50 protein-coding genes, 2 tRNA genes, 1 other RNA gene and 2 pseudogenes are annotated in these 53746 nt (G+C 69.3%); 26 read left to right on the top strand and 29 right to left on the bottom strand.

What is annotated here, in order from left to right; translation table 11 throughout:
* The 4 genes from ACGWYJ_RS28760 to ACGWYJ_RS28745 all read left to right on the top strand — a co-directional run.
* The coding region (locus ACGWYJ_RS28760) for a hypothetical protein (RefSeq protein ID WP_395109537.1) at window positions 1-268 on the top strand (268 nt) is incomplete at its 5' end.
* A gap of 174 nt (window positions 269-442) precedes the next feature.
* Complete coding sequence (locus ACGWYJ_RS28755) at window positions 443-2452, top strand: ATP-binding protein (protein WP_395109536.1); 2010 nt, start codon at window positions 443-445, stop codon at window positions 2450-2452.
* Window positions 2453-2455: 3 nt separating this feature from the next.
* Window positions 2456-3865, top strand: coding sequence for a hypothetical protein (locus ACGWYJ_RS28750; RefSeq protein ID WP_395109534.1), 1410 nt, complete (start codon window positions 2456-2458; stop codon window positions 3863-3865).
* A 46-nt stretch (window positions 3866-3911) separates the two neighbouring features.
* Window positions 3912-5120 carry a DNA adenine methylase gene (locus tag ACGWYJ_RS28745; RefSeq protein WP_395109533.1) on the top strand — a complete coding sequence of 403 codons (1209 nt, stop codon included), beginning with the start codon at window positions 3912-3914 and terminating at the stop codon, window positions 5118-5120.
* 94 nt (window positions 5121-5214) lie between these two features.
* Here ACGWYJ_RS28745 and ACGWYJ_RS28740 read toward each other — a convergent pair whose 3' ends face one another.
* Complete coding sequence (locus tag ACGWYJ_RS28740) at window positions 5215-5541, bottom strand: reverse transcriptase domain-containing protein (RefSeq protein ID WP_395109532.1); 327 nt, start codon at window positions 5539-5541, stop codon at window positions 5215-5217.
* 206 nt (window positions 5542-5747) lie between these two features.
* Between ACGWYJ_RS28740 and ACGWYJ_RS28735 the strand changes: the two genes are divergently transcribed.
* Window positions 5748-5939 (top strand): hypothetical protein, encoded by a 192-nt coding sequence (locus tag ACGWYJ_RS28735; protein WP_395109531.1) that lies wholly within the window; start codon window positions 5748-5750, stop codon window positions 5937-5939.
* A 194-nt stretch (window positions 5940-6133) separates the two neighbouring features.
* Here the strand turns inward: ACGWYJ_RS28735 and ACGWYJ_RS28730 are convergent, their stop codons facing one another.
* The gene (locus tag ACGWYJ_RS28730) at window positions 6134-6586 is read right to left on the bottom strand and encodes a YybH family protein (protein ID WP_395109530.1); all 453 of its coding nucleotides are present in this window, start codon (window positions 6584-6586) and stop codon (window positions 6134-6136) included.
* Between ACGWYJ_RS28730 and ACGWYJ_RS28725 the strand changes: the two genes are divergently transcribed.
* Window positions 6578-6976, top strand: a complete 399-nt coding sequence (locus ACGWYJ_RS28725) for a winged helix-turn-helix transcriptional regulator (protein ID WP_395109529.1) — start codon at window positions 6578-6580, stop codon at window positions 6974-6976. The genes ACGWYJ_RS28730 and ACGWYJ_RS28725 overlap by 9 nt on opposite strands.
* Window positions 6977-7343: 367 nt before the next feature.
* Window positions 7344-7802 carry a hypothetical protein gene (locus ACGWYJ_RS28720; RefSeq protein WP_395109528.1) on the top strand — a complete coding sequence of 153 codons (459 nt, stop codon included), beginning with the start codon at window positions 7344-7346 and terminating at the stop codon, window positions 7800-7802.
* On the opposite strand, the gene ACGWYJ_RS28715 is transcribed toward ACGWYJ_RS28720, so the two are convergent.
* Window positions 7693-8766 carry a transposase gene (locus ACGWYJ_RS28715; protein WP_395109540.1) on the bottom strand — a complete coding sequence of 358 codons (1074 nt, stop codon included), beginning with the start codon at window positions 8764-8766 and terminating at the stop codon, window positions 7693-7695. The two genes, ACGWYJ_RS28720 and ACGWYJ_RS28715, sit on opposite strands and share 110 nt — an antisense overlap.
* A gap of 830 nt (window positions 8767-9596) precedes the next feature.
* Between ACGWYJ_RS28715 and ACGWYJ_RS28710 the strand changes: the two genes are divergently transcribed.
* On the top strand, window positions 9597-10319 hold the full coding sequence (locus tag ACGWYJ_RS28710) for a DUF5753 domain-containing protein (RefSeq protein ID WP_395109527.1): 723 nt from the start codon (window positions 9597-9599) through the stop codon (window positions 10317-10319).
* Window positions 10316-10513 (top strand): DUF397 domain-containing protein, encoded by a 198-nt coding sequence (locus ACGWYJ_RS28705; protein WP_395109526.1) that lies wholly within the window; start codon window positions 10316-10318, stop codon window positions 10511-10513. The genes ACGWYJ_RS28710 and ACGWYJ_RS28705 overlap by 4 nt, the downstream gene beginning before the upstream one ends.
* Window positions 10514-11102: 589 nt before the next feature.
* Here the strand turns inward: ACGWYJ_RS28705 and ACGWYJ_RS28700 are convergent.
* The 6 genes and pseudogenes from ACGWYJ_RS28700 to ACGWYJ_RS28675 all read right to left on the bottom strand — a co-directional run bounded on the left by ACGWYJ_RS28700 (window position 11103) and on the right by ACGWYJ_RS28675 (window position 18925).
* Window positions 11103-11699 (bottom strand): DUF6082 family protein, encoded by a 597-nt coding sequence (locus ACGWYJ_RS28700; protein WP_395109524.1) that lies wholly within the window; start codon window positions 11697-11699, stop codon window positions 11103-11105.
* A 42-nt stretch (window positions 11700-11741) separates the two neighbouring features.
* Window positions 11742-12338, bottom strand: coding sequence for a DUF6879 family protein (locus tag ACGWYJ_RS28695; RefSeq protein ID WP_395109523.1), 597 nt, complete (start codon window positions 12336-12338; stop codon window positions 11742-11744).
* Window positions 12335-12574, bottom strand: coding sequence for a hypothetical protein (locus tag ACGWYJ_RS28690; RefSeq protein ID WP_395109521.1), 240 nt, complete (start codon window positions 12572-12574; stop codon window positions 12335-12337). The genes ACGWYJ_RS28695 and ACGWYJ_RS28690 overlap by 4 nt, the downstream gene beginning before the upstream one ends.
* An 846-nt stretch (window positions 12575-13420) precedes the next feature.
* Window positions 13421-16096, bottom strand: coding sequence for a SpoIIE family protein phosphatase (locus ACGWYJ_RS28685; RefSeq protein ID WP_395109520.1), 2676 nt, complete (start codon window positions 16094-16096; stop codon window positions 13421-13423).
* 106 nt (window positions 16097-16202) lie between these two features.
* Window positions 16203-16712: pseudogene (locus tag ACGWYJ_RS28680) on the bottom strand (GAF domain-containing protein); the annotation flags it as partial.
* Between the two features lie 104 nt (window positions 16713-16816).
* Window positions 16817-18925: an ATP-binding protein gene (locus ACGWYJ_RS28675; protein WP_395109519.1), complete on the bottom strand. Its 2109-nt coding sequence runs from the start codon at window positions 18923-18925 to the stop codon at window positions 16817-16819.
* Window positions 18926-19203: 278 nt separating this feature from the next.
* Here ACGWYJ_RS28675 and ACGWYJ_RS28670 point away from each other — a divergent pair, with 278 nt between their 5' ends.
* Window positions 19204-20301, top strand: a complete 1098-nt coding sequence (locus tag ACGWYJ_RS28670) for an alpha/beta hydrolase (protein ID WP_395109518.1) — start codon at window positions 19204-19206, stop codon at window positions 20299-20301.
* A 19-nt stretch (window positions 20302-20320) separates the two neighbouring features.
* Here ACGWYJ_RS28670 and ACGWYJ_RS28665 read toward each other — a convergent pair whose 3' ends face one another.
* Window positions 20321-20851, bottom strand: coding sequence for a GNAT family N-acetyltransferase (locus tag ACGWYJ_RS28665; RefSeq protein WP_395109516.1), 531 nt, complete (start codon window positions 20849-20851; stop codon window positions 20321-20323).
* Window positions 20852-21129: 278 nt separating this feature from the next.
* On the opposite strand from ACGWYJ_RS28665, the gene ACGWYJ_RS28660 reads away from it, so the two are divergent.
* Both ACGWYJ_RS28660 and ACGWYJ_RS28655 read left to right on the top strand, forming a co-directional pair.
* Window positions 21130-21414 carry a hypothetical protein gene (locus ACGWYJ_RS28660; protein WP_395109515.1) on the top strand — a complete coding sequence of 95 codons (285 nt, stop codon included), beginning with the start codon at window positions 21130-21132 and terminating at the stop codon, window positions 21412-21414.
* A gap of 81 nt (window positions 21415-21495) precedes the next feature.
* Complete coding sequence (locus ACGWYJ_RS28655; RefSeq protein ID WP_395109513.1) at window positions 21496-21639, top strand: hypothetical protein; 144 nt, start codon at window positions 21496-21498, stop codon at window positions 21637-21639.
* Window positions 21640-21673: 34 nt separating this feature from the next.
* On the opposite strand, the gene ACGWYJ_RS28650 is transcribed toward ACGWYJ_RS28655, so the two are convergent.
* A complete protein-coding gene (locus ACGWYJ_RS28650; RefSeq protein WP_395109511.1) occupies window positions 21674-21874 on the bottom strand; it encodes a hypothetical protein in 201 nt (66 codons plus the stop codon).
* Between the two features lie 158 nt (window positions 21875-22032).
* Between ACGWYJ_RS28650 and ACGWYJ_RS28645 the strand changes: the two genes are divergently transcribed.
* Window positions 22033-23859, top strand: a complete 1827-nt coding sequence (locus ACGWYJ_RS28645) for a prolyl oligopeptidase family serine peptidase (RefSeq protein WP_395109510.1) — start codon at window positions 22033-22035, stop codon at window positions 23857-23859.
* A gap of 6 nt (window positions 23860-23865) precedes the next feature.
* On the opposite strand, the gene ACGWYJ_RS28640 is transcribed toward ACGWYJ_RS28645, so the two are convergent.
* From ACGWYJ_RS28640 to ffs, 8 genes and pseudogenes are all read right to left on the bottom strand, one after another.
* On the bottom strand, window positions 23866-24111 hold the full coding sequence (locus tag ACGWYJ_RS28640; RefSeq protein ID WP_395109509.1) for a hypothetical protein: 246 nt from the start codon (window positions 24109-24111) through the stop codon (window positions 23866-23868).
* Between the two features lie 2 nt (window positions 24112-24113).
* Complete coding sequence (locus ACGWYJ_RS28635) at window positions 24114-24782, bottom strand: TetR/AcrR family transcriptional regulator (RefSeq protein WP_395109508.1); 669 nt, start codon at window positions 24780-24782, stop codon at window positions 24114-24116.
* 112 nt (window positions 24783-24894) lie between these two features.
* Window positions 24895-26178 (bottom strand): aspartate kinase, encoded by a 1284-nt coding sequence (locus ACGWYJ_RS28630; protein ID WP_395109507.1) that lies wholly within the window; start codon window positions 26176-26178, stop codon window positions 24895-24897.
* Window positions 26179-26668: 490 nt separating this feature from the next.
* Window positions 26669-27223, bottom strand: a complete 555-nt coding sequence (locus tag ACGWYJ_RS28625; RefSeq protein WP_285700293.1) for a DUF5063 domain-containing protein — start codon at window positions 27221-27223, stop codon at window positions 26669-26671.
* Entirely contained in the window at window positions 27216-27815 is a 600-nt protein-coding gene (gene recR, locus ACGWYJ_RS28620; protein WP_285700291.1) for a recombination mediator RecR, read from the bottom strand. The genes ACGWYJ_RS28625 and recR overlap by 8 nt, the downstream gene beginning before the upstream one ends.
* Window positions 27816-28281: 466 nt before the next feature.
* Window positions 28282-28659, bottom strand: a pseudogene (locus ACGWYJ_RS28615) (YbaB/EbfC family nucleoid-associated protein); the annotation flags it as partial.
* 624 nt (window positions 28660-29283) lie between these two features.
* Complete coding sequence (locus tag ACGWYJ_RS28610; RefSeq protein WP_395109505.1) at window positions 29284-31944, bottom strand: DNA polymerase III subunit gamma and tau; 2661 nt, start codon at window positions 31942-31944, stop codon at window positions 29284-29286.
* Between the two features lie 36 nt (window positions 31945-31980).
* Window positions 31981-32076: signal recognition particle sRNA small type (gene ffs, locus ACGWYJ_RS28605), an RNA gene on the bottom strand.
* A 68-nt stretch (window positions 32077-32144) separates the two neighbouring features.
* Between ffs and ACGWYJ_RS28600 the strand changes: the two genes are divergently transcribed.
* The 3 genes from ACGWYJ_RS28600 to ACGWYJ_RS28590 all read left to right on the top strand — a co-directional run bounded on the left by ACGWYJ_RS28600 (window position 32145) and on the right by ACGWYJ_RS28590 (window position 33274).
* Window positions 32145-32513: a DUF952 domain-containing protein gene (locus ACGWYJ_RS28600; RefSeq protein ID WP_395109504.1), complete on the top strand. Its 369-nt coding sequence runs from the start codon at window positions 32145-32147 to the stop codon at window positions 32511-32513.
* Between the two features lie 10 nt (window positions 32514-32523).
* Window positions 32524-32611, top strand: a tRNA-Ser gene (locus tag ACGWYJ_RS28595).
* Between the two features lie 357 nt (window positions 32612-32968).
* The gene (locus ACGWYJ_RS28590) at window positions 32969-33274 is read left to right on the top strand and encodes a type II toxin-antitoxin system VapB family antitoxin (RefSeq protein WP_285700280.1); all 306 of its coding nucleotides are present in this window, start codon (window positions 32969-32971) and stop codon (window positions 33272-33274) included.
* On the opposite strand, the gene ACGWYJ_RS28585 is transcribed toward ACGWYJ_RS28590, so the two are convergent.
* The 7 genes from ACGWYJ_RS28585 to upp form a co-directional block, all read right to left on the bottom strand.
* Window positions 33271-34584: a CynX/NimT family MFS transporter gene (locus tag ACGWYJ_RS28585; RefSeq protein WP_395109503.1), complete on the bottom strand. Its 1314-nt coding sequence runs from the start codon at window positions 34582-34584 to the stop codon at window positions 33271-33273. The genes ACGWYJ_RS28590 and ACGWYJ_RS28585 overlap by 4 nt on opposite strands.
* 131 nt (window positions 34585-34715) lie before the next feature.
* Window positions 34716-35432, bottom strand: coding sequence for a FadR/GntR family transcriptional regulator (locus tag ACGWYJ_RS28580; protein ID WP_395109502.1), 717 nt, complete (start codon window positions 35430-35432; stop codon window positions 34716-34718).
* Window positions 35433-35577: 145 nt separating this feature from the next.
* Window positions 35578-37200: a helix-turn-helix domain-containing protein gene (locus tag ACGWYJ_RS28575; RefSeq protein ID WP_395109501.1), complete on the bottom strand. Its 1623-nt coding sequence runs from the start codon at window positions 37198-37200 to the stop codon at window positions 35578-35580.
* 375 nt (window positions 37201-37575) lie between these two features.
* On the bottom strand, window positions 37576-38088 hold the full coding sequence (locus ACGWYJ_RS28570; protein ID WP_285700275.1) for a PH domain-containing protein: 513 nt from the start codon (window positions 38086-38088) through the stop codon (window positions 37576-37578).
* Window positions 38089-38097: 9 nt separating this feature from the next.
* Complete coding sequence (locus ACGWYJ_RS28565) at window positions 38098-38256, bottom strand: hypothetical protein (RefSeq protein WP_395109500.1); 159 nt, start codon at window positions 38254-38256, stop codon at window positions 38098-38100.
* 196 nt (window positions 38257-38452) lie between these two features.
* Window positions 38453-38713 (bottom strand): hypothetical protein, encoded by a 261-nt coding sequence (locus tag ACGWYJ_RS28560; RefSeq protein WP_285700271.1) that lies wholly within the window; start codon window positions 38711-38713, stop codon window positions 38453-38455.
* Between the two features lie 447 nt (window positions 38714-39160).
* On the bottom strand, window positions 39161-39799 hold the full coding sequence (gene upp, locus ACGWYJ_RS28555) for a uracil phosphoribosyltransferase (protein ID WP_285700268.1): 639 nt from the start codon (window positions 39797-39799) through the stop codon (window positions 39161-39163).
* Window positions 39800-39932: 133 nt separating this feature from the next.
* Here upp and ACGWYJ_RS28550 point away from each other — a divergent pair, with 133 nt between their 5' ends.
* The 6 genes from ACGWYJ_RS28550 (at window position 39933) to ACGWYJ_RS28525 (ending at window position 42974) form a co-directional block, all read left to right on the top strand.
* The gene (locus tag ACGWYJ_RS28550) at window positions 39933-40379 is read left to right on the top strand and encodes a hypothetical protein (protein ID WP_395109499.1); all 447 of its coding nucleotides are present in this window, start codon (window positions 39933-39935) and stop codon (window positions 40377-40379) included.
* 146 nt (window positions 40380-40525) lie between these two features.
* Window positions 40526-41011 (top strand): tRNA adenosine deaminase-associated protein, encoded by a 486-nt coding sequence (locus ACGWYJ_RS28545; protein WP_285700264.1) that lies wholly within the window; start codon window positions 40526-40528, stop codon window positions 41009-41011.
* A 158-nt stretch (window positions 41012-41169) separates the two neighbouring features.
* Window positions 41170-41607 (top strand): tRNA adenosine deaminase-associated protein, encoded by a 438-nt coding sequence (locus ACGWYJ_RS28540; protein WP_395109498.1) that lies wholly within the window; start codon window positions 41170-41172, stop codon window positions 41605-41607.
* Between the two features lie 55 nt (window positions 41608-41662).
* On the top strand, window positions 41663-42100 hold the full coding sequence (tadA, locus tag ACGWYJ_RS28535) for a tRNA adenosine(34) deaminase TadA (protein ID WP_395109538.1): 438 nt from the start codon (window positions 41663-41665) through the stop codon (window positions 42098-42100).
* Between the two features lie 10 nt (window positions 42101-42110).
* A tRNA-Ser gene (locus ACGWYJ_RS28530) sits at window positions 42111-42198 on the top strand.
* A 173-nt stretch (window positions 42199-42371) separates the two neighbouring features.
* On the top strand, window positions 42372-42974 hold the full coding sequence (locus ACGWYJ_RS28525; RefSeq protein ID WP_395109497.1) for a hypothetical protein: 603 nt from the start codon (window positions 42372-42374) through the stop codon (window positions 42972-42974).
* 17 nt (window positions 42975-42991) lie between these two features.
* On the opposite strand, the gene ACGWYJ_RS28520 is transcribed toward ACGWYJ_RS28525, so the two are convergent.
* The 3 genes from ACGWYJ_RS28520 to ACGWYJ_RS28510 all read right to left on the bottom strand — a co-directional run bounded on the left by ACGWYJ_RS28520 (window position 42992) and on the right by ACGWYJ_RS28510 (window position 47127).
* Window positions 42992-43927 (bottom strand): hydroxymethylglutaryl-CoA lyase, encoded by a 936-nt coding sequence (locus tag ACGWYJ_RS28520; RefSeq protein WP_395109496.1) that lies wholly within the window; start codon window positions 43925-43927, stop codon window positions 42992-42994.
* Entirely contained in the window at window positions 43924-45198 is a 1275-nt protein-coding gene (locus tag ACGWYJ_RS28515) for a hydroxymethylglutaryl-CoA reductase, degradative (RefSeq protein WP_395109495.1), read from the bottom strand. The genes ACGWYJ_RS28520 and ACGWYJ_RS28515 overlap by 4 nt, the downstream gene beginning before the upstream one ends.
* A gap of 102 nt (window positions 45199-45300) precedes the next feature.
* Window positions 45301-47127, bottom strand: a complete 1827-nt coding sequence (locus ACGWYJ_RS28510; RefSeq protein ID WP_395109493.1) for a helix-turn-helix domain-containing protein — start codon at window positions 47125-47127, stop codon at window positions 45301-45303.
* 205 nt (window positions 47128-47332) lie between these two features.
* On the opposite strand from ACGWYJ_RS28510, the gene ACGWYJ_RS28505 reads away from it, so the two are divergent.
* Genes ACGWYJ_RS28505 through ACGWYJ_RS28490 form a run of 4 tightly spaced genes read left to right on the top strand, consistent with a single transcriptional unit; the run spans window position 47333 to window position 53665 of the window.
* The gene (locus ACGWYJ_RS28505) at window positions 47333-49390 is read left to right on the top strand and encodes a hydantoinase/oxoprolinase family protein (RefSeq protein ID WP_395109492.1); all 2058 of its coding nucleotides are present in this window, start codon (window positions 47333-47335) and stop codon (window positions 49388-49390) included.
* Between the two features lie 24 nt (window positions 49391-49414).
* Window positions 49415-51565 carry a hydantoinase B/oxoprolinase family protein gene (locus ACGWYJ_RS28500; protein WP_395109490.1) on the top strand — a complete coding sequence of 717 codons (2151 nt, stop codon included), beginning with the start codon at window positions 49415-49417 and terminating at the stop codon, window positions 51563-51565.
* Between the two features lie 43 nt (window positions 51566-51608).
* Window positions 51609-52868, top strand: coding sequence for a CaiB/BaiF CoA transferase family protein (locus ACGWYJ_RS28495; RefSeq protein WP_395109489.1), 1260 nt, complete (start codon window positions 51609-51611; stop codon window positions 52866-52868).
* A complete protein-coding gene (locus ACGWYJ_RS28490; protein WP_395109488.1) occupies window positions 52868-53665 on the top strand; it encodes an enoyl-CoA hydratase/isomerase family protein in 798 nt (265 codons plus the stop codon). The genes ACGWYJ_RS28495 and ACGWYJ_RS28490 overlap by 1 nt, the downstream gene beginning before the upstream one ends.
* Window positions 53666-53746: the final 81 nt, after the last annotated feature.

Below are 53746 nucleotides of genomic sequence, written 5' to 3'. Positions count from 1 at the left end.
ATCCGTGGTCACCACGAGCCCGAACCTCGGCATACTCGTCCTGTCTGCCTGTCTCGCCCGTGGCTGGCCACGGCGCGGCCTTGCCGACCGCCTCCAGCACTTCAGCGGCCGTGATCCCAGTTTCTGGAACTCTCGTCGGGCGCTGCACACTCAGCAACTCATGAAGCCTGAAGTTGGGGGCGCCTATGGCGTCGTCATTCTCGACGACCATCTGCGGCCACTCGCTCCGCACAAGCACGATGTCGAGGTCAAGGGCGAGGTTGACTAGGTATCGTAGGCGCCTCCGCGGGGGAGGATCCGGTTCCAACGCCGAGACACCTGGCCGTCTCGACCCATTGACGACACTTCTGTCGGTGGTTACATGTAGTGTCACAGTCGCCTAGGAATCGAAGCCACTGGCCGAATGAACCGATGTTGCACGGCCCGACTGGGGGAGCGGCGCATGATGGGAATCGCTGAGGCAGTCCAAACAACCACCGAGCTCAAGAAGCCACTGACGGCTTTGATCAACAAGGGCTGCTCCCCTGTCGGCGGCATCTTCCGACTCGACTACGACTCTGCGGTGGTCTTGACCGATGACTTCAAGAAGCACCAGGCCGGAGGCGTGCCTCGCGGCGGATTCCTCCTCGCCGTTGCGGGAGAGAACACCGAGTCCGGATTCGTACTCGAAGATCAAGAGGTCATCCTGCTCCGGGTACGCGGGACCGCACCACTGCCGAACGAATCCGAACTGATCCAAACACGCCTGGCGGTTGTACGTGACGCTGGCGCCTCGGGCGTTGGCTTCGACGACGTGACTGACGTGCTGACCCGCAACGAGCTCCAGCAGTCCGCCTTCGACTGCGAAGTACTCGGAACCTTTTACACCGAGACCGACGCCCGCGACGCGGTGATCAAGTACGGCGCGGACATCGACAACGTGGTTGTTTCAGCGCGGTATCAGGTCTTCCTTCCATCAACGGACGTACTCTCCTGGCTGGCCTCCTACCCTCAGCCTGCTGACGACCGAGATGCCCTCTCTATCGGCAAGGTTCGGTTCGCGTCCACACGTCGCAAGGCGCTGATCGCCGGCACTGACCAGGCCGATGTCCGCATCGACGTTTCCGACTTCATCGGCCGCAAGACCGCCGTGTTCGGCATGACGCGGACTGGCAAGTCCAACACCATCAAGACGCTCGTGACAGCTGTGCATCGCTACGGCTCCGAACATCAGCGTTCCATCGGCCAGCTCATCTTCGACCCTCAGGGGGAGTACGCCAACGTCAACAAGCAGGACGGCACAGGTCTTCGTCTACTCGGCGATGACGACACCATGGTGCGGATCTACAAGGTGGAGCCCGACTCGAGCGACAGCCGGGAGAAGCCTCTGCGCATCAACTTCTACGATCGTGAAGTTCTGGACGCAGCATGGAGCCTCGTCAGCGAAGCAACCGCATCGGTCAACACCAACTACGGTAAAGACTTCAGGTCGGCGGTGCTCGTTGAGCCCGAGAGGAGCGATCACAGTGCTCACGCCCGTTGGGAGTGGGCCATGGTTGCCTTCTACGGACTCCTGGCGAAGTGCGGCTTCCGAGGGGGCTCACTGCCGCAGGACCTCGTCGTCACGGCGAAGGCAGAGCAGATACAGCCGTTTATGGCAGCCAAACCTGGTGCGGTCACTACGGCAGGCCGGGGCAAGTACCGTGTGCGGACGCCATCTGACGCACTCGCACTAGCAGAGTGGGCAGGAGAGAGGCGTGGCGATTTCGAGAAGTGGCATGACACCGAAAAGTGTCACTTCGCCCACATCTGGGGTGTCTACAAGTACACGGGAGTCACATCCGCCATCCGCACCATCCGTCCCTTCCATGGGGAGCAGTCGGCTGGCGATGTCGGAGAGCACCTGTGGCAGGACATGTGCACGGGGCGCCTCGCCATTGTCGACCTCTCCAGCGGCAATGACCAGGTCGCCAAGGTGATGTCGGAGCGTATCATTACGCACCTGCTGAACCGCGCGAGCGAACGCTTCCGCGCGGACAAAGATCCGGTGGACATGCAGATCATCGTGGAGGAAGCTCACAACCTCTTCGAGCGCGGGGGACGGGACGTGGCCGATGACCCATGGGTGCGTTTGTCGAAGGAGGCCGCGAAGTATCGGATGGGACTGATCTACGCAACGCAGGAGGTCACCTCAGTCGACAAGCGCATCCTGTCGAACACCTCCAACTGGTTGATCGCGCACCTCAACTCCGACCACGAGACGCGCGAGCTCGCGCACTACTACGACTTCAAGGTGTGGACTCCAAGCATCATGCGGGCCGAGGATGTTGGATTCGTGCGCATGAAGACCTACTCCGGCAAGTACATTGTTCCGGTGCAGATCGCGAAGTTCGATCATGCGATGGTAAACGATGCTCGGAAGGCTGCTGGGCTGGCCAGCATCAACGCCACCCCTGCCCCCGAGGGCGAGTAGGCCATGTCCTACGCCGGAGAGAAGGCCTCCCGCCTTGGACATGTAGCAACAGTTCGCAACGAGGCTGTCAAGGCTGCGCTGCAACGTTGGACGATCACGAACGGGCGCCCCAACAGTAGAGACGACATTGAAGGACTGTGCTCTCCACTCGAAGAGCTTCCACTGGTTGGCAGTCTTGATGACGTCGAGTTCTCGATCACAGTGGACGGCTCGGACACCGAGGTCGAGACGACCCGAGAACATCCAACCGTGAAGGTCGGCTACCTTCGGGTCGCTGGCTCGATGGTGCGGCTCGATGTCTTCCGAAGTCTCGCGCGAGAGAAATACATCGACCCTCGCAAAGTTCGCCGCTCCTACACCGAGTATGCCTTCGATACGGCGCTGCCCGGGTCACTGCTGGCTCGACCAGGCATGAGCGGTGTCGACACCTGGCGCACTGAGCTCGACGCGTTCCTGAGCAGTTCGCGGTTCGACTCAAGCACTACCATGACTCTTGCTGATGGCCTTCTCGCGCTGCATGGCACTCGGGGGGCTGTTGCCACGAGGATCCCGCTTCGTGTCTGCCCTTGCTGTGGGCTCAAGGCCGCAGATGAGAGCACGCTCGTGGTCACAGCCACGGGCGGCACCTGCCCGTCATGCAACGAGCAGCTCTACCTCGCGGACGTTCTCCGCACGCACGAGGAGTATAACGTCGAGGGCTCAAACTTCACGCCCATGGGACGTGTCATGACGGCCGCAGAGCGTTTGATGTCCCTGTGCTACCTCAACTTCTTCGCCGACATGGCACCTCACGTCCTTCGGCACACCATCTTCATGACTGATGGACCTCTGGCTCTATTCGGGCCTCTGGCCCCGCTGAAGCGTCGGTTCCAGGAGCATCTCAGCGATCTGAGCGAATGGTGCTCCCAACGTGACCTCGTCGCACCCCTCCTCGTGGGCATCGAGAAGACCGGGACGTTTGTTGAACATGCTGAGCAGATCAAGGACTTGATACGCCCTGGTCACGTCATGCGGCTCACCAACGAGTACATCAACCGCATCTCGGGACGACCAGCGACCAATCACTACGGCATCGATGAGTTCTACGGTCGCCGCTTCATCTACCGCACTCGCGCTGGAGACCCGCTGGTCATCACGGTCTTGCCGGCGCCAGGATTGTCACCCTACGACGACAGCCAAGACGTGGAAGGCTGGGACGCATACCCGACACTACGTCTGATCTGCGAAGTCCTTGACTCACTCAGGACCCGCATGTACGAGCATGCCGTAGTCCCCATCGCTCTCGCACACTCGGCGGCAGCGTTGCCTCTCGGCGTGGGACGCTCCGTTCTCACGATGATGGCGCAGCAGAACATCCCTGGGCTGAAGCTCGACATCCAGGCTGTGCGACAGCCGACCTACTTCGAGAAGTAGGTCTAACGGTGCGCCCGAACGTCCGTACGTCCGGCAAAATACGATCATGCCTGCTGTGACGTTGCCGCCAGCCGCCGTCTCTGTCGGCGAGCTCGCCAAGATCGCCGAATCCTACGGCACTGGCGAGGCGATCAGTGCGCAGGCTCGGCCTCTGGCCAAGGAACTTGCGCCCATCGCCCACGAGCTCGCTCGTGGCCGGTACCAGTCCGCTCTACGCTACCCCGGCGCCAAGTCGTCACTGGCCCCCGTAATCGCCCGAGTGATCACGTCGGCGAAACAGTCCCCAGTTGTGCCGGAGATCAACCTCCTCGTCGAGCCCTTCGCCGGCGGCGCGTCAGCATCACTGCGCATGATCGGGGAAGGAATCGTTGACCGCATCCTCCTTGCGGATGCCGATCCACTCGTCACCGCCTTCTGGCAGGCGGCCGCCGACGATACCGAACGACTCATCGATCGGATGCACGATGAGTGGAGGCTATATGTACGCGACGGTGGTGCGACAGCCGTTGAGCGGTGGGACTACTGGCGCGCCTGGCGCCCGCGGTCAAACATGTCGCCGCGCAATCGCCGGCTAGCAGCAGCCATGCAGTGCCTCTTTCTCAACCGCACGACCTTCTCGGGCATCCTGCATGGGAAGGCTGGGCCCATCGGCGGCCGCGCCCAAGCAAGCAAGTATCCGATCGGATGTCGCTGGAACCCTGAGGCGCTCGCCGAGCGTCTCCGCTATGTAGGGCACCTTTACAACATCGGGCGCTTGGTCGACGTTTGGCGCAAGGACTGGCGTCAAACATTGGACGACGTTCCCGAGCACTACCCGCAACTTTTGCCCTCTCGTGTGGTCGCTTACCTCGACCCGCCCTACGTCGAGAAGTCGTCGGTTCTCTACCGGACCTCCTTCGACCCTAGAGGCGGCTATGGTGGCGACCGACTCGGGGCTTCGCGGCCCACCGACGACACCTTGCACCTCGAACTTGCCGACTACCTGCGCAAAAAGGCGCAGTTCAGATGGCTGCTCAGCTACGACAACCATCCGATGCTCACGCAAAGCGAATGGCTGTACGCACACGACCGCATGACTCCATCGAAGCTTGATCGCGACACCCTCGGTGTGCGCCGTTGGCGAATTAGCAAGCGCCTGGTTGCCACTCGCTACAGTGCGGCCGGTCGCGTGGGGAAGCGAGCTGCTAACGAGTTGCTGATTACAACTCTGCCTCCGGCAACAGTTCCGCTGGATGAGCAACTCCGCCTACCGTGAGCAAGCGAAGCGGTCCGCAAACCCGGCCGCCGTTGCGCAACCGGAGGTATCTCTCCAAGCGCTCTTCCAAGATACCCGTGGTGACGGATGGTGTTCAGGCGAGGAGTATCAGCCACCGCTTGACATAGAGAACCACCCACCGCTGATCGCAGGTGACGGCGGCCTCGACCGCCTTTACCATCAACTCGTTGTCGACGGAGTCGAAGAACTTCTGGACGTCCAGGTCCAGGACCCAGCTCTTGCGCTGGCACCGCTCGCGGCAACGCGCAACCGCATCCAGCGCGCTGCGCCGAGGCCTGTACCCATACGAGTCGTCATGAAAGATCGACTCCGTCCGGGCCTGGAGCGCCAGCGCCGCCACCATCTGCGCCACACGATCCGCCACGGTCGGCACCCCGAGCACCCGCGGTCCCGCCACCATGCGGCTTGAGGATCTGCACCGCCTTGACCGCAGGAGGAAAGTAGGTCCCCGACGACGTTCGATTCCAGATCCGATACAGGTTGTTCCTCAGATCGGCCTCGAAATCGGCGATGGACTGCCCGTCCACTCCGCCAGCGAGGAGGCGCGAATCGCCCAGCGCAAGGCCTACGTCATCTTGGACGGCACCCTGGCCCATCGACCGGCTATTGGGGCCGGGCGACCGGCTGTACTACAGCGGCAAGCACCACCGGCACGGGGTCCCGCTGGAACAACTCCGTCCGGAACACCGTGCCGTCCGGGCACATGGCCAAGGACCTGAAGTGCGCATCTCCCGGACGCTCACCCGCACCGGCCGGCGCGCCGAGCTCAAGCCGGACGACTCCTTCCGCGTCCTCTGATCCACGTACCTCTGCCTGCCGCTGTTGGTCGCTCCAGGTGGGCGCGCGCCCTGCCCACTGGTCATCTGGCCTTTCGTCGGCTGATCATCCCTTGCCGCAAGGTGGCCCACGCGGGCGGTTCCGTCCATATCCGCGAGGCCGAACACCCATCGCATGAACGACAGCACACCCAGGCGATAGCTCCGGCAGCCACGTCACGGCTTCTGCGTCGCCGTTCCGAACGGGTTGTCGATGACGTAGCGCCAGATTCCGTCCTCGCCGCGTCGCGCCACATCCGTGGCGGTTCCCTGGATGTCGACCTCCTCGCCATCCGAGGCGGTGCCGCTGATCGTCCAGTCCACGATGAGCAGGGCGATGTCGTCGGCGACGTAGACATGACGGGGCTTGACCTCGATGGGAAGCCCAAGGGCCGCCATGCGGGCATTCGCCTCGCGACGGTCGGCCCCGGTCGTCGGCTGTCCCGGGCTGCCGACGAAGACGCCGCCCGCTTCGTAGACGCGCTCGATGGCGTCGGGATCGCCGGTGTTGAACGCGGCCGCGAAGACGTACGGCTGCTGTTCCGGGCTGGTGGCCAAGGGGAGATCGCTGCCGGATGGAAGAATCTTGTTGGTCATGGGTGCAGCGAAGCAGGAGATCTCATGGCTCACCAAACGGTAAGCATCGGGTGGGACGAGGAGCTCGTGCCGACCCCGACCGGACGCACTCAAGCCCCGTCACCGGACTGCCCGGTCGAGGTCGCCCTCGCGGCGATCGCGGGACGATGGACGACCCTTGTGCTACGAAACCTCATGTCGGGTGATGCCTACTCCTACACGGAATTGGCCGCGACACTGCCCTCGCTCAGCGACAAGGTCCTCAGCGATCGCCTGAACGCACTGGTCTCCGGCGGCCTTGTGGAACGAACCATCACCAACGGGTTCCCACCGCGAACCGAATACCGCATCACCGACCGCGGCAGAGAACTACGTCCTTTGCTGATCGAGCTGTACCGCACCGGCCTGGCTCTCCAAGCCCACGACGCCCGAACAGACCGCTGACGCCAACGCAGCATTCGACGGGCATCCGCCCTAGCGGTCCCACACCACAACCCGCGTGGCCAACGTCCATGGGCAGCATGGTTCGCCCACGCAGGGGCGTCCGGTCAGTCCTTTGGGCCCGAGCCGCGCTCGTCGGTGCGAAGGCTTGCGGCGATCCCGCCGAGGATCTGTGCGAGACCGGCCCGGAACGCGCGTTCGGCGCCGTGAGAATCATGGGGCCTCCTGGCGTCACGGATCACCCTGGTCACCATGGGATGGCCGCCGGGCGGCAGTTAAGGTGACGCAAATGTCCACCGCTGTTCTGGTCATTGCCGCGGCCCTATCGGGGTTGGGCGGGGGGATGTTGCTCCGGCCCGCCGCGGATCGCATGCTGCGCCGTCGGCCGTCGTTGCGGTCGTTCCGTCGCGAGCTGACCGGGCCACGACCGGGCCTGGCCTTCTACATCATCCCGCCCGGCCTGGGAGACACCGATGAGATCGTGGCCGAGCTGACCGCGGGACGCCGGCCCCGGCTCTGCCTGATCGGCAGGCTGTGCGGACCGCTGCCGTACGACAGGGACGCCGTCCCCGAGAAAGCGCTGCATCGGGGCGCCCTGTGGGTGGCACCCGGCCTGCTGATGTTCGATCCGCGCGGGGACACGGAGATGAGCGTCCTGGAGGCGCCTTACGGGGTGGACGTGAGCGAGCCGATGCTCACCGAGGCCGGACGGCCGGTCCTCACCCTCGACCTGGGAGACGGCGTCCTTGTCTTCGAACCTGCTCCAGACATCGACCTCGAACACGCCTGGAGCCGGATCCGCTCCGTCCTGGAGGACACCGCCGCCTGATGCGAGCCGCGGTCGGCGGGCATGGCCCTCGCGGCGCTGTTGGAGATGGTCGTCGCCTGTGACGCGGATGATCGGCAGATGGAGCGATGCGGTACCGGAACGGGCGGCGCAGCAGATTGCCTACGGACGTGGGCAGCCCTCCGAGGGGACGAGAGGGGGGCACAACATGACTGGACCCCTTGACCTCAACCCAATTGGTCAGCAGCTCGGCGAAGGCTTCTTTGAACTTCTTGAATCCGAAGATGGCGCGGGGCCGGTGTTGAGTTCGCCGGGGACGGCCTGCAGGTAGTCCCGGTCTTCGGTGATCGTGGTGCCTTCGGGGAAATGCTCCCGTAGCCGGCGGTTGGTGTTCTCGCTGGTGCCGACCCGCAGTCCCAGGTGAGCGACCGGCGCACCACGTCCGGCAAGCCCCGGCCTGGCCGATGACGGCCTCGGACACGGTGGTGGCGTCCCGTCCGGCCGGCGGAACCAGCACCACAAACCGCGACACCCGCTCCCACCGCGGTCCTGCCGTCGTTGCCGACCGGGGGGATCCCCCTCCCCAGTGCCCGGGGTCCTGCCGGCCGATGGCATCGGCGCTACGGTCGCCGATCCACCGGATCCCGCGGATCCGCGGTGAACGCGGCGCGCGTCCGTGCACGGGCCGGCAGCGGGTGCGGCCTGAGCGCAACATCGGACACCAGCGGCCCAGTCCGCCTTTGGGCAGTGCGTAGATCCAGCCGTAGATCGCCTCGTGGGACACGTGTACATGCTGGCCGGCGGGGTGATCGATCGGCGACCGCCCGGCCACCTGCTGCGGCGACCAGCCCTGCTTGAGCAGTTCGACCACCACCAGCCGCAGGCAGGCGCCGACGTCCATCCTGCGCATCTTGGGCCGTCGCCGCGCCCGCCGCGCCGCCCGGCCGGCCCGTGCCGCCCGATATCGGCCCCGGCCGCCGTGCCGGGCGATCTCGCGCGACACCATGCTCGGGCACCGCCCGATCCGTTCCGCGATGACCTTGCCCTGCACTCCCTCGGCGATCCCCAGGGACATCTCCTCCCGGTCCTGCCCCCCGGCGATCAACTCGCCGAGCAGGACTACACCACCCCAGGATCAAGTGCTACGACCGGATGAGGGCAGGCCCACCAGCAATGGACGCCGGGGAAGTGCGCGTCGATCTGGGCAGTGATGATCTCACGCGTCGGCTGTTCAGTTGAGGTGTAGGCCAACCGCCCGTCCGGAGGCCCAGGCGGGGCGGTAGAGCGGCGCGGTCGGTGCACCCGAAGGGATGCTTACCGGATGCCGCGCCCCTCTCACCTCCCTCATGGGATCTCGTTGGGGGATAGGGTCCCCTCCGGTGGCGAGGCCGCGTGGTGCTGCGGCTGTTTCCTTACCGGAGCCCCCTGCGCGTGGTGGCACGTCCGGCTTCACAGCGCAGGGCGGCTCGCAGTTCTTCGGCGCTCGAACAGATCACCGTGGGATCGACACCGGCGGCGGGGTCATGGAGGCTGGCCACCCAGTCACCCGGCCGGCCGTCCCAGCGAACCGCCCGCCAGATCCGATGCCCCGTGAAGTCATGACGCAACTGGGCAAGGTCGCGGTCTTCGAGTGAGGTTTTTGTGTCCATCTTTCGGCCCCTCGGCTTGGCTCAATCGTGAGACAAGGATTCACGCTCGGCGTTACCTTCGGAAGGTTCGTACAGCAGATACAACAACGGGAAGTTGCAGATGACCGCCAGAGAGTCACTGAGGCCGGAAGGTTCGCTCTGGGATCTCATCGCTGTTCAACTGCGTAGACACCGTGAGGAGCGCCGAATGTCCGGCAGCGCTCTGGGTTTGCTACTTGATCTTGATAGGTCGAGTGTTTCACGGCTTGAGTCCGGTCAGGTCAAGCTCCTGGAGAAGCACGCACGCGTCCTCGACCGGGAGTGGGACACGCAGGGCCTGTTCACAGTGCTGGTGCTCTTCGCCAAGGCGGGCCACGACCCGGAGTGGTTCAAGGCGCACTTCGAGATGGAGGTCCGCTCCTCCGAGCTGCGCATCTGGGAGCTCGCCTGGATTCCGGGGCTCTTCCAGACCGAGGCGTACGCACGGGAAGCCGTGATCGGAGGTGGATTCCGGGATGTCGATGCGCGCGTGGCGGTTCGGATGAATCGACAGGAGAGTCTGCTCCGGGATCCCCCGCCGAATCTTTGGGTCATGCTGGATGAGGGAGTCATCAGGCAACCCGTCGGTGGGCGGGATGTCATGCGCGGTCAGCTCGCCCGGCTGCTCGAACTGGGAGAACAACCGAACATTTCCGTACGGGTCGTCCCTCAGCGGGTGGGCGCCCACGTGGGACGGGACGGCTCCTTCAAGATCATGACCGTGGACGGCAGCGACGCCGTGTACGTCGAGGCGAGCTTCGGCGGGCGGCTTGTCGTAGATGCCACGGATGTACGCTCGTACCGAGCGAACTTTGATCGCATCAGCGATCGGGCACTTCCGGTGGATGCGTCCGCCGAGTTGATACAGCAAGTGATGGAAGGGTTCTCATGACTCCCGTCTGGCGTAAGTCGAGCCACAGCGGCAGCGACGCCGGAACGAGCGACTGCGTGGAGGTTGCGCGCCTCGAAGGAAACATCGGTGTGCGTGACTCCAAGGCCGCCGAGGCGCCTCACCTGGTGTTCGGGCGCGCCGACTGGCTGGTGTTCGCCCGGCGTGTGAAGCGCGGGGAGCACGACCTGCCCTGACATCCACCCCCTGGTGTTGCGAGCCTCCGACCCGGTGCGGATCGGAGGCTCGCCGCTCTGTGAGGCCAAGGCCGCGCGGTGCACAGGTTGTCCATGCGCTGGGACAGGGCGAGGTCGAAGCCGGCCTCGCGCAGGGCACCGGCCAGCGCTCCGCCGGTGGTCAGGCGGTCGCCGGCCTTTTTGAAGCGAGGGAACCGGGTGAGGATCGGGAGCACCACATCGCCCTGCCCTTGCGGTGCTGTGGCGGCGTCCTGGCCCGCGCGGTGACCTAGCCGGAGACGATCTCCAGCTTGGCGGGCAGGCACCGGGAGAGTGTTCTGTAACCGAGGAGAAGGCTGCACGATCCAGACGCCGGCATCGTCCGTCCGGGAACAGCCAGGCGCGAGCAGGGCGCAACTCACGGAACAGGTCGCCCTACCGGCACAACGGCCACAGGCCGCGCCGGTTCCCGCCGGGCCGCCGCCCGGCATCGTCCGCTCATGCATCACCAGTTCCACGCGCCTCCGGGGCGGCGTGCGTGTACTCGCCGAGACGCCTTGATCCAGCGGTGTCCACGCGCAAGACCTGCGCCTGAATCGACTCCCGCACGCTACGGGGCGATGGTGTCCGTGTACGCCGCGTCCACCTCGGCCGTGAAGGTGTCCTCGGCTTCGTCGCCTTCGGTGATGGAGACACGGGACGGACGGCTTCGGGACCAGAAGGCGCGCATGTCCGGGCTGGTCATCAGGAACCGTAGGGCGCTGCGGAGTTCGGGAAGCTCGATCGTGTGGGTCTCGTAGGCGACCTTCTGGAGGTTGAGGATGAGGTTGCAGTAGTGGTCCTTGCGGGTCGTCTGCTCCCCGGGCGCAGGGGCGGGCCAGACCGAACGGAGCTCACTGTCCTCGATGGCCATCTTGATCAGGTCGGTGTGCAGCTCGCGCATGGCGAGTTCGCTGCCGCGTGCCTGTTCCTCCTGCGCGATTCGCAACTCTTCACGTTGGTTGCGCAGCTCGCGGCCCTGCATCAGGAGCGTGGCAGTAATCCCCAGGAAGGCCGCACCGGAGAAGAAGACCGCGACCGGGCTGACCGCCTGGCCGATGTCCGACCAGCGCGCCAGCTCGTCATCGTCCATCCGGAGCAGCAGGAGGATCGGGACGAGGACGCAGAGCAGCACGATGACGAGCCCCGCGGTGATCGCGAGACTCACGGGCAGGGTCCGCCTCAATCGGCCTGTCATGACACCGCCGTGTCAGATACGAGATTGGTGCGAAGTGTCGTTGAGGGGATGTACCCGCTCGCCGCGGGCGCGTAGATCGGTGGCGATGTCGAGCAGTCTGTGCAGCGTCTTCGGGTGATGGGTGACCCAGCCGCCCGACTGATGCCCGACGGGGCCGGGCCCGTAGTCGTGGATGAGGGCGGTGTGGGCGTCGAACAGCAGGAAGTCGAAGTAGTCCTCAACGGGAGAGGGCGGCAGGAGGAACTCGATGTTCTCACCCAGCCGCCTGCGCACCTCGTAATTGATCATCTCGTAGCGCAGGTAGTCGGTGAGCGGGTAGGAGAGCAGCCGCATCCGGGTGAACTCCAGGTTCCTCGCCCGCACGTCGTCGCGAAGGGGCTGGTCTCCCATCGCCTCCTCTTCCAGGAGGCGGCGGGCCAGCGCGGTGTCGCCCGCCTGGAACGCCTCCTGCGATCGGACGCCGTCGGCCTCGCGGTAGGACTGCCAGCACTCCAGCTTGAGGAAGCGCCGCTCGGTGCGCGCCCAGGCCGTGCCGAAAGACTCCAGGAAGCCCTCCAGGGTCAGCCGCTCGCTACCGTCCAGTGCCCACGCAGGCGGTCGATGCATCATTCGTCCGGGATATCGTTCTTCGCGGCGATAAGGGTGTTACGTGTGATTCGAACGATCCGTTCATTCGGCGCGCACCGGGCGTCTTTCCATGGACTTTTGCCCAGTTCCTCGGTAATATCGACGCCGATGACCGCGAACGCGCCGTCATTGAGCGTCAGAATGTCAGGAGAACCTGTCGTCGAAGTCGTGTCACCGCGCTCAGCGGGAGCTTTGCCGAGCCGGCCGATCACCTTCATGAGAACCTCCCGGATAGATCGCGCGGCCGATCCTACCCCGTAAACTGCCCCGGAAAACGTCGGTTCGCGCTCATGACCGCACCGGGCCGGCAAACGCTTGCCGCAACAGCAATCGATCCGAATTACGGAAGACCACAACCGCGCAGGAGATCATCCGAATTCACGGCCAAGTCTCCCGGACATCCCGATGTGCGTCTCAAGTCCCTTGAGCTTCGCGAATCGAGGGCGCATTTCCTGAGGGACGGGGCGGTGTCAGCGCACGGTGCGGGTTGCTGATCCATGAGCCGGGCAGCTTGATCCATTCGCCGAGGGAGCCCCGCTCCATCCGGTCCCGGATCGCCGGCTCCACACGGTGCGCGTGTACCTGCCGAACTGCGCGCCGTCGGCTTCGTGCCGGGAGGAACGAGTCCATGCAGGGTCTTCAGGAACGGGGCCGTCACCGACAGCGGCTCCGCACCGAAACGGGCACCTGAGAGGCCCGCCACGGCCTGCCCGGTCAGGGCCGCCCGGACCATCAAGAAGCCGTCGCGGTGGACCGACGTCCTCGGCCTCGGTGGCGGCGGCCATCAGCGGGTCGCTGGAGTACCGCATCGCCACGCCCTTGCGGGTGCTGCTGCGGCGTCCGGCCAGCGTGGTGACATAGCCGGAGCTGCGGCGCACGCGGCCATTTTCAGCAACCTGCTGGAACAGCCCGCGGACAAGGACTGCGCCGATGCGCATCGCGTCGTAGAAGCCCAACTGGCCCTCTGGGAACTGCTATGGAGATCGCCCACGGGGCGACGAGGAGTACTCGAAACCCTGGAGTCACCTCGGGTCTTCTTGTGGTTCGAAGCTTCTGCACTGGACTTACCGGGTGGGGGCTTTTCGGGGGGTTAGTAGGGCGTCCAGGTACTGGTCTAGGGGGACGGTTGCTGCTTCGTTGACGAGGTGGTTGGTGCGGTCGGGGCCTAGGGCGGTTTGGATGGTGGTTTTGGCTTGGTCGTGGAAGGTGGCCAGTTGGGGGTAGCCGGCCAGGTGGGTGCCGGTTTCCTCGGTGATGGGGTGGGCGGCGCCGAGCCAGCGGGCGGCTTGTTCGTGGCGGCCTTCGGTGGCGGCTATCCAGGCGAGGAGTTCGAGGCACAGGGCGATGCCTGGGCGGTCGTGGAGTCGTCGTTTCAGGGCGAGGCCGCGTAGGGCGGCTTCTTGGGCGGAGTGGGGCTGGTCCAGTCTCCAGAAGCTGAGGGCCAGGGTGTATTCGCACCAGGAACGGCACCAGAGTTCGTCGAAGGCTTCGCAGGTCCAGATGCCCTCGTCGCAGAGGTCGACCGCTCGATGGAGGTAGTCGGGGGTGGCGTGGAGGGCGTGGCAGAGGGCGAACTGGAAGAGGCTGGTGCAGACGCCGAGGAAGTCGGCGTCGGCGTGGAAGCGGGCCAGGGCCTCGCGGTAGAGGGGGAAGGCGACCGCGCTGTCGCCTCTGCGGAGGGCCGCCTCGGCGGAGATCTGGATGGACGTGGCGATCTCGCGGGTGTCGCCGGTTCGGCTGGACAGGACGCAGCATTCCTCGACGGAGGTCAGCGCGGCCACGCGGTCGCCTTGGACGGCGGCCAGCCAGGCGTCCAGCCACAGGGCTTCGGCGCGCCGGGGGCTGGTGGTGGACGTGAGGGTGAGGCCGCGTCCGAGCCAGGTCCTTCCCTCGGTCAGGGATCCGCTGATCCACAGCGGCCACAGGGCGGTGGCGATGTCCAGACCGGCCTCCGCTTCGCCGGGGTGGGTGAAGGAGAACTCCAGGGCCTCGCGGAGGTTGGGGTGTTCGCGCCGCAGCAGTTCGCAGTGCTCCGCCTGGCCCGGCCCCAGCCATTGGTCCGTGCCCTCCCGGACGAGCCGCCGGTACGCGTCGCGATGCCGGCGGCGGAGGGACGTGCCTTCCCCGAGCCGGTCGAGTCGTTCGCGCCCGTACTCCGCGAGCAGGCCGAGCATGCGGAAACGCTGGGCGCGGGGGTCCCCTTCCGGGATGACGATCGAGTTGTGGACCAGCCCGGCGAGGACGTTGAGGATCTCCTCTTGAGGGAGCTCGTCGTCGGAGCAGATCTCCTCGGCTTCGGACAGGTCGAAGCCGCCGGCGAACACCGACAGGCGCGCCCACAGGAGCCGTTCGGCGGACGTGCACAGCTCGTGGCTCCGGTCGATCGCGGCGCGCAGGTCACCGGCGAGGGCGTCGAACGGGCGGCGCAGGCGTTCGAGCAGGTCGTCCACGGAGAGGTCGCGTAGCCGCTCGGCCGCCAGGACGATCGCCAGGGGGATGCGGTCAAGGCGCAGGCAGAGGGCGCGGGCCCGGTCGGGGTCGCACTGCGGGCTTCTTGAGAGGAGCAGGTCGAGGGCCTCGTCCGGCTCCAGCGGGGCCAGTGTCAGGAGGTGTTCGCCTGGGACGCGCAGCGGATGGCGGCCGGTCGTCAGGACGCGGACGCCGGGCGCGGCCTCCAGGACTCTCCTGAGAAGGTCGGCGCAGGGCGCGACGAGGTGTTCGCAGCCGTCGACGACGAGAAGCGCCCGCCGCCCGGAGAGGTGCGCGATGACGGCGTCGTCCCAGGAGCGGCCCCGTTCGACGTCGACGCCGAGGGCTTCGGCGACGGCGCGGGCGAGCAGGCGGGGGTCGTGGACGCCGGCCAGCCGGACCAGGCACGTCCCGTCGGGAAAGTCGTCGCGTAGCAGGCGCGCCGCGCGCAGGGCCAGCCGGGTCTTGCCGATGCCGGGGGCTCCGGTGACGCTGACCAGCCGGGCCCTTCCCAGCAGTTCGGCGACCTCGTCCAGTTCCTCGGAACGGCCGACGAAGGGGCCTTCCTCGGCCTGCCGCACGGCGGACGCAGGAACCTCGCACGGCACGCCCCTCAGGCGCGCGAGGAAGAGGGTGACGTCGTCCTGGTGCCCGGCGGCGGCGAACCTGGCCATGAGTTCGTCGCAGGTCTGTTCCAGGTCCTTCGGGGGGCCGAGGAGCCGGGTGGTCAGGGCGCGGACGCCCTCGTCGAAGTCACGGTGCCGGTTCTCCAGGAGGCCGTCGGAGTAGAGCACCAGGAGGCTGCCGTCGGCCGTGGCGAAGGAGGACGTGGTGAAACCGCCGTCGCCGCAGCCGACGGGCGGCCCCGGGCTCACGGCGAGCGCCTCGCCCCGCCCGTCCGGGCTGATCAGCACCGGCGGCGGATGGCCGGCGCTGGCGACGCGGCACTCGCGGGCGGCGGGATCGTAGACCGCGTACACGCACGTGGCCAGGAACTCCTCGTCCCGGCCGTACTGTTCGCCCAGCTCGCAGACGAGCCGGTCGAGACGGTCCAGCAGTGCGTCCGGCGGCAGGTCGAGGGACGCGAGCGTGCGCACCATGGTCTTGCACCGGCTCATCCTCATGCCCGCCTCCACCCCGTGCCCGGCGACGTCCCCGACCACGAGCGCGGTCCGGTCGCGGGGCAGGGGGATGACGTCGAGCCAGTCGCCGCCGAGCAGGGTCGGGGGCGTCTGCGCGGGGACGTAGCGGAACGCCAGGTCGAGCCCCACCGCGCGGGCCGGGACCTCCGGGGCCCGACTCCAGCCACAGCCGGTGCTCCAGCGACCCGCCGCCTCCCCGGTGCGGGAGCGCGCGGTCCGCCTCCGCGGCGGCCCAGCGGGCGAGTTCCTCCAGCAGCGTGATCTCGCGGTCGCGGTACGCCGGGCGGTCCGGCTCGCACACGATCAGCGCGTGGCCCAGCAGCCGGCCGCGGGAGGCCAGCGGGAGCGCGAGCAGGGCCCGTCCGAGCAGGGCACGCGCCAGCCTGGGCGCGTCGAACTGGGCCGCGAGCCGGTCGGCGGCCGGACCGTCCACTCGGGGGATGTGCACGGTGCCCCCGCCGTCCGGGTCGTGCCGGCCCCCTGTGCCGCGGCCGGCGGGCAGCAGGCTGCCGAAGCTCCGGGACGCGGTGGCGTCGAGCGAGATGACCCGCCACAGCGACCCGCCGTCCCGCTCGGTCTCCTGGACGGGGTCATCGAACAGGTGCACGGCGACGAAGTCGGCGAGCCGCGGCACGACCGCCTCGGCGAACCGCCGGAAGATCTCCCCTGGACTGGCCGGAGCCGCGGCATCCGGGGGCCCGGCTATGGGGGGCCGCCGGATGTCACGGAGGTACTTTGGGGTCATCGCGTACTCCGGCTGAACGGCGGGTGTGGGGAAGACGTCGAGCCGATCGGTGGACAGGCCGGGCACTGGGACGGCACCGGTCACGGTGCGGGGAGGGCCGCCGGTCAACAGGGGGCCTCCCCGAGCGCGTAGGCGATCCCGTCGAGCAGGTCCATCGCGCGGCCCTGGCGGAAGGCCGCCTCGTAGGCGGTGTCGCCCAGGGCCAGGCGCGCCTGCCGTTCGCACCGTCCCCGTTGCCGGGCCAGGTCTCCGGAGCCGAACTGCGGCAGGCCGAAGGTGTGCCACACGCGGTCGGCGAAACCGAGCAGCACGGCGGCGCGCGCGGGTCCGGCGTGCTCGTCCGTGACGGCGGCGGACGCGAGCAGGTCCAGCGCCAGGGCGGTGCCCAGGGTGTCGCGCAGCAGCGGCCTAAACCGCAGTGACTCGCGCCCGTACCAGGTCGCGGCGGCGACGTCGCCGCGTGCCAGCTCGGCCAGGCCGCGCATGTAGTCGGCGAAGGCGCGCGCCCAGCGGTCCCCGTACCGGTCGCACAGCGCGCGGCTCTCCTCCAGCAGGGCGGTCGCCCGGTCGAAGTCGCCCCGCATGACCTCGACCATGCCCTGCACCGCCAGGCTGAGAAGCAGCCCGGTGCCGGCGTCGCCGCCGTGGCGGTGGAAGGCGACGGCGTCCCGCAGCAGCTCCGCCGCCCGGTCGTGCTCGCCGCGGAACATGGCGATGCCGCCGGTGAGGTAGGCCAGGTACCCGGCGGCGACCCGGTCGCCGTTTTCCGCGTACGGGCGGCAGCGTTCGATGAGCTCTTCGGCGGCGGCGAGGTCGCCCTGGGTGCAGGCGAGCCTGGCGCACGTCCACAGCGCCTTGGCCGTCGCGGGGCCGGGAGGCAGGTCCAGGGCGAGCGCCCGGTCGAGGTAGTGCCTGCCTTCCCGGATCATGCCGCCCGACGCCCAGAACAGGTGGAGGCTTCCCGCCAGGTCGAGTCCGGCCTGCCGCTCGTCCGGGTCGCCCGGGCTGAACTCCAGCGCGACGCGCAGGTCGGCGTGCGCACGGGTCATCGTCGTGTGCCACTCAAGCTGGCGGGGCCCGCACCACTCGGCCTCGTACCGCCGGACCAGCGCCAGGTGGTGGTCGCGATGGCGGCGTTGCAAGAGGCGCCGTTCGCCCGCGGACTCCAGCCACTCGGTGCCGTACTCCCGGAGCGTGTCCAGCATCCGGTAGGCGATCCCGGTGTCGCGCTCCTCGCGCGACAGGATCGACCTGTCGGCCAGCGCGGCCAGCAGTTCGGGGACGGAACGGGCCGGCAGCCGGTCGTCGGCGCACACCGCCGCCGCGGCGGCCTCGTCGAAGGCGCCGGCGAACACCGACACCCGTGCCCAGAGCAGCCGTTCACGAGGGCAGCACAGCTCGTGGCTCCACCCGATCGCGGTGCGCAGGGCGCCGTGCCGCCGCGCCGTGCCGCCGTCGGCGGCGAGGAGTTCGAGCCGCCGGTCCAGCCGGTCGACGATCCGCTCGACCGGCAGCGCCGAGACCCAGACCGCGGCGAGCTCCAGCGCCAGCGGGATGCCCTCCAGGCGGCGGCACAGCCGCGCGACGGCCGCCTGGTTGGACGGCGTGAGGGCGAACCGGTGGTCGACGGCGGCGGCGCGTTCGACGAACAGGGCCACCGAGTCGTGGCCGGGGTCGTCCCCCGGCTCGGCGTCGGCCCCCGGCACGGGCAGCGGAGGGACGGTGAACAGCGCCTCGCCCTCGACGTTCAGCGGCCGCCTGCTGGTCGCCAGGATCCGCAGCCACGGGCAGGCGGCCAGCAGCACCTCGGCCAGCAGGGCGCACGCGTCGAGGAGGTGCTCGCAGGTGTCCAGCACCAGCAGCGCCCTCCGGCCGGACAGGAAGCCGGTCAGCACGTCGAGAGGCGGGCGCGTCGTCTGGTCGCGCAGGCCCAGCGCGTGGGCGACCGCGTAGGCGAGGAGCCCGGAGTCCTCCAGGCCGGACAGTTCCGCGAGCCACACCCCGTCCGGGAACGCCGCCCGCAGCTCGGACGCGGCCCGCAGCGCCGTCCTCGTCTTGCCGACGCCGGCGACACCGGTGAGGGTCACCAGCCGCGAGCCCGACAGCAACCTCTCGATCTCCGCCAGTTCTTCGCGGCGTCCGATGAAACTGGATATTTCGGCCGGCAGGTTGCCGAGATGCTCGCCCGAGCGCAGCCCGGTGATTTCGGCCATGACCCCTCCGCGCCCTTTCCCCCGGCGTGGCCGCGGTCGCCACGCTTTTCCAACCCCCGGCGCCCACGAATGATATCGCCCATCGGCATTTGCCGACACCGGGAACGGCTCATGACCACAAAGATATGATCGATTATCACATGAGTCGGCTCAGCCGACAAAATACGTATGATTAACCTGAAAAGGAAAATTCGGGCCAGGCGCGCGGGCTTCGCCGGACTTCATAAAGATCATCGGCGGCGGTGTTAGGGTTCCGGTTCTCCGAACGGGAGGCCGCCATGCGAAAAACGATCATCCCCAGAAAAAGGATCATCCGCGGAATCGCGGCCACGGCGGCGGCTTCGCTGAACCTCTGCGCCGTGCCCGCCCCCGCGACGCCCGCGCACGCAACGCCTGCGCCCTCGTCGTCCGTGCCCTCGTCGTCCGAGGGTTCGTGTACGAGGGTACGGCTTCCGGTGTGGCTCGGGCCGGGCCTGCCGCGAGAGCACATCGTCTCCGGGACCCTATGCGTCCCCCGCGCCTATGCCGGCGGCGTACGGAGGGTGGATGTCCTCGTTCACGGCGGCACGTACGACTCCTCCTATTGGCAATGGCCCCAGAATCCACGGCTCTATTCTTACGTGCGGAAGACCACCCGCGCGGGCCGCGCCGCGTTCGCCTATGATCGGCCGGGCAGCGGGGACAGCTCCCGGCCGCCCAGCACGGCGCTCACCGTGGCCGCCGACGCGCATGTCCTCCACCAGATCGTCCAATGGCTGCGCCGCCGGGACTTCGCCCAGACGACGGTGATCGGCCATTCCGTCGGCTCAATGATCGCGATTTCGGAGGCCGCCGATTACCGCGATGTCGACCGTGTCGTGCTGACCGGCGCGCTCCACCCACCGGCCATCGCCGCGGGCGCGCCGCTGACCATCGCGCGGTTCCAGCCCGCGACCCTCGACCCGTCCTTCGCCGGCCGCCGGTCCATCGACACCGGCTACCTGACCACCCGCCCGGGCACGCGGTCGGCCTCGTTCTACCGCGCCTCGGCCGCCGACCCCGCCGTCATCGCCTACGACGAGGCGCACAAGGACATCCTGTCGGGCGTCGAACTCGGCGACTCGGCCGCGAGGGTGGCCGTCCCGCCGGGGCTCAACGACACCAACAGGGTCCGCGCGCACGTCCTGGCGATCGTCGGCGAGCATGACGCGGCCGTGTGCGGCCTGCTGCTCGACTGCGGCCGGGACGAGAACGTGCGCGCCAACGAAGCGCCTTACTACACCTCCGCCGCGAGCCTCACGGGGGCCACCGTCCCCGACACCGGGCACTCGCTGGCGCTGCATCCGTCCGCCGACCTCTCGTTCGCCCGCATCAACCGTTGGATCAACACCCATTGAGGCAGGCGATGCCGGGGGGTCAGAGCGGAGACAGGACCATGAGGACTTCGTCCTCGGTATCCCCTGGGGCGAGGCGGAAAGCCTTGGGCCAGCGGCCCACCTCCCGCCACCCCAGACGGCTGTAGAAGTTCTCTAAGCCGAGCCCGCCACGGGCCGCCAGGTGAAGTTGCTCCAGGTGCATCTCGTCCCGGGCTATGCGGTGCAGGTCGTTCATCAACGCCGTGGCCACACCGCGCTTGCGATGGGAGGGCAGCGTCTGGAGGTGGTTGACGCTGCCCCAATGGGCGATCAGGGGGTTGGGGTCGCGGCTGAGGGTCACCCAGCCGGCGAGCGCGGCGCCGGAGAGGGCGAGCAGCAGGCGTTCACGGTCGGGGTGCAGCCGGGAGATGAGCGCGTCCAGGACGGGGGCGACATCGTTCTTGTGGACCGGAGGGAACGCGAAGCCGGTGGCGCGGTTCCCGTTCGTCACCTCCGTCCAGCACTTGACCAGTCCGTCGCGTAGAGCCGGGGTGACGTCCGAACAGTCGGTGAGCTGGATCAACTGGGGCATTCGGGGCCGCCTCTCATGCCGTTGACACTCATGATCCCCGCGCGTGCGGCGTTCGGGAATGGCGTCGGGCGGTAGGCGGATGTGCCAGTACGCAGAGGATCCGGGGCCGGGCCTGGTGCCCGTACGGGGGTGGGCAGGTGGGGTTACCCCTACCCGGACTCGGGGGCATGCCCGCGGATTATGGGGGACTTCCCCGATGGCGATGAGTTCGCCCGGTCGTCAGAGTCAGTACTAGCAGCAGGGGTAAGGGAGACCCCTCCGATGGAAGAAGGCACACGATGGCGACGACGCTGAGCCTCACCTCGATGACCACCTCCGACCTGGCCCAGATCCTCTTCGCGTCCCCGTTGCAGCCGTCGGACGAGCCGTCGGACGAGCCGTCGCCCGAGCGGGTCCGCAAGGCGATCGACGAGAGCCTGTGCGCCTGCGGCGGCGACAGCACCCGGTGCGCCGCCTACGTCGCCCAAGAGGCCGGCGACCACCCCGAGGCGTACGCGACCCGCATGCGGTGGGCGCTGCACACCGTCAGCCGCGCCTTCCAGGAGTACGCCACCGCCGCCTGACCCGCCCCGGCGGCCGGGCGATCCGGCCGTCCGTCGACCGGGCCCTCCTCCGGATCACCCGAACAGCAGAGGAGAAAACACATGCGTTCCCCCTTCGCCGACAAGCCGGAAGAGATCGTGCCGCGCTCGCTCAAGCACCTGCTCGCCGAGAACGATCCACGTTCCAAGGAAACCGCGCGCCGGCGCAGACCACGCACGACCTTGACCCTGCGGAGATCCCCCTAGACGAGCCCCTGGACGAGGCCCCGCACGCCGTGCGCTACGTGCGCTTCTTGCGCTTCTTGGACGAGCCGCCGTCCGACTCCCACTCGTAGCCGGGGGTGTTCCTCTCGCAGTAGCTATCGCTGACCCTGGTGTCGGTGGCGTCGTGCTCGCACCAGCGGTCGGAGGAGCACGCGCTCAGTCCCGCGGCGGAGAACAGGACGGTCGCGGCCAGCAGAAGGCGCGGCATCTTGGGCATCGAACGATCGACCTTTCCAGCCCATGCGGGCGTTGAAGCGACCGGCTGAGATTAGCCCACGACCGGGCAAAGCAGAATCCCCGCCCGGGAACGGTTCCCGTGGGCCCGCGGATCGCGAGTGGGCACCCGGGTGACCATGATCCGGTCATACTGAGGGCATGGTCGACGACGAGCGCTGGAAGGCGCGGTTCCGGGCCGCGCGGATGAGCCTGCCCGGCTGGGCCCACGACGCACCGCACCGCAGCACGTACCGGTCGAACGTCACGGGCACCTGGGAGATCTACGCGTGGGACCGGGCGACCGGCATGCGGCGGCAGGTCACCGACCGTCCGAACGGCACCTGGATGGGCGGCGTCGACCCGACCGGCGAGTGGATCTGGTGGTTCGCCGACACCGACGGCGACGAGTTCGGCATCTGGCGCCGCACCCCGTTCGACCTGCCTGCCACCACTGAGGACTCCGAGGAAGGCCGCTCCTCGGACGGGGACACGGTGGCCGAGGACGGGAGCGTTCCGGCGGTGCCGGGGCTGGAGCCGTCCTATCCGTCCGGGCTGGCCGTCGGTTCGAGCGGGCTCGCGGTCGTCGGGCGCACGACCGAGGGCGGCACGTCCATCCACCTGTGCCGTCCGGGCGCCGAGCCGGAGGTGCTGTACGAGCACGAGGAGGACGCGCATGTCGCGGCGCTCTCCCGGGACGAGACGCTCATCGCCATCGGGCACAGCGAGCACGGCGACAGCCGCCACATGGCCCTGCGCGTCGTCCGTCCCGACGGGACGACGGTCGCCGACTTGTGGGACGGGCCGGGCAAGGGCGTGTACGGCGCCGGGTTCTCACCCGTCTCCGGCGACTCGCGGCTGCTGGTCAACCACGAGCGCCGGGGCAAGGAGGAGCTGCTGATCTGGGACCCGGTCGAGAACACCGAGCAGGAGATCGTCCTGGACCTGCCCGGTGAGATCGGCGCCGACTGGTACCCGGACGGGTCGGCGCTGCTGGTGTCGCACTCCCACGAGGCCCGCGACGAGCTCTACCGCTACGACCTGGACGGCGCCGAGCTGTCCCGCATCGACACGCCCCGCGGAGTGATCGGCGGGGCCGGCGCCCGCCCCGACGGGACGGTCGAGTTCTTCTGGTCGTCGTCCGCCGAACCGCCCGTGATCCGGTCCACGTCCGGCGAGATCGTGCTGACGCCGCCGGGGCCCGCCGCGCCGCCGTCCGTCCCGGTGGAGGACGCCTGGGTGGACGGTCCGGGCGGCCGTATCCACGCGCTGATCAGCAGGCCGGCCGAGGGGGACGCGCCGTTCCCCACGGTGTTCGACATTCACGGCGGGCCGACCGCCCAGGACCAGGACTCGTTCGTCCCGTCGGCCGCCGCCTGGGTCGATCACGGCTTCGCCGTCGTCCGGGTGAACTACCGGGGGTCCACCGGCTACGGCTCGGAGTGGCGCGACGCGATCGAGGGACGGGTGGGGCTGACCGAGCTGGAGGACATCAAGGCCGTCCGCGACTGGGCCGTCTCCTCCGGCCTGGCGGACCCGGCCCGGCTCGTCCTCACGGGCGGGTCCTGGGGAGGGTTCCTCACGCTGCTGGGCATCGGCACGCAGCCCGACGACTGGACGGTCGCCGTCGCCGCCGTGCCCGTCGCGGACTACGTCGCCGCGTACGAGGACGAGATGGAGGGGCTCCAGGCGTTCGACCGGTCCCTGTTCGGCGGCTCACCCGACGACGTGCCGGAGCGGTACAAGGAGTCGTCCCCGATCACCTATGTCGAACGGGTGAAGGCGCCCGTGCTGATCCTGGCCGGGGAGAACGACCCGCGCTGCCCCATCCGGCAGATCGACAACTACCTGGAGCGGCTGGCCGAGCTGGGCCATCCCCACGACGTCTACCGGTACGACGCGGGCCACGGATCGCTGGTCGTGGAGGAACGCATCAAGCAGATGGAGGCCGAGATCTCCTTCGCCCGCAAGCACCTCGGCCTCGCCTGACGCCGTTCACGACCGGAGTGCGGCTCGGCGGACGGGGATGAGGAGCGCGGTGACGTTGTCCCGTCCGCCCGCGTCCACGCCAACGGGTCCGGCCGGCGCCTGCACGGCCCGCCCGGCGCGGCGGGCGGCGCCGTCCACCGTGACCTCCAGGTGCGATCCGAACGCGGGCTGATCCTTGCCGCAGTCCCAGCAGTGGCCGTCCGGGGCGACCGTCCCACCGCACGCAACGCAACCCGCCGCCTCACCCGCCATGGTCAGGCGCGGACCTCCCGGATGATGGAGACCAGTTCGCGGGTGACGGACTTGAAGCCTGGAAGGCGGGACATGGACACCATGCGGTTGACCAGCGGAACCGTGCGTTCCACCAGAAGGTAGGTCTTGCGGCAGCCCGGGGAGCTGTCGTGCACCCAGTACAGGACGATCCCCATCGAGTACAGCCACAGCAGCTCGGGCAGCTCCTCGCGGAAGTCCGGGTCGATCTTCAGGGACGAGCCGTTCACGACCTGCCGGTAGATGTCCACGGCGGAGGCGCGGGCCGGGCCGGACTCGGCGCTGAACGGGTTGAGGGGGCTGGTCGGCTCCGCCGCGAACTTGAAGAACTTCCCGGCGAACTCGTGGTACGGCACCATCGTGTCGACCCGGGCCTTGAGCACGCCGAGCAGCCGCGGCGCGAAGTCGCGCTCGGAGTCGAGGACCGCCCGGCACGCCTTGACGTGCTCCTCCTGGAGCTCGTCGTAGTACGCCTGGATCAGCTCCTCCTTGGAGCCGAAGTAGTAGTAGGCGTTGCCGACCGAGACCCCTGCCTCCTTGGCGATGGCGCGCATCGTCGTCGCCTCGTACCCGCGCTCCCGGAACAGCCGCAGCGCGGTCTCCACGATCAGCGCGCGCGTCTGCTCCGACTTGGCCGCCCTGGTCTCGGTCACGTACGCCACTCTAAGCGGTCAGCCGGAGTCAAGCGCGCCCGTTCGGAGCCGCCGCGGGGCCACGCGTCCCTGGCCGGTGGCCGGTCGGCCAGGGACGCGGGGGACGCGGGCGTCAGCGGCCGGTGCCTCCGTAGACGACGGCCTCGACCTGCTCGGAGTCGAGGTCGAACGCGTGGTGGGCCGCGGCGACCGCGGTATCGATGTCGTCCTGGGCCACCACCACCGAGATCCGGATCTCCGAGGTGGAGATCATCTCGATGTTGACACCGGCGTCGGCGATCGCCGAGAAGAACTTGGCGGTGACGCCCGGGTGCGACCGCATCCCGGCGCCGATCAGGGAGACCTTGCCGATCCGGTCGTCGTAGCGCAGCGACTCGAACCCGACCCGGTCCTTCACCTTGTTCAGCGCGGTCAGCGCCCGCTGGCCGTCGCTGGCGGGCAGGGTGAAGGAGATGTCGGTGCGCCCGGTCGAGGCCGCGGAGACATTCTGGACGATCATGTCGATGTTGATCTCGGCCTCGGACAGCACCGTGAAGATCGAGGCGGCCTCGCCGACCTTGTCCGGCACGCCGACCACCGTGATCTTGGCCTCGCTGCGGTCGTGCGCGACCCCGGAGATGATCGCCTGTTCCATGTCCCCGTCCTTCCGGGCCTCGATGTCGCTGCTGTCGACCACCCAGGTGCCCTCCTTCTGGCTGAAGGACGAGCGCACATGGATGGGAATGTTGTAGCGGCGCGCGTACTCGACGCAGCGCAGATGCAGGATCTTGGCGCCGCTGGCCGCCATCTCCAGCATCTCCTCGTAGGAGATCAGCGGGATGCGGCGCGCGGCCGGCACGATCCGCGGGTCGGCGGTGAACACGCCGTCCACATCGGTGTAGATCTCGCACACGTCGGCGTCCAACGCGGCGGCCAGCGCGACCGCGGTGGTGTCGGAACCGCCGCGGCCCAGCGTGGTGATGTCCTTGGTGCCCTGGGAGACGCCCTGGAACCCGGCCACGATGCAGATCGAGCCCTCGTCCAGCGCGGTACGGATCCGGCCGGGCGTCACGTCGATGATCTTGGCTTTGCCGTGCGCCCCGTCGGTGATCACTCCGGCCTGTGAGCCGGTGAACGACCGGGCCTCGTGGCCCAGGTTCGCGATGGCCATGGCCAGCAGCGCCATCGAGATCCGTTCGCCGGCGGTGAGCAGCATGTCCAGCTCACGGGCCGGTGGAAGGGGGCTGACCTGCTCGGCCTTATCGATCAGGTCGTCCGTCGTGTCGCCCATGGCCGAGACCACGACCACCACGTCGTGGCCCGCCTTCTTGTTCGCGACGATGCGCTGGGCGACCGCCTTGATGCGCTCGGCATCAGCGACGGAGGAGCCACCGTACTTCTGTACGACAAGGGCCACGGGTGGGCGCTCCTCAGACTAGGGGTCGGGCGTACCGCGCTTGAGTCTACCGAGCCGGTGCGTATGGGTTACGACTAGGTAACTCCCTACGCCCTGCGCTTCGCCCATGGCGAGGGCCTGGCGGTGCGGTCCTGGGCTACGGCAGCGGGCGGAGGGCTCGTCGCCGCCGTGACCTGTCTGAACCGGCCGCCGTCGCTAGCCGACGATTGCGGCCGGATGGGGTTTGGGATGCCGCCGGTTGAGCACCCGCGGGCTTGCGCTGGAGGCACAGCGGACTGCCCTGTAGGGCAACGACAACCCGCTGCTGTGGAGCCGCCGCGGCCACGCCTGCCGATCAAGGCGTACGCAGAAGGCGGACCGGCCCAGGCGCCGGTCATGAAGGAACGGGCCGATGAACGGGCCGACGACGCAGCCAATACCGGCACCACAGCCGACAGGGTGGTGGCGCAGCCCCGGGCAGGCGCGGCCCAGGCGACCCGTCGTCGCCGGATTATGGGACGGCGGCGACTTCCTCGGCGACGTCCAACCGCGCCCCTGCGATGACCGCGTGCAGGGCGCGGAGGGCGGCACCGGCGTGGTTGCCCCAGTGGTTGAAGTAGGAGTACTGCCACCACCAGAGCGCCTCCAGGGGACGGCCGTGCTGGTAGTGGCGCAGCCCGTGCACCAGGTCGCTGGCGACGTCGACCAGGTCGTCGGAAAGCCGGTACGGTGTCGGCTCGCCGTCCTTGTACGGGTCGAAGACCTCGGTGTACTCGTCCACGGCCACCAGCCGTTCGGACAAGCCCTGCCTGATCTCGTCCAGGTCGGGGTCCTCGCCGACCTCGGGCTCCCAGTTGTCGGGAAGGATCACGTCCGCGCTGGCACCCAGCTGCGCCCCGGCCAAAATGACCTGGGACACCTCCAGAAGCAGCAGCGGCACGGTGTGCCGGCCGCCCTCGCCGCGCGCGACCGCCTCCAGTCCGCTCAGATAGTTCTCCACATGGCGGGCCACGCGCTCGGCGAGGATGTTCCAGTCCTGCGGGCTGTTGGCGTTGGAGTCAGACATCGAGCAGCCTCCGTCCTTCGAATGCGCGGCCCAGCGTCACCTCGTCGGCGTACTCCAGGTCGCCACCCACCGGCAGGCCGCTGGCCAGGCGGGTGACGGTGAGCCCCATGGATTTCACGAGGCGGGCGAGATAGGTCGCGGTGGCCTCGCCCTCCAGATTGGGATCGGTGGCGAGGATCAGCTCCGTCACCGTCCCGTCGGCGAGCCGCTGCATCAGCTCGCGAATGCGCAGGTCCTCGGGCCCCACGCCCTCAATGGGGCTGATCGCCCCGCCCAGCACGTGGTAGCGCCCGCGGAACTCGCGGGTCTTCTCGATCGCGACGACGTCCTTGGGCTCCTCGACCACACAGATCACCTGGGGGTCGCGGCGGGCGTCCCGGCAGATCCGGCACTCCTCCTCCTCGGCGACGTTGCCGCAGGTCTTGCAGAAGCGGACCTTGTCCTTGACCTCTTTGAGCGCCTTCCCGAGACGCTCGACATCGGCCGGGTCCGCGGCGAGGAGATGGAAGGCGATCCGCTGCGCGCTCTTGGGGCCGACGCCGGGCAGCCTGCCCAGTTCGTCGATCAGGTTCTGAACGACCCCTTCGTACAACGGTCCGTCCTTTCACGAGCTCTCACACCGGGGCCCGAGGCCAAGTCTCACGCTAGATCCCGCACCGTGCCCCAGGCCAGGATCGGGCCGTACGGCGTTCACACCGGGACGGCACCAGGCTAGATCCACGCCGGCCGCAACACCATTCCGCCGCCTCCGTTCCGCCTCTACCCGTCCCCGACCGACGTCTCCCGGTGTCTTCCGGGGTCTTCCGGCGGTGTCTCATGGCCGTGCGCCGCGCGGCTCCCGATGGGAGTCGCCTGGTGGGAGCCGGGTCCGTGTGCCGGGCCGCCGAGGTCGAGGCCGACGCTGAGGCGATCAAGCCATTATGAACTCAACCACCCGGCTTCCCCGCCCGTCCGCCGCCGTTCTCGGAATCATCCGAGTCGTCGGACTTGCCCTGACCGCCCTCATCAGAGCCGGCGCCGGCCGCAGGCGCCCCGGGCATTCCTTGGAGGCCGGGGAACCCGGGAAGGCCCGGGAAGCCGCCCCCGCCGCCTGGGCCGCCCCCGCCCAGCATGTCGCCGAGGCCGGGCATTCCAGGGAGCCCACCGCCCAGCCCCGCGGCCAACGGGCCCATCCGGGACCGCTGAAGTTCCTCGGCGGAGCGTCCGGCGTCGCGGATCGCGGCGAGAACCAGGTCGGCCAGCGTCTCGGCGGTCTCGGCCGGGTCGTCGGCATCAATGGCCTTCGGGTCGATCGACAGACCCGTCACCTCGCCCTGGCCGTTGACCGTCGCGGTGACGAGCCCCCCGCCGGACGTGCCGGTCACCTCGGCCTCCGCGAGCTCCTGCTGCGCGGTGAGAAGCTCCTGCGCCTGGCGCATCAGCTCCTGGAAGTTCAACTGACCACCGGGTTCCACGGTGTGCTCCGTTTCTGTCCCGCCCCCGAAGGGCCTTGTCCTCAGCGGGGCCACGTCTCCGACGTTGCGCCCGGCATCGGACATCCGTCCTCCGAGACTACGGGTTCCCCCACCGATCCGGTACGCAACGCCCCTTGAACTTCGTAACGCACCGTCCTGACGGGAGAAGAGCGGTTGCGCCCGCCTTCGCACGTGCTTACGCGGGAGCGGGGAGTCCGGCGTGGGTGGTCCCGGTCCGGTCGCCGGGTTGTCCACGGTGCCCTGCACCAGGCTCGCGATCGACCCGGTGGGCATCGCATGGAGGCGCCGTCCGGGAGGTGCGGGTAGGCGACGTTGTAGGCGTTGATCAGTCCGACGAGGTCGACGTCCAACACGTCCAGGAAGGTGCCGGGCGGTGTGGGGCCGAGCGGGCAGATGCCGGCCGTGGCCGATCGCGACGCGATGCGGCGGGTGGACATCGTCCGTGCGTGCTCGCCGACTGCCAGAACGCCTAGGCAGGGTCGGGCAACGCCCCCGCCCGCGTACCGACGTCCGTAGAGCCTGCGGCGAACCGGAGCACGACGAAGGGGGACACGGGCTCGGGGCTCGGGGGACAGCGGCGCCGGGTCAGGAGTTGTCGATCTCGCGGATGATCTGGCCGCCCAGCTCGCGCTGGATGAGGGCCATGCCGCTGGCCTCGATCTCCGAACCGTCCGCGTCGGCGTCCCCCTCCGGGTCGACCTCGTCGCTCTCGTCCGCGGGCGGCGGTTCGGGCGGCGGTGGCGGCTCGTCCGGTGGGGGAGGGCCGGGGACGGGCTCGTGCAGTCGTCCACCGCCGAAGCCGGAGGGGCTGTTCTCCGGGGAGGGGGCAGGGGGCGCTGGGACCGAAGGTGTGGGGACCGAAGGTGTGGGGACCGACGGCTCTGGACGCGAGGGGGGCGGGGCCGCGGGTGTGGACGCACTCCTGAAGCCGCTGGGCGAGGGACCGGTCATCCCGCCGCCTCCAGGACCGGGTCGGCCGCCTTGCCTGCCCCTGCCGGCGCGTCCGGAGGAAGCCGCACCGCCGAGGACGGTCTCGATCCGCCAGTCGACGCCCATGCGTTCCCTGAGCACTTCACGGAGGACGACGTCGCGGCCGCCGTTGGTGAAGTTGGTGCGGGCGCCCTCGGCCTCGAACGACAGGGTGAGAAGGTTGTGATCGAGGGAGACCGGCTGGACCCCCGACATGATCGCCATCCAGGCGACCTTGCTCTTGTGCTTGACCGCCTCGACGATGTCCGGCCAGAGCCGCTGCACGGCCGAGACGTCCATACCTCCCCGCGGCCCCTGCTGCCCGGCATGTCCAGACTGGCCATGCCCAGGCTTCCCAGGAGGCCCAGCGTGCCCGGTCTGGCCGGTCTGGCCTGTCTGGCCGGGCTGGCCGGGCTGGCCGGGCTGCCGCTGCGCTGCGTCTCCGGGCCGTTCCGCCAGACCGGGATGCGAAGCGTGCCCCGCCGTTCCGGGCTGCCCCGAAGGGTTATCCACAAAGGCCGATTCGGCTTCCCCGGGCCTACCTGGGCGTTTGACAATGGAACTGGGGTCGCCCCCCTGGGCGGGCGGGGGGTCGCCTCCCTGCGAGCCACGCCCGACCACGCCCGCCGCAGGCGCAGGCGCTATTTCCCCAGAAGTATGAGGAGATGTTGCCCCACCGTGCGTAGAGGCGCGCCCAGAAGCTTGCGCCGCCTCTTCGGAGGTGCTGCTGGAGACCTGCCCACCTGGCCCACCTGGCCCACTTGGCCCACTTGGCCCACTCGGCCCACTCGGCCCACTCGGCCCACTCGGCGCCGCTTGCGCGGCGCCGCGGTCCCCTGCGGCTTGTCCTCCTGCTGCGGCTTGTCCTCCTGCCGCAGCTCGTGCCCCTGCGACAGATCGCGTCTCCGCTTGACCCACGTCGGTACGCGCTGGCGCTTCAGCAGCTCCAGCGGCTCCACCGTGCGCCGAAGAGGCTCCCCCCTGTACGGACGGCCCCCTCCCCTGGGCGCCTTGGAATCCGCCCCGCTGTTCCTGGAAGGCATCCCCCTGGCCCTGGAATCCCCCCGGCTCGTCTTGGAATCCGGCCTGTCCAGCAGGCAAACCCGAGAAGCCACCCTGTGCGGCCTGACGCTCCAGACGGTCCAGGCGGGCGTACAGGGACGCTTCGTCCTCGTACGCGGCGGGCAGCAGGATGCGGGCGCAGATCAGCTCCAGCAGCAGCCGGGGTGACGTGGCTCCGCGCATCTCGGTCAGTCCGGTGTGCAGCAGGTCGGCGGCGCGGGTCAGTTCCCCGGGCCCCATGGAGAACGCCTGCCGCCGCATGTGCTCCAGCTCGTCCGGCGGCACGTTCAGCAGCCCCGTGGTCCCGGCCTCCGGAACGTTCGACAGGATCACCAGGTCGCGGACTCGTTCGAGCAGGTCGGCGGTGAACCTGCGAGGATCCTGGCCGCTCTCGATCACCCGGTCGATCGCGGCGAACACCGCGCCGCCGTCCCGCGCGGCGAACGCCTGGATCACCTCGTCCAGCAAGGTCGAGTCGGTGTAGCCGAGCAGCGACACCGCACGCGCGTAGGTGATCCCCTTCTCGTCCGAGCCGGCCAGCAACTGGTCCAGGATCGACAGGGTGTCCCGGGCCGATCCGGCGCCCGCCCGCACCGCCAGGGGCAGCGCCGCGGCCTCGTACGGTACGTCCTCGGCCCGCAGGATCTCCTCGACCAGCTCCTGCAGCGTCCCCGGCGGGATCAGCCGGAACGGGTAATGGTGGGTACGCGACCGGATCGTCCCGATGACCTTCTCGGGCTCGGTGGTCGCGAAGACGAACTTCAGGTGCGGCGGGGGTTCCTCGACCAGCTTCAGCAGCGCGTTGAAGCCCTCCCTGGTGACCATGTGCGCCTCGTCGATGATGTACACCTTGAAGCGTGCGGACACGGGCGCGAAGAACGCCCGTTCGCGCAGGTCACGAGCGTCGTCCACACCGCCATGGGACGCGGCGTCGATCTCGATGACGTCGATGTGGCCGTTGCCGGTGGGGCCAAGGGCGACGCAGGAGTCGCAAACCCCGCAAGGGTCGGGAGTCGGGCCCTTCTCGCAGTTGAGGGAGCGGGCCAGGATCCGCGCGCTGGAGGTCTTGCCGCATCCGCGGGGGCCGCTGAAGAGGTAGGCGTGGTTGATCCGGCCGTTCCGCAACGCCTGCTGCAGGGGTTCGGCGACGTGTTCCTGCCCCTTGAGCTCGGCGAACGTCGCTGGCCGGTACTTGCGGTACAGAGCCAGACTCATCGGGGGTCCGCCCTCCTCGAGAAGCAGAGCGTCAAGCGAAAGGACCCCCCGCACACCCGCCAGAGCCTGCTTATCCTTGCTGCCTTCCGGCCCTGGGGAGGTTCACAGGGTGACGCCGTGCGAGGGGTCTGCCCCGAGTCTATGGCATCCAGCCCACCCGTTAGCACGGTATGAACCGCCTCCCGCTAGGCTCCGGCGCCATGACCGTCTCCCGAGCCCCGGCACCGCAGGAGACCTTGCTCCACATCGCCGAACGCCGCCGCTGGGAATCGGCTCGCGACCTTGGTGTGTCGTACACCATGTCAACCTTAGGCCGGACGCTGGACGAAGAGGGCTTCATTCACTGCTCGAAGGACCTCGCCCAGGTGAAGGGCGTCCTGTCCCGCTTCTACGGCGGCATCGACCCGGCCGACCTCGTCCTGCTGGTCATCGACACCGCCAAGCTGGACGTCCCCGTACGGTACGAACGGGCGCCCGACGCGGCGGGCGATGAGCTGTTCCCGCACGTCTACGGGCCGATCCCGCTGGACGCCGTTATTGATGTCCGTTCAGTGCCCGCGAACCGGTAGGCTCTGCTGCGGAGGATTCGCCTAGTGGCCTAGGGCGCACGCTTGGAAAGCGTGTTGGGGGCAACCCCTCAGGAGTTCGAATCTCCTATCCTCCGCCAGCCTGACCAGGCCGAACACATGGAGGGCGGCACCCACCCGGGCGCCGCCCTCACCACTTGATCTCAGTCGCCTTTCTGAGGCCCGTCCCTCCTGCGCCACAGCGCCAAACCTGAGCCATCAGGTACTTCCACCTCAACGTCGCGTCGGACGACATCCGTCGGCATGCCTTGAACCGATCCTGTCCGGACGTTGATTGCCGGGCCACACCACAGAGCGTGGGACCGCGTTCACGCGCCCGCTCCAGTCCGCCGCGGGCCTTGATCTGCAAGCATGGTTTTGACTACGCGGGGGTGGCTGGATGACACGATCTGTTACGTGTCCTTCTCTGCCCTCATCCGACGCCGTAGACTCGGGGGGTGATCTTCAAGGCGGTGGGTGAGGGGCGTCCCTATCCCGAGCATGGTCTGTCGTCTCGCGACTGGGCCAAGATCCCGCCTCGGCAGGTCCGGCTGGACCAGCTCGTGAGCACGAAACGGGAGCTTGACCTGGGCTCTCTGCTGTCCAAGGACTCCACCTTCTACGGGGATCTGTTCCCGCACGTCGTGCAGTGGCGGGGTGAGCTCTACCTTGAGGACGGCCTGCACCGGGCTCTCCGTGCGGCCTTGCACCAGCGGCTCGTTCTTCATGCCCGGGTCCTGGACATGGACGCGCTGAACCCCTAACGAGACGGAACGGACGGACCTCCCGAGGGGACGGCCGCGCGAGCATCCTGGTCCTCGAGTTCCAGCAGGCGTTCGGAGCGGGACGGGACCGTCCGTACGAACCCGGGCCGTGCCGCGAGGAGACCTATCACCACTTCCGGGATGACCAGGATGAGCAGCAGCATCAGCGAGAGGTCCCAGCCTCCGGTGGCGCTGTGCAGGACGCCGAAGGCCAGTGGCCCGAACCCCGCGAAGATGTAACCCCCTGTCTGGGACATCCCGGACAGCCGTGCCGCGACCGACGGGCTCGGCGACCGCAGGCTCAGCAGGGTGAAGCCGAGGGGGAACGCCGACCCGGTGCCCAGCCCGAGGATCGTCACCCACAGCCAGCCGGGGCCGGGGGCGAGCAGCAGGCCGGTCAGTCCCACCGCCATGACGGCGCCGATGGCGATGACCAGGGGACGCTGGTCGCGCATGCGGGCGGCGACGACCGGCGCCACATAGCCCAGCGGAATACCGATGATCATCATGAAGGACACCATGGACCCGGCGACGGCCGGCGGTTGCCCGTGGTCACGCATGATCTCGGGGAGCCAGGACATCAGCACGTAGAACATCAGCGAGGCCAGGCCCATGAAGGCGGTCACGTACCAGGCCAGCGGTGAGCGCAGCAGCGATCCGTGGTCGTGGACGGCCGCGTCCCGCCCGCGGGGCCCGGGAGCCGCCCAGCCGTCGCCACGCATGGCGCGCAGGGCCGGCGGCCCCCACAGCAGCGCCGCGAACGCCGATGGCACCGCCCAGATGGCCAGGGCGATCCGCCATCCGGCGGCGTCGTCCAGCGGGACGGCGAGCCCGGCGGCGACCGCGCCGCTGGTCGCCATCAGCATCATCGCCGCCCCGTTGAGCGAGCCGACGCGCCGGGGGAAGAAGCGTTTGATCACGGCGGGCAGCAGCACGTTGCCCAGCGCGATGCCCGCGCCCGCCAGGACGGTGCCGCCGAACAGCGCCGGCGGCGACGGGACGATCCGCAGCACGACCCCCACAGTGATCATCACGAGTGCGGTGGCGACGATCGGCTCGGTGGCGTACCGCCGCGCCAGCACGGGCGCGAGCGAGGCGAACGCCCCCAGGCACAGCACGGGCAGCGTGGTGAGGACGCTCACCTCCACACCGGTGAGCCCGAACGTCTTTTGAAGATCGCCGAGCATCGGGGTGACACCGGTGATGGCGGCCCGCAGGTTGATCGTGAGCAGCAGCAGACCGGCCAGCATCCAGATGGCGCCGGTCCGGGAGAGCGCCGGAGACGTCGTGGACGTGGGGGAGGAAGTCATATCGCTTAAGCACCTTGTGAACGGAAGCCGGAGACGACCAGGCCGCCCAGAAGGCAGGAGGCCAAGAGGCACGCCTCATCGGCATGCCGGAGCGGGACGCTCTCAGGCCGGGGATCGGTTGTCGGAACGGGTCATGCGGGAGCCGAGATCTCGGCGTCTTCGGAACGGTCCAGGGCGCGCTTCCCGGCCAGACGCAGGATCTCGCCCAGGCAGGCATGGGTGGCCTCGGCCGCGGCCTCCGCGTCACCGGCCTTGATCGCCGCGGCGATGGGCCCGTGGGGGACGTCGGCATGGCGGAGCAGGATCCCGGCGGTTCCGATGCTCGCGCGCAGCGCCGAGCCGAAGTCGTGGTAGAGGTCGGTGAGCACCCGGTTGTGCGTGGCCTCCACGACGGCGGTGTGGAACGCCAGGTCCGCCTCGACGTACTCGCCGTGGTCCGCGGCCGCGTAGGCGGTCTCCCGGCGTTTCAGCGCCGCGTCGATCGCGTCGATGTCGTTGTCGGTACGCCGGGCGGCGGCGAGCCGGGCGGCCTCGACCTCCAGCCCGCGCCGCACCTCAAGGATCTCGATCAGTTCGGCGGTCGCGAGCCGGCGCCGGACCGCTCCGGACAGTTCGCTGGTCGCCCGCACGTACGTGCCGTCGCCCTGGCGGCATTCGAGCAGCCCGGCATGGGTGAGCGCGCGGATCGCCTCGCGGACGGTGTTCCGTCCCACGCCCAGGCTCTGGGTCAGCGCCGGCTCCGGAGGGATCTTGGCCCCGACCGGCCACACCCCGGTCGCGATCTCCTCCCTGAGCTGGTCGATCACCTGGTCCACCAGCGAGGCACGCCGGGCCGTGCGCAGCGTCACGATTCCCCCTCGATCGGCACCGTCCCCTGACCAAGGACGATCGGCCGCCCACTCAAGGACGAATTCATCCAATCATCCCATGTCTCCATGGTAGGACATCTATCGCCATGCCTCGACAGATCACCGCCTACGGCCGGGGCCGGGGTCAGGGGTGGACGCGTCCCAGGTCACGGTCCCCGGCGCGCGAGCGTGCCGGGCGCAGCCCGGCCGCCTCCAGCGAGCGCCGGTAGGCGCTGGTGGCGCCCTTCGTGTCTCCCGCCAGCTCGAACAGTTCGCCGAGTTCCCTCAACAACTGCGCGATCTGACGTCCACCGCGCAGCCCGTCCAACTGCTCGGCGGCGGTACGCAGCACGACGAGGGCCGCCGTACGGTCCCGCTGCACGAGCCGCGCGCGCGCAAGGACCATCCGCGCCTGGGTGGACTTCCGCAGCCTTGGGCTGAGATCGCTTCCCGTGTGGGTGGGAAGACGGGCCGCCTCGGTCAACGACGGCGCGGCCAGGACGAGCCCCGTGTCGAGGAAGCCCTCCAGTATGGCTATGGCCTGTTCGGGACGGCCGATGAACACCAGGGCACGCGCCTTCTCGATGGTGCGTTCCGTGGCTTCGGCGCCTTCCAGGAGGGACGTGTCCTCCAACAGTGCGAGCGCTTCCTCCGCCGCCTGCCTGCGCGCCGCCGCGTCCTGCTGCCACCCGGGCCCTGAGGGACGTCCCGGAACGACGGAGCCGACCTCACCGCCCTCGAACAGGCCCGTCCCGATGCCAGGGGCGGTCGCGGACAGCACATCGGGCATCGCCGCCTTGGTGACGTCCAGTTCATACGAGAACGGCACCACGCCACGCAGCAGAGCCTTGGCCCCTGCCAAGTTGAGTCGCGCGCGTGCTAGCGCGGGCTTCACACCCGCATACGCCGCCAATGCCTGCTCGGCGAGATACAGGGCGTCCCCGACCGCGCCTTCCGACAACGCCTTCGAGCTGGCCCTCTGGTAACCGGCCGTGGTCTCGTCGGTCTCCTCGAAGTCGTCCGGAACCGCCCCGCTCTCCTGCGCCTCCTCCGCGCCGGCCCCGCCGGTCGTCTCGGGGGCGTCCTCCGAGGACGGGGAGGCGAGCAGCCGCCTGCCGATCTCGTGCGCCCGGACGGGATCGGAGCGGTCCACATAGGCGAGGAGGAGGATCCGCCCGACCTCGATGTACTCCTGGCCCTCGGTGAGCCCGAGATGGCGCAGGCGGGCCAGCGCGCGCTCGCCCAGGGCGACCGCCTGCCCCAGGTCGCCGACGGCGTGGTAGCAGCGGGCCAGCGCGATGACCGCGGGCAGCCAGCTCGCCCGTCCCGGGTCGCGCTCGGCCTGCTCGCGCAGTTCCTCGAACAGCGCGATGGCCGCCTCGGTACGGCCGAGCTCCTCAAGGGCGCGGGCACGCCCCCATCGGGCCCTGGACGTCAGTTCCTGGTCGTCGCTGCGCGCGATGACGTCCGCGAAGCCGCTGTCGGCCGCGGCCGGGTCACCGGCGAGCAGGGCCAGGTGCGCGTGCCGCTCCCTGACCTCCAGATGGGCGCGCTGCTCCGGTTCGACGCCCTCGGCGAGGTATTCGGGCGTGCAGCCGAGCCGTTCGGCCAGCATGCGCAGCACGGTGGGCGTGGGCGTCCGCTTCCCGGACTCGATCAGGGAGATATAGCTGTCGGAGAGGTCATGGCCGGCGAGCTGCGCCTGCGACAAGCGTCTGGTCAGCCGCAGGTTGCGGACACGTTCGCCGACGTTGCCTGGACCCGGCATGTGGACTCACTTAGCGGAAGTAATCAGGCGACTGGGGTGCCGACATGATTGCACATTGCGGGTTAACACACATCGCAAGTAATGAAGCGGAACAACATAGATCACCGGGCGGCTTCGTCCCATGTCGCTCGGTGGTGACCCGTCCCGCGCAGGGGGCCGCGCGTTCCGGAGGGACGCCACGCGCCCGGGAGATCTGTCCTTACCGTAGCCGGTCATATGCCGTTCGGTCGGCGATGCCCCGGATTCTCCCTTGAGTCGGCGTTCCGCTCCCATTGCCGGTCACCGCTCCGGTAGGCGGGCCTCAACGCCCCACCCGGGATCCCGGTCCCCCCGGCGCTCCGCCCGCGGCTTCCGGTACGGAGGTCACGCGGGCGCTCAGTCGTCCGACGGGTTCTTGTTGGGGAAGATCATCTCGCAGACCTCAAGGTAGAGCTGCTCGGGGTACGGGAGGAAGTCGACCGTGTCGAGGGCCTGGTCCTGACCGGCCGACTCAAGGACGAAGTCGCCGTAGCCGAGCATCCGTCCCGCGATGGTGCGGCGGAAGCTCATGTCGGTGACCTTCGCCAGCGGCATCATCGCGACCTTGCGGGTGATCAGTCCCGTGGTCAGCAGCATCCGCTGGTTGGTGATCACGAAGTAGTCGACCGACCACTCGGCCACCCGCCACACGAACCAGGCGAGCAGGATCAGCCAGCCCCACCAGATCCAGGTGACGGAGGTCACGGTGTTGCTCACGACCCCGGCGACGATCAGGCCGGCCAGCACCAGGCCCACCGGCATCATCAGCACGGCCGGGTGCCGCCGCACGGTGATCACCTGGGTCTCGTGCGGGAGGAGGTACTTGTTCACCGACGCGGGGGCGGAGTCTCCGGGGGTCACCAGCCTCATGGCAGCACCTCAAGCCAGCGTGTTGACGAAGGTGGCGAGGGAACCGGCGACCGAGGCGAGCCCGTCGGCCGCGCCCTGCACCGAGCGCGCCGCCCCGTCGGGCTGCGTGACCACGTAGAACGCCACGAAGGCCGCGGCAGCCCACGTGAGGTATTTCTTGGCGGGCAAGATTCGCCTCCCGGAGCACGATGACCCACAGACCCCAGATCAGTTTCGCACAGCCCCGAATGGCCGCAAAGTAAGACTGTGCACGAGTAAGGCGTGCGCCGCCTGTCCTAGGCGTGCACCGCCTGCCTATCCAAGGTCGTGGCCCGCCTGTCCCGGGCGCGCCGCTTCCGCCTCGTTTCCCAGGCCCCCGCGCGTGCTACTGCGGGGTTCCCCGGGACGGGCGGGACGCGTGGCGCCGCTTCTCCGCCGCCACGATCGCCAGGACCTGCAGATGCTTGCGGGCGATCCGTTCCACCAGATCCGGTGGCGCGCCCCCGGTGACCTCCTGCGCCCCGTGGCGTGCCGCGGCGACGCAACGCGCCACGGTCTCGGCGGCGTGCACCGCGGCGAATTCCTCGGTGAGGCGGTCGCCGACCGCCTCGTACCCGGGCAACTCGCTGTCCCCTTGGTGAGCCATCACGCATCCTCGAGCTCGCTCACGCCGTCCGGTTCCGTGCGGTCCCCTGTGCCGGGACGGCGGAGGTAACGATCGCTGACGTTCCGTAGCTGCCTATTACCCACGGTGACCCATCAGCGAACATCGCGCCCTCTGGGTGGCCTTACGGTGGCTGCACCTCGTCTAGGCATTCCTGTGGGAACGCGCGTACCGCCCCTTGGTGTGCGCAACGGATACGGCTTTTCATCCCAGGGCGGTAGTGACGCAGAGCAAAGCAAAGCGCGCATAAGGAGGCGACGGCGCGTGACCGAGCTTTGGCCGAGTCAAAGAAGTACCGCCCGCGCCGACGCCGGTCACGGGCCGGAGATACCGGAGGGATACGGCAGGGATACGGCAGGGATGCGAAGAGAGCCGCGGGAGCGGCCGATCCGAGGGATTCCGGAGATGGCGAAGCCGACGGCCGCCGGGTCAGACGACGCCGTAGAGGCGGTCCCCCGCGTCGCCGAGGCCCGGCATGATGAAGCCCTGGTCGTTGAGGCGATCGTCGATGGCGGCCGTGACCACCCTGATCGGCGCCCGCGTGCCCTCGAACGCCTTCTCCAGGTAGGTCAGCCCCTCCGGGGCGGCCAGCAGGCAGATCGCCGTGACGTCGTCCGCGCCGCGCTCGAACAGCAGCCTGATCGCGGCGGCGAGGGTGCCGCCGGTGGCGAGCATCGGGTCCAGGACGTAGCACTGCCGCCCGGACAGGTCCTCCGGCAGCCGCGTGGCGTACGTCTGGGCCTGGAGCGTGCCCTCGTCCCTGATCATCCCGAGGAACCCGACCTCGGCCATGGGCAGCAGCCGGGCCATCCCGTCGAGCATTCCGAGCCCGGCGCGCAGGATCGGCACGACGAGCGGCTTGGGGCTGGCCAGTTGCACGCCCTTGGCGGGGGACAGCGGCGTCTGGACGGTGGCCTCCGCGACCCGGACATCGCGGGTGGCCTCGTAGGCCAGCAGCGTGACCAGTTCGTCGGCCAGGCGGCGGAACGTGGGGGAGTCGGTGTTCACGTCCCGCAGCGTGGTGAGCTTGTGCGCGACGAGCGGGTGGTCGACGGCGAGGGTCTGCATGCGCACACCGTACCTGCGTGCCCAGGGAGCCGGACGTCCCACCTGGCGCCGTCCGGGGCGACCGGGGTTGGCCCACTCCTCGTACAGTCGAGGGGGAAGGATAGGAGGACCTCGAGCGGGGCACGATGCCGTTATGACCCGAGATCGCGACCAGCAGCCGAGACGCGCCGCGTCGGCCGATGACGCCTTCCTGGAGGTCACCGGAGCGCGCGCGAAGGCCACCGCGCCTCGGACGAAGACGCCGCCCAGAGGAACGTCGAAGGCGACGCTCGGCGAGGCAGGTCTCCCGGACGCGGACGCGCGGACCGCGTCCGGCGCGGACACCGAGACCGCCGGATGCCCGGAGGTCCCGTACGGCCTCGCCGTCCCGAACGACGGGGACGACCGGCACGACCAGGACCCCGGGACGCGCCTGGACGCCGTGACGCCCGAGGAGGTCCGCGACCGCCTGCGCCGCCGCGCCATCTTCTTGCGCGAACTGGCGGAGGCACGGGAGCTGCGGCAGCGGGTGACCCCGCATCGTTCGCGCCGCGCACGGATCCACGCGGCGCTACGCCGCCGGACGTTCCGCCTGCATTGAACCCGATCGCGTAGATTTGCCGGGCGCCGCCCACGCTGTCTCGTCTCCTCACGGAGGGTCAGGGCTCCCAGTTTGGCGGTGGGGGACACGAGGGCGTGCCGCATCTGCGACCATGCCCTGGCAGGAACGGCGCCGGTGGGGTGGAAATGACGGATGTGGACGCGACGGACTTCGCCGTCGTGGTGTACCGGGAGGACGAACGCTGGGAGGCCGAGGTCCTTCCGGTCGCGCTGACCGAGGACCTGGACGGGCTCATCCATGCCCTGCGTCAGCAGCCGAGCCTGGGCGGGACGATCGGGCTGGTGTCGGTGGGCGACGACTTCTTCGTGGCGATCAGGCTGCTCGGCGACGAGGTGATGATCTTCCTTTCCGACGTCACCGCCTCGGTGGACTGGCCGCTGGCCGGGCAGGTGCTGGAACGCCTGGACATCCCGATCCCCGAGGACGAGGAACTGGACCAGGTCCTGCCGGTGGGCGACATGTCGATCTTCGCCGACCTGGGCCTGGACGAGATGGAGCTGGGCGCGATCTCCGGTGACCTGGAGCTCTACCCGGACGAGATGCTCCTGAGCATCGCCGGCCGCATCGGCTTCGCCCCCGCCTTCGAACGCGCCCTGGACGCCATCACCTGACCCGGCCGTCCCACCCGCTCCCGGCGTCCGGGGGGCGCCGCGCCGGCGACCGGCTCGTCCCCCATGCCGCCCTGATCCCGTTCCGTACGGGGCGGTGGTGGCGGACAGGCCGGTGGAAGGGGTGTGACCGGCGCATTCTTGTGCGCCACAATGAGTGGGTGTCCACTTTCGCCGCAGTCTTCGCGCAGACCCAGCAGGGCTGGGTGGGGACCGAGGCCGTGCTCACCGAGGCCGAGGGCGTCGACGACATCGCCGACCTGATGCGCGAGGCGGCCGTGGAGTCCTACGGCGACCCCGTCGTGCTGCTGATCGAGCAGGACGACGACTGGTTCGCCGTGCTGCGCCTGGACGGGGAGAGCGAGCCGCTGGCCTTCATCTCCACCGTGCGCGAGGACGGCCTGGGCTCCCTCTTCCACCAGCTCGTGGGCGAGGTCCCGGACGGCGAGCCGGGCGGTGACCCGGCGCTGCTCGAAGACCTCGGTGTCGACGCCAAGCGGCTCACCGAGCTGGGCGAGCGCGCCCTGCCCGGGGACGCCCTGCTCACGGTCGCCGAGCTCGCCGGGTTCGGCGAGGAGTTCGACCGCCTCCGTGACTGAACCCCGGACGCCCGGAAGCCCGGCACCCGGGCCCGAGGCCGAGTACGCGGCGCCGATGCGGCTGGCACTCGCCGAGGCGCGCCGTGCCGGAGACGCGGGGGACGTGCCGGTCGGCGCCGTCGTCCTGGACGCGTCCGGCAGGGTGATCGGCCGTGGCCACAACGACCGCGAGCGAACCGCGGACCCGACCGGTCACGCGGAGATCGTCGCGCTGCGCGCCGCGTCGTCGTCCCTCGGCACCTGGCGGCTGACCGGCTGCGCCCTGGTGGTCACCCTGGAGCCGTGCACCATGTGCGCGGGCGCGGCCGTCCAGGCACGCGTGGAACGCATCGTGTACGGGGCCGCCGACCCGAAGGCCGGTGCCGTCGGCTCCCTCTGGGACGTCGTCCGCGACCGCCGCCTCAACCATCGTCCGGAGGTCATCGCCGAAGTCCTGCCGGACGAGTGCGGCTCCCTCCTCGCCGAGTTCTTCGCGCGCCGCCGAGTCGGGTAGGCTTCCCCGCGGTGGTGTCGCCTAGTGGACGAGGGCGCACGCCTCGAAAGCGTGTGAAGGGCAACCTTCCGTGGGTTCGAATCCCACCACCACCGCCACACTGAACCGCCTCTGACGTGCGAAAACGCAACGTCATGGGCGGTTTTTCCGTGTCAGGGGGTCCCCAGGGGGTCCCGCGTCGTGAGACAGACCAGGAGGAACCGTCCCGCGATCGGCCACCATAGATCGACAGCATGTTCGATCGAGCGGGCCACCTGGAGGCGGACAGGACTTGACGACGAAGAGGACAAAGGGCGCCAGCAGAGCCAAGTCGCGCACATGGACAAAATGTTTCGAGGGGATCGAGAAGAAAACCCTTTCAAACGGCAACCCCCTCTACCGGGTGCGATGGCGAGAGGGCGGCGGGCGCCTTGGGCCAAGAAAGTCTGCATACTTCGAAAAACTCGACTCCGCGAAAAAGTTTCGGGGACTTCTGGTCGGAAATGACTGGCGAGATGTCGGCTGTTCCGAGCTGATCGCCGAGGGGAAGATCCGCCTCGTCCATTACCGCGACATCGAGACCTGCGACGCGGCGGGGCTGCGCCTCAGGGACGCGACGGAGATCCCGGCCGACCTGATCGTCCTGGCCACCGGTTACGAGAACCAGAGCGAGGCGGTCCACCGCCTCTTCGGCTCCGCCGTCGCCGACCGCGTGGGTGCGATCTGGGGCTTCGACGAGCAGGGCTTCATGCGGAACATGTGGCGCCGGACCGCTCAGGACGGCTTCTGGATCATGGGCGGCGGATTGAACGGGTGCCGCCTGTTCTCCCGCTTCCTTGCCCTCCAGATCAAGGCCGACTTGGAAGACCTCCACCCCCGTACCAGGAGCCGATGAGCGGGCCCGGGGCGGGATCAGGTGGACGGAGCTTGTAGCGCGCGGACGACCGAGGAGGGGCTGGGGCGGCCCAGCCGTTCGGCGAGCCAGGCGCTGGTTTCGACCATCTTCGCAAGGTCGATTCCGGTGCGGATACCGAGACCTTCGAGCTGCCAGAGGAGGTCTTCGGTGGCGAGGTTGCCGGTGGCGCTTCCGGCGTAGGGGCAGCCACCGAGGCCGCCCGCTGAGGTGTCCACGGTGGTCACCCCGTGCTGGAGCGCGACGAGCGTGTTGGCAAGTCCCTGACCATAGGTGTCGTGGAAGTGCACGGCGATCCGGTCGATCGGGATCCCGGAGGCGGCGAGCGCCTGAAGGAGGGCGCTGACCCGCCCCGGGGTGGCCACGCCGATGGTGTCGCCAAGGCTGAGTTCGGTGCAGCCGAGGTTGGTCAGCGCCGTCGCGACGGTGAGGACCTGGTCTGTGGAGACCGCTCCTTCCCAAGGGTCGCCCCAGCACATGGAGAGGTAGCCGCGTACCCGCATCCCGGCCTCGCGGGCCGTGGCGATAACGGGGGCGAACATCTCGAATGATTCGGCCACGGTGCGGTTGAGGTTGGCTTTGGCGAAGCTCTCGGTGACCGACGCGAACACGGCTATGTCGGTGACATCCAGCTCGAGGGCCCGCCGCAGTCCCCGCAGATTGGGCACGAGAACGGGGTAGCGGACGCCGGGACGGCGGTCGAGGCGGCGGAGCACGTCCTCGGCGTCGGCGAGCTGGGGTACCCATGCGGGGTGGACCATGCTCGTCGCCTCGATGAGGGTGTGACCCGCTTCCGCGAGGCGCTCGATGAACTCGATCTTCACGCCGGTGTCCACCGCCGCGGGCTCGTTCTGGAGCCCGTCACGGGGGCCCACCTCGCAGATCGTGACGGATTCGGGGAGGCCGGGCAGCCGCCCCGTCCCGTACCCGCTCATCGTCCGGCCCGTAGTTCGGCCAGCACCTTCTCGGCGTGGTCGGCGCGGACCTTCTTGTCCGCGACGAGCCGGGCGACGACGGCCGGAACCTCCTCGGGGGTCGCCCCGACGGTCGAGGCGATGTTGCGGGCGTGCAGGGACATGTGGCCGCGCTGGATCCCCTCGGTGGCCAGAGCCCGGACGGCGGCGAAGTTCTGGGCGAGGCCGACCGCGGTGATGATCTCCGCGAGCTCGGTGGCGGTGCGGACGCCGAGCAGGGCGATGGCCGCCTGGGCGGCGGGATGGACCTTGGTGGCGCCGCCGACGAGGCCGACGGGCATGGGCAGTTCCAGGACCGCGGCGACGTTGCCGTCGGCGTCCTTCTCGAACCGGGACAACGAGGTGTAGCGCCCGGTGGAGGTGACGGCGTGGGAGTGGGCGCCGGCCTCGACGGCGCGGGTGTCGTTGCCGGTGGCGAGGACGACCGCGGTGATGCCGTTCATGATGCCCTTGTTGTGCGTCGCCGCGCGGTAGGGGTCGGCCTCGGCGAGCGCGGCGGCGTGGATGATGTCGTCGACCACGTCGGGGCCGCCGAGCGTGTCGGCGTCGAACACCGCGCGCGCCCGGGAGAGCCGCAGGTCGGCCTTGTTGGTGAGGATCCGCAGCAGGCTCTTGCCGCCCGCGATCTCGGCCGCCCGGGCTGCGACGGCCTCGGCCATCGTGTTGACCGCGTTCGCGCCCATCGCGTCGCGGACGTCGACCTGCAGGTGCGCGACGACATAGGTGCCGGCGCGCGAGGGGACCAGGCGCACCGCGATGTCGCGGACGCCGCCGCCGAACTCGACGAGCTTGGGGTCCTGGGCGTTGGCGAGCGCGATCAACTCCTCGCGGGCCTCCAGTAGCCGCACCCGTCCCGCCTCGGGATCGGCGATTCCCACGATCTGGACCTGCGCCTGCATGATGGGCGCGGTCGAGGACGTGGTGAACCCGCCGCGCACACGCGCGACCTTGGCGGCGTTGCTGGCCGCGGCGACGACCGACGCCTCCTCGGTCGCCATCGGCACGAGCACCTCCGAGCCGTTGACGACGAAGTTCGTGGCGACCCCGATCGGGACGCCGAAGATCCCCGTCACGTTCTCGATCATGTGGTCGGCCAGCGCGGCGGTGAGGCCGTGCGCGGGATCGAAGGCGGCGATCGCCTCAAGGTCGAGGCCGGCGGCGTCGGCGACGGACTTGCGCCGGTCCTCGACGGAGAGGTCCCGGAGACGCTGGATACGGCTGGTGCGCGGCATGTCGGTTCCCCGCCTAGGACTGTGGTTGCAGTGACAGGGAAGGACGTTAGTTCGCGCAAGATCTGCGCGGAACGGACCAACCGTCCATGCTTGACGGGTCGTCTATGGGCGATCGGTCAGGTGGGCGAGGCGGACGGCGACGGTGATCCGGAAGAGATGGTCCGGCTCCTGCCAGTCCTCGCCGAGGAGCTGGGTCACTCGTTCCATGCGTTGCAGGACCGTGTTCTTGTGCAGGTGGAGAGCACGCGCGGCACCGACCGTGCTCATCCGGTTGCTGAGGTAGGCGGCCAGCGTGGGCAGCAGCTTGGCCGAATGTTCGGCGTCCCAGTCCAGCACGGGCCCGATGACGCGCCGCACATAGGCGTTCACCCGCGCTTCGCCGGGGCCGAAGAGGGCGGTGTAGGGAAGGTATTCGTCGGTGGTGACGGCGGCGTCGTCCAGTCCGAGCGACGGCAGGATCCGCAGGCACGCCGAGGCCGTGTCCACTTCGGCGCGCAGGTCGTGGGCGACGCCGGCGCCGACCGCGAGGACCGGCACCTGGATCGCGCGGCTCACCACCTGGTGGACGTGTGTGCTCGCGGTGCGCGGGTCGGTATCGGAGGTGAGCGCCACGACATGCTCGGCGTGCCCGCCGACCAGGCCGCCGATCTGGCGCAGGGCGAGGATGGCGTCACGGCGGCGCTCGGACGGCACGCAGACCACCACGACGGATCGCAGCTCACCGAGCCGGATGCCCTGTGCGCGGGCCCGGGTGGCGATGTCGGCCCGGCGGGCGGGGGAGGTGGACAACAGGTCGGCGAGCAGGTCGCCGCGGACCCGCTTCTCGGCCTCGATCATGGCCTCCTGCTTGAGGTTGAGCAGCGCGGTGATCTGTGCGGCGCGTTCGGCGGTGCGCAGTTCGACGGGGCCGAACGTGACCTCGCCCTGCTCCAGCAGCAGGGCCACGAGCGGCGTCGGCCCGGCGACGGTCGCTACCACGAAGCCCCCGTCCCCGACGGGGACGCACCGTCCGCTCTGGCGGCTGCGGTCCACGGCCTCACGGAGAGGTTCATCGATGGTGCCGGTGTCGAGCAGCTTGACGCGGCACCGCAACGCCCGTCCGAGCGCCGTCGCGACGTCGGGCGCGTCTCCGCCTTGGAGGATGAGGTTGGTGAGGTCGTTGTGGACCTCTCCGGCCCGTTCGACGGCCTGGACGTGGCGGGTCAGCTCCGCGTAGGCGCGGCGTGCCTCATCGGCCGAGTCCTGCGCCCGCGCGAGCAGGCGGGCGGTCTGGAGCACGACCGCGGCGTGGTCGGCGAAGGCCGACAGCAGGGAGATCTCCTCGGGGGAGAAGGCGTGCTCGAAACGGTTGGCGGCGAACAGCACGCCGAGCACTTGATCGTCGGCCAGCAGCGGGACGCCGAGCAACGACACCAGGCCCTCCGCCCTGACCGCCGCGTCGATGCCGGAGTCGTGCGGCACGTCCGTCATCGCGGCGTACTTGGACGTCCAGCAGGGCCGGCGGCCCTCGACCACCTGGCTGGCCAGACCTATGCCGGGCGGCACCCGCAGCCCGGGGAAGGACGCCGAGATCGCGCCGAGGGTGGTCCGCACCCGAAGTTCCCTGCTGCCGGAGTCGAACTCGGACAGATAGGTGATGTCGGTGCCCATCAGGTCGTGGGCCCGTTCGACGAGCCGCCCCAGCAGCTCGTCCACATCACGTAACTGCGCGAGCTCGCGTGCCGACGAGAAGAGGGCCGACAGTTCCCGCCCGCGGCGGCGCCAGTGATCGGAGGTCGCGCGCAGGCGCCGGACCTCGTAGGCGATCTTGGCCGCGTCCCGTTCGGGCAGGGCCGCCTCCGACAGAAGGCCGTCCACGTCGACCTCCTGATCGGTCGACGCGGCCTGAAGCAGGTCGACGACGGTCTCGACCGGGATGCTGTTCGCCATGCCGCTCCCGCCTTGCTGTGCTGATCGACCAGTAACTTTTTCTTGATAGTGGACGAATGATACATAGTCTGAACCGGGTGGCGGCCGTACCGTCCACGGCAGGGATGGCGAGATCTCCCGGGAATCGAAACAGACCGTTGGTGCGGACGTACGGGCCGCCCGTCCGGGACCGTCGGCACCAACCCATTCGAAGGGGACGGCGACCATGGCGCTTCACGTTGGCATCGACGTCGGTGGCACCTTCACCGACGCCGTGGCGATCATCGACGGGCGCGTGATCCGCGGCAAGGCGTTCTCGACCAAGGACGTCACCACCGGGATCCTCGGCGCCCTTGAAGTGCTGCGGGAGCGGGTGGGCATGACGGAGGCGGGCTTCTTCGCCGCCATCGACCGCTTCGTCCTTGGCAACACCATCGTCACCAACGCGGTGGACGAGCAGAAATACGCGGCGGTGGGGCTGCTGACCACCCAGGGGTTCCGCGACACCTTGCGCATCGCCCGCTCGGCCCGCACCGACGAACGCGACCCGCACAAGATGTCCGCGCCACCGGACATCGTGGAACGCCGTCGCATCGTCGAGGTCACCGAGCGGGTCGATGCCCACGGCAAGGTCCTGGTCCCGCTCACCGAGGACGCGATCGCCGCCGCGGTGGACGCCGTCCTGGCGGCCGGCGCGGAGGCGATCGCGGTCTGCCTGCTGTGGTCGTTCCGCAACCCCGTACACGAACAGGCCATCGGCGAGTACCTCGACACCCACCACCCGGGCGTCCCGTACACGCTGTCCAGCCGCCTCACCCCGGTCTACCGCGAGTACGAGCGGATGGTCACCACCGTGCTGGACGCCGCGGTGAAGCCGATCGTGGCGTCCCACTTCGAGCACCTGGCCGCGGACCTGCGCGGCAGGGGGCTGCGCACCAGGGTGCAGATCATGCAGGTGCACGGCGGATTCCTGTCGGTGGAGGAGACCGGCAAGGCCCCGATCTCGATGTTCAACTCCGGCCCGGTCGGCGGCGTTACCGGCGCGCGGCTGCTGGGCAAGCGCATGGGACGTCGCCGGGTGCTCACCGCGGACATGGGGGGCACGAGCCTGGACGCCGCGGCCATCCTGGACGAGGAGTTCCGGCTGCTGCCCCGGGCCGAGATCGGCGGCCTGCCCACCAGCCTGACCGCCGTGGACATCGAGACCATCGGGGCGGGCGGCGGCAGCCTGGCCTGGGTGGACGGGCGGAACCTGCTGCGCGTCGGCCCGCACAGCGCGGGCTCCACGCCCGGCCCCGCCTGCTACGGCAAGGGCGGCACCCGGCCGGCGGTCACCGACGCCGCGCTGGTGCTCGGCCTGATCAACCCGGACTACTACCTGGGCGGCACCGTCCCCCTGTACGAGGAGAAGGCGCGGGCGGCGCTGCGCAAGCACGTGGCCGAACCTCTCGGGATCTCCGAGGACGCCGCCGCCGAGGGCGTGTACCGGCTGGCGACGTCGCAGATGTCCAACGCGCTGCGCAAGATCACGGTGAACCGGGGGCACGATCCGCGCGAGTTCACCCTCATCGGCTTCGGTGGCGCGTGCGGCCTCTTCGCGGCCGCCATCGCCGCCGAGGCCGGGGTCAGGGAGGTCGTGATCCCGCGCAACGCCGCGGTGTTCTCGGCCTACGGCCTGATGCACGCCGACTCGGTCTTCTCCGCCGTCCAGACGAGCCCGTGGACGATGGACCAGCCGGCCGAGGTGCTGGAGAAGGAGTTCGCGGCCCTCGAGGAACGCGCGCGGGCATGGTTCGAGACCGAGGGCATCCCCGAAGACCGCCGGGAGCTCCAGCGCGAGGCCGACATGAAGTTCGTGGGCCAGATCTTCGAGGTCACCACCCGCCTGCCCACGAGCACGTTCGGTGAGGCGGACAAGGAGGCGCTGCGCGACCGCTTCATCGCCGACTACGAAGAGGAGTTCGGCACCGGCACCGCGTGGATGGAGGCCGACATCCTGCTCATCAACACGAGGGTCCGGGCCATCGGCCGCAGCGACGTGCAGACGGTGAAGCAGATCGTGGGCGCCGACGAGGACTCCTACGAACTCACCCGCCGCACCGTCCTGGAGCCGCTGACCGGGGAATGCGTCGAGATCGACGTGCACCGGGGGTTCGGCGCGCTCGGCCGCGCCGCCGGTCCCTGCCTCCTGGAGGAGTCCGACACCACTGTCTACGTGCCCAGCGGCGCCACCGTCGAGCTCACCGAGGGCGGCGACTTCCTGCTCGGCCTCGCCGACCGCTGATCCGTCCGCCGAAGGAGACGACCCATGACCAGCACCCAGCCCAAGCTGCCCGAGGGCTTCGATCCGGTCACCCTCGAGGTGATCCGGATGCGCCTGGACTCCATCGTGGAGGAGATGGGCATCGCGATGATCCGCTCGTCGGGTTCCCCGGTCATCACCGAGGCCGGCGACTTCAACACCGCCCTGTTCGACCCCACCGGCCGCATCTACGCATACTCCGACTACGTCCAGTTCCACATCGGATCCGGTAGCGTCGCCGTGCGGAATCTGGTGGAGGCCATCGAGGGCGAGCCGCTCGCGCCGGGCGACGCGTTCATCTGCAACGACCCGCACACGGCCGGCGCGAGCCACCCGCCGGACACCAACGTGATCTCACCGATCTTCCACGGCGACGAGCTGATCGGCTGGGCGCAGTCGCAGGCCCACCTGGTCGACGTCGGCGGCATGACCCCCGGCGGCTTCGCCCCCGGCGCCCATGACTGCTATGCCGAGGCGCTGCGGCTGCCTCCCGGCGTGAAGGTCTTCGAGCGGGGCGAACCCGTCGAGTGGGTGCGCCGGATCCTGCTCAACAACGTCCGGGTGCCCACGCTGTTCTGGAACGACGTGCGCAGCCTGGTCGCGAGCAACAACACCGGCATCCGGCGGCTGCTGGGCACCATCGAGGAGTTCGGGCTCGAACGGTTCCGCGACTACACCCGGCTCTCCTTCGAACTGGCCGAACAGGTCGTGCGCAAGCGGATCCGCGCGATCCCCGACGGCCGCTACAGCGCCGAGGAGTGGACCGAACACAACGGGCACGTCGACGAGCTGTACCGCGTCGCCTGCACCATGACCAAGAGCGGCGACCAGATCACCTTCGACTTCACCGGCTCCAGCGAGCAGACCGACGGGTTCGTCAACTGCAGCTACGGAGCCCTGGTCGGCAGCGTCGCCACGGCCATCGTGCCGATCCTCGCCTGGGACGTCCCGTTCAACGAGGGCGTCATGACCGCGTTCGACATCGTCGCCGAGCCCGGCTCGATCGTGAACCCCCGGCCGCCCGCGCCGATCAGCAACGGGCACCTCACCACCGGCGCCCGGGTGAGCCGCCTGGTCACCAAGCTCATGAACGATGCGTGCCACAGGAGCGACGACGACACCGTCCGCAACCGCACACAGGGGGTGTGGGGCGACTCGTGGACCGGCGGGATCTCTGCGGGCACCAACGACGGCGGCGAGTACTTCGTACTGTTCAACATGGACGGCGGCGGGATGGGCGCCGGTGCCCAGCCCGACGGCGACGGGCTCGACTGCGCGGGGATGATGACGCAGGTCAACAACATGCTTCCCGACGTCGAGATGAACGAGATGCTCTACCCGGTGCTCTACCTGTGGAAGCAGCTCGACGTCGACAGCGCGGGCCACGGCGCCCACCGCGGTGGCCTCGGCCTGCGTTTCGCCTGGACGCTGCACGGCGCGCGGGAGGTCACGCAGACCGTGTTCGCGCCGAGCGCCCAGGTGGTCGCCGACGGCTTCGGCGGCGGCCTGCCCGGTGGCGGCAGCGGGCATGAGGTCTGGCGCCGGACGGATGTCGCGCGGCTGCTCGACGCCGGCCGGGTCCCCACCCGGGACGCGCTGAGCGCCGAGGAGAAGGAACTGCTGGCGATCAACCAGCAGTCGGTCACGATCCGCGCCGGGGACGTGTTCGTGCAGTGGATCGCGGGCGGAGGAGGCTACGGCGACCCGCTGCTGCGCGACCCGAAGCTGGTCGCGGCCGACGTCCGCGACGGCTATGTGACCGCCCAGGCCGCGCGGCGGACCTACGGCGTGGTCCTTGCCGACGGCATCGTCGACAAGGCCGCCACGGCACGGGCGCGTGCCGAGATCCGCAAGGAACGGCTCGGTGAAGCCCCCGTCCGGCAGGTCCCGGCGGCCTTGCCGGCCGGGTCCTCCGCGCCGCGCCGCGACGCGAACGGCTGGTTCGTCCCGGCCAGCGGTGCCCGCCTGGACGCGGGGGAGGACTGGCGCCGGGCCGCGCGGAAGGTCACCCATGTGGCGGCCGACCGGCTGGCCACGTACGGGATCCGCGTCCGCCCGCGCACCAACGGGCGGCGCGTCGTGATCGACGAGTACTACAGCCCCGCGTGTGGCACCCTTCTGGAGGCCCGCGTCAGGGTCGACTCGGCCGTGGGCTGACCGGCCGGCTCATGGACGGCCGACTTATGGATCAGAGGCGAACATGACCATCAACGACAACGGAGCGATCGCGGGCATGCTTCCCGGCGGGCCGTCCGAGGGCGCGCTGCGCGGGATCGTGGTCCTGGACATCACCCGGGTCGTCGCCGGCCCCTTCTGCTCGATGCTGCTGGGCGACCTCGGGGCGACCGTGATCAAGGTCGAGAACCCCAGGGACCCGGACTACGCCCGCGACTTCCCGCCGAAGCTCAAGGCCGGGTCCGGCGAGGAGTTCAGCGGGTTCTTCGCCCAGTTCAACCGCAACAAGTTCGGGCTGACCCTCGATCTGTCCCAGCCCGACGGCAAGGAACTGCTCAAGAAGCTGGTGCGGCGCGCGGACGTCCTGGTCGAGAACTTCCGGCCCGGCACGATGGACAAGCTGGGCGTCGGCTACGACACGCTGCGCGCGCAGAACCCACGGCTGGTGTACACGGCGATCTCCGGCTACGGGCAGACCGGCCCCTATCGCCGCCGGCCCGCCTACGACAACAGCGCGCAGGCCGCGGGCGGGCTTTGGTCGATCAACGGATTTCCCGACCGGCCTCCCGTACGCGTCGGCACCATCATCGGCGATCTGTCCGCCACGCTGTACGCGGTCATCGGCACGCTGGCCGCGCTGCGGCACGCGGAGAAGACCGGGGAGGGGCAGATGGTCGACGTGTCCCAGCAGGACTCGGTGCTCAGCCTCACCGAGAACGCCGTGGTGTCCTACTCCGTCGACGGCAAGGTCCCCGGTCCGCTGGGCAACGAGCACCCCTTCGTCAAGCCCTACGAGCTCTACCCGTGCCGGGACGGGTTCGTGTTCTTCGGCGGCTACACCGACAAGTTCTGGCGCCTGTCCTGCCACCTGTTCGGGCAGCCCGAGCTCGCCGACGACCCCGAGATCGACACCATGGCCAAACGTTTCGAGCCCGAGGTCTACGAGCGGCGGATCCGGCCGTTGCTGCACAAATGGTTCGAGGACAAGACGAAGGCCGAACTGGAGGAGATCGTCGGCGACGCCGTGCCGCTGAGCGCGATCAAGGACATCGGCGAGGTCGTCGAGGACCCGCAGATCGCCGCGCGCGACATGGTCGTCGACGTCGACTATCCCGGCTTCGGCGAACTGCGCATGTTCGGCTCGCCCATCAAGCTCGGCAGCACGCCCACCCAGCCGCGCGGTCTCGCGCCGAAGGTCGGCGAGCACGCCGACACCGTCCTGCGGGCGCTGGCAGACCTCGACGAGCACCGCATCGCCGAGCTGCGCGAGAAGAAGGTCATCTGATGGGCGGCATCACCCTCGACCGCGACGGGGCGGTCGGGATCATCCGCTTCGACCGTCCCGGCAAGCTGAACGCGCTGACGCTCGCGATGTACGAGGAACTGGGCGCGGCCTTCGCCGAGGTCCGCGGCGACGACTCGATCGCCGTCGCGATCCTCACCGGCAGCGGCGACCGCGCCTTCTGCGTGGGGGCCGACCTTACCGAATCGATCCCGGCCCTGGCGCAAGGGCGGTTCGACATCTCCGAATGGGACGCCGCGCATCAGAAGCACACCACGCTGTTCAAGCCCGTGATCGCCGCGATCAACGGTCTCTGCCTGGGCGGCGGCTTCGAGATCATGCTGTCCACCGACATCCGCATCGCGGCCGACACCGCCGAGTTCGGCCTTCCCGAGAGCGGCGTCGGCGTCGTCCCGGCGGGCGGTACCCTCACCAGGCTGACACGGCAGATCCCCTACGCGTGGGCGATGGAGCTGATGCTGCAGGGAGACCGGATCTCCGCGGCGCAGGCACTCCGATACGGACTGCTCAACGAGGTGGTTCCCGCTCCGGCATTGCTGGAGTCCGCGCTCGACCGCGCCCATCGGCTCGTGGCTCGTAGCGGCACCGCTTTGGGGATCATCAAGGAGGCCGTGCTCAGGCTCGGTGACCTCCCGCAGGATCAGGCGTTCCACAGCGAAGCCCTCTACGGCCAGAAGGCCTTCACCTCACCGGACGCCCGCGAAGGCATCGCCGCCTTCACCCAACGCCGCGCGCCGAACTTCCCATCTCGTGGCGGCACGGTGAAGCCGACCCGCTGATCGGCCAGAGAATGACAGTGCTGTAGATCATCGGTCGAGTGGGGGCGCGTCCTTCGGGGATCGCGGGATCACCAGGTCCCC

It is taken from the genome of Actinomadura sp. SCN-SB, assembly GCF_043906805.1.
Taxonomy (GTDB): domain Bacteria; phylum Actinomycetota; class Actinomycetes; order Streptosporangiales; family Streptosporangiaceae; genus Spirillospora.
Note: the sequence above shows the minus strand (reverse complement) of the source record. Positions and strands in the feature narration are given on the sequence as shown.

What these genes read in the sequence shown, in the direction of transcription:
- ACGWYJ_RS28550 (WP_395109499.1), top strand. Translation starts at nt 39,933, where the DNA reads ATGACCCGAGATCGCGACCAGCAGCCGAGACGCGCCGCGTCGGCCGAT.
- ACGWYJ_RS28720 (WP_395109528.1), top strand. Translation starts at nt 7,344, where the DNA reads ATGCTGCGCCGTCGGCCGTCGTTGCGGTCGTTCCGTCGCGAGCTGACC.
- ACGWYJ_RS28675 (WP_395109519.1), bottom strand. Translation starts at nt 18,925, where the DNA reads ATGGCCGAAATCACCGGGCTGCGCTCGGGCGAGCATCTCGGCAACCTG.
- tadA (WP_395109538.1), top strand. Translation starts at nt 41,663, where the DNA reads ATGCGGCTGGCACTCGCCGAGGCGCGCCGTGCCGGAGACGCGGGGGAC.
- ACGWYJ_RS28750 (WP_395109534.1), top strand. Translation starts at nt 2,456, where the DNA reads ATGTCCTACGCCGGAGAGAAGGCCTCCCGCCTTGGACATGTAGCAACA.
- ACGWYJ_RS28725 (WP_395109529.1), top strand. Translation starts at nt 6,578, where the DNA reads ATGGCTCACCAAACGGTAAGCATCGGGTGGGACGAGGAGCTCGTGCCG.
- ACGWYJ_RS28545 (WP_285700264.1), top strand. Translation starts at nt 40,526, where the DNA reads ATGACGGATGTGGACGCGACGGACTTCGCCGTCGTGGTGTACCGGGAG.
- ACGWYJ_RS28560 (WP_285700271.1), bottom strand. Translation starts at nt 38,713, where the DNA reads ATGGCTCACCAAGGGGACAGCGAGTTGCCCGGGTACGAGGCGGTCGGC.
- ACGWYJ_RS28570 (WP_285700275.1), bottom strand. Translation starts at nt 38,088, where the DNA reads ATGAGGCTGGTGACCCCCGGAGACTCCGCCCCCGCGTCGGTGAACAAG.
- ACGWYJ_RS28500 (WP_395109490.1), top strand. Translation starts at nt 49,415, where the DNA reads ATGACCAGCACCCAGCCCAAGCTGCCCGAGGGCTTCGATCCGGTCACC.
- ACGWYJ_RS28575 (WP_395109501.1), bottom strand. Translation starts at nt 37,200, where the DNA reads ATGCCGGGTCCAGGCAACGTCGGCGAACGTGTCCGCAACCTGCGGCTG.
- ACGWYJ_RS28645 (WP_395109510.1), top strand. Translation starts at nt 22,033, where the DNA reads ATGGTCGACGACGAGCGCTGGAAGGCGCGGTTCCGGGCCGCGCGGATG.
- ACGWYJ_RS28640 (WP_395109509.1), bottom strand. Translation starts at nt 24,111, where the DNA reads ATGGCGGGTGAGGCGGCGGGTTGCGTTGCGTGCGGTGGGACGGTCGCC.
- ACGWYJ_RS28745 (WP_395109533.1), top strand. Translation starts at nt 3,912, where the DNA reads ATGCCTGCTGTGACGTTGCCGCCAGCCGCCGTCTCTGTCGGCGAGCTC.
- ACGWYJ_RS28660 (WP_395109515.1), top strand. Translation starts at nt 21,130, where the DNA reads ATGGCGACGACGCTGAGCCTCACCTCGATGACCACCTCCGACCTGGCC.
- ACGWYJ_RS28585 (WP_395109503.1), bottom strand. Translation starts at nt 34,584, where the DNA reads ATGACTTCCTCCCCCACGTCCACGACGTCTCCGGCGCTCTCCCGGACC.
- ACGWYJ_RS28510 (WP_395109493.1), bottom strand. Translation starts at nt 47,127, where the DNA reads ATGGCGAACAGCATCCCGGTCGAGACCGTCGTCGACCTGCTTCAGGCC.
- ACGWYJ_RS28710 (WP_395109527.1), top strand. Translation starts at nt 9,597, where the DNA reads ATGTCCGGCAGCGCTCTGGGTTTGCTACTTGATCTTGATAGGTCGAGT.
- ACGWYJ_RS28690 (WP_395109521.1), bottom strand. Translation starts at nt 12,574, where the DNA reads ATGAAGGTGATCGGCCGGCTCGGCAAAGCTCCCGCTGAGCGCGGTGAC.
- ACGWYJ_RS28515 (WP_395109495.1), bottom strand. Translation starts at nt 45,198, where the DNA reads ATGCCGCGCACCAGCCGTATCCAGCGTCTCCGGGACCTCTCCGTCGAG.
- ACGWYJ_RS28610 (WP_395109505.1), bottom strand. Translation starts at nt 31,944, where the DNA reads ATGAGTCTGGCTCTGTACCGCAAGTACCGGCCAGCGACGTTCGCCGAG.
- ACGWYJ_RS28625 (WP_285700293.1), bottom strand. Translation starts at nt 27,223, where the DNA reads ATGTCTGACTCCAACGCCAACAGCCCGCAGGACTGGAACATCCTCGCC.
- ACGWYJ_RS28705 (WP_395109526.1), top strand. Translation starts at nt 10,316, where the DNA reads ATGACTCCCGTCTGGCGTAAGTCGAGCCACAGCGGCAGCGACGCCGGA.
- ACGWYJ_RS28520 (WP_395109496.1), bottom strand. Translation starts at nt 43,927, where the DNA reads ATGAGCGGGTACGGGACGGGGCGGCTGCCCGGCCTCCCCGAATCCGTC.
- ACGWYJ_RS28505 (WP_395109492.1), top strand. Translation starts at nt 47,333, where the DNA reads ATGGCGCTTCACGTTGGCATCGACGTCGGTGGCACCTTCACCGACGCC.
- ACGWYJ_RS28490 (WP_395109488.1), top strand. Translation starts at nt 52,868, where the DNA reads ATGGGCGGCATCACCCTCGACCGCGACGGGGCGGTCGGGATCATCCGC.
- ACGWYJ_RS28495 (WP_395109489.1), top strand. Translation starts at nt 51,609, where the DNA reads ATGACCATCAACGACAACGGAGCGATCGCGGGCATGCTTCCCGGCGGG.
- ACGWYJ_RS28755 (WP_395109536.1), top strand. Translation starts at nt 443, where the DNA reads ATGATGGGAATCGCTGAGGCAGTCCAAACAACCACCGAGCTCAAGAAG.
- ACGWYJ_RS28695 (WP_395109523.1), bottom strand. Translation starts at nt 12,338, where the DNA reads ATGATGCATCGACCGCCTGCGTGGGCACTGGACGGTAGCGAGCGGCTG.
- ACGWYJ_RS28670 (WP_395109518.1), top strand. Translation starts at nt 19,204, where the DNA reads ATGCGAAAAACGATCATCCCCAGAAAAAGGATCATCCGCGGAATCGCG.
- ACGWYJ_RS28665 (WP_395109516.1), bottom strand. Translation starts at nt 20,851, where the DNA reads ATGCCCCAGTTGATCCAGCTCACCGACTGTTCGGACGTCACCCCGGCT.
- ACGWYJ_RS28740 (WP_395109532.1), bottom strand. Translation starts at nt 5,541, where the DNA reads ATGGTGGCGGGACCGCGGGTGCTCGGGGTGCCGACCGTGGCGGATCGT.
- ACGWYJ_RS28715 (WP_395109540.1), bottom strand. Translation starts at nt 8,766, where the DNA reads ATGGTGTCGCGCGAGATCGCCCGGCACGGCGGCCGGGGCCGATATCGG.
- upp (WP_285700268.1), bottom strand. Translation starts at nt 39,799, where the DNA reads ATGCAGACCCTCGCCGTCGACCACCCGCTCGTCGCGCACAAGCTCACC.
- ACGWYJ_RS28600 (WP_395109504.1), top strand. Translation starts at nt 32,145, where the DNA reads ATGACCGTCTCCCGAGCCCCGGCACCGCAGGAGACCTTGCTCCACATC.
- ACGWYJ_RS28655 (WP_395109513.1), top strand. Translation starts at nt 21,496, where the DNA reads ATGCGTTCCCCCTTCGCCGACAAGCCGGAAGAGATCGTGCCGCGCTCG.
- ACGWYJ_RS28650 (WP_395109511.1), bottom strand. Translation starts at nt 21,874, where the DNA reads ATGCCCAAGATGCCGCGCCTTCTGCTGGCCGCGACCGTCCTGTTCTCC.